At 54.5% G+C, this 56288-nt stretch carries 61 protein-coding genes and 3 tRNA genes (2 of these 64 running past the window's edge); 34 read left to right on the top strand and 30 right to left on the bottom strand.

The window, feature by feature from the left end:
* A protein-coding gene (gene hemA, locus TW80_RS03410) for a 5-aminolevulinate synthase (protein WP_045996983.1) crosses the window boundary here: on the bottom strand, positions 1–1016 show its 5' portion. It extends 208 nt beyond the left edge of the window; the window shows 1016 of its 1224 coding nt (coding positions 1–1016); it begins with the start codon at positions 1014–1016; the stop codon falls past the left edge of the window.
* 155 nt (positions 1017–1171) lie between these two features.
* Positions 1172–2563, bottom strand: coding sequence for a hypothetical protein (locus tag TW80_RS03405; RefSeq protein ID WP_045995930.1), 1392 nt, complete (start codon positions 2561–2563; stop codon positions 1172–1174).
* Between the two features lie 135 nt (positions 2564–2698).
* Here TW80_RS03405 and TW80_RS03400 point away from each other — a divergent pair, with 135 nt between their 5' ends.
* Positions 2699–4069: a M20/M25/M40 family metallo-hydrolase gene (locus TW80_RS03400; protein ID WP_045995929.1), complete on the top strand. Its 1371-nt coding sequence runs from the start codon at positions 2699–2701 to the stop codon at positions 4067–4069.
* A 408-nt stretch (positions 4070–4477) separates the two neighbouring features.
* Here TW80_RS03400 and TW80_RS03395 read toward each other — a convergent pair.
* From TW80_RS03395 to tgt, 7 genes are all read right to left on the bottom strand, one after another.
* Positions 4478–4554 (bottom strand) — tRNA-Asp (locus TW80_RS03395).
* A gap of 30 nt (positions 4555–4584) precedes the next feature.
* Positions 4585–4661 (bottom strand) — tRNA-Asp (locus tag TW80_RS03390).
* Positions 4662–4870: 209 nt separating this feature from the next.
* Positions 4871–4946 (bottom strand) — tRNA-Val (locus tag TW80_RS03385).
* A gap of 40 nt (positions 4947–4986) precedes the next feature.
* Entirely contained in the window at positions 4987–5547 is a 561-nt protein-coding gene (locus tag TW80_RS03380) for a histidine phosphatase family protein (protein WP_045995928.1), read from the bottom strand.
* A gap of 57 nt (positions 5548–5604) precedes the next feature.
* On the bottom strand, positions 5605–5883 hold the full coding sequence (locus tag TW80_RS03375) for an HU family DNA-binding protein (RefSeq protein ID WP_052700940.1): 279 nt from the start codon (positions 5881–5883) through the stop codon (positions 5605–5607).
* 113 nt (positions 5884–5996) lie between these two features.
* Positions 5997–8402 carry an endopeptidase La gene (lon, locus tag TW80_RS03370; protein ID WP_045995926.1) on the bottom strand — a complete coding sequence of 802 codons (2406 nt, stop codon included), beginning with the start codon at positions 8400–8402 and terminating at the stop codon, positions 5997–5999.
* A 314-nt stretch (positions 8403–8716) separates the two neighbouring features.
* Positions 8717–9847, bottom strand: a complete 1131-nt coding sequence (gene tgt, locus TW80_RS03365) for a tRNA guanosine(34) transglycosylase Tgt (protein ID WP_045995925.1) — start codon at positions 9845–9847, stop codon at positions 8717–8719.
* A 138-nt stretch (positions 9848–9985) separates the two neighbouring features.
* Between tgt and TW80_RS03360 the strand changes: the two genes are divergently transcribed.
* From TW80_RS03360 to TW80_RS03345, 4 genes are all read left to right on the top strand, one after another.
* Positions 9986–10348 carry an SUF system Fe-S cluster assembly protein gene (locus TW80_RS03360; RefSeq protein ID WP_045995924.1) on the top strand — a complete coding sequence of 121 codons (363 nt, stop codon included), beginning with the start codon at positions 9986–9988 and terminating at the stop codon, positions 10346–10348.
* A gap of 148 nt (positions 10349–10496) precedes the next feature.
* The gene (locus TW80_RS03355; RefSeq protein ID WP_052700876.1) at positions 10497–11138 is read left to right on the top strand and encodes a hypothetical protein; all 642 of its coding nucleotides are present in this window, start codon (positions 10497–10499) and stop codon (positions 11136–11138) included.
* Positions 11138–11890: a DUF3307 domain-containing protein gene (locus tag TW80_RS03350; protein ID WP_045995923.1), complete on the top strand. Its 753-nt coding sequence runs from the start codon at positions 11138–11140 to the stop codon at positions 11888–11890. Before TW80_RS03355 ends, TW80_RS03350 begins: the two co-directional genes overlap by 1 nt.
* Positions 11891–11913: 23 nt before the next feature.
* Positions 11914–12279, top strand: coding sequence for a HesB/IscA family protein (locus TW80_RS03345; RefSeq protein WP_045995922.1), 366 nt, complete (start codon positions 11914–11916; stop codon positions 12277–12279).
* Here the strand turns inward: TW80_RS03345 and TW80_RS03340 are convergent.
* Positions 12276–13193 carry an isopenicillin N synthase family dioxygenase gene (locus TW80_RS03340; RefSeq protein WP_204218465.1) on the bottom strand — a complete coding sequence of 306 codons (918 nt, stop codon included), beginning with the start codon at positions 13191–13193 and terminating at the stop codon, positions 12276–12278. The genes TW80_RS03345 and TW80_RS03340 overlap by 4 nt on opposite strands.
* Before the next feature lie 66 nt (positions 13194–13259).
* Between TW80_RS03340 and tpiA the strand changes: the two genes are divergently transcribed.
* Positions 13260–13991, top strand: a complete 732-nt coding sequence (gene tpiA, locus TW80_RS03335) for a triose-phosphate isomerase (protein ID WP_045995921.1) — start codon at positions 13260–13262, stop codon at positions 13989–13991.
* Between the two features lie 39 nt (positions 13992–14030).
* On the opposite strand, the gene TW80_RS03330 is transcribed toward tpiA, so the two are convergent.
* Positions 14031–14390 carry a VOC family protein gene (locus TW80_RS03330; protein ID WP_045996980.1) on the bottom strand — a complete coding sequence of 120 codons (360 nt, stop codon included), beginning with the start codon at positions 14388–14390 and terminating at the stop codon, positions 14031–14033.
* A 263-nt stretch (positions 14391–14653) separates the two neighbouring features.
* On the opposite strand from TW80_RS03330, the gene TW80_RS03325 reads away from it, so the two are divergent.
* The gene (locus tag TW80_RS03325) at positions 14654–15817 is read left to right on the top strand and encodes a cytochrome P450 (protein ID WP_045995920.1); all 1164 of its coding nucleotides are present in this window, start codon (positions 14654–14656) and stop codon (positions 15815–15817) included.
* A 69-nt stretch (positions 15818–15886) separates the two neighbouring features.
* Entirely contained in the window at positions 15887–16663 is a 777-nt protein-coding gene (locus TW80_RS03320; RefSeq protein WP_045995919.1) for a hypothetical protein, read from the top strand.
* 457 nt (positions 16664–17120) lie between these two features.
* Here the strand turns inward: TW80_RS03320 and TW80_RS03315 are convergent, their stop codons facing one another.
* Positions 17121–17582, bottom strand: coding sequence for an Lrp/AsnC family transcriptional regulator (locus TW80_RS03315; RefSeq protein ID WP_045995918.1), 462 nt, complete (start codon positions 17580–17582; stop codon positions 17121–17123).
* Between the two features lie 135 nt (positions 17583–17717).
* Between TW80_RS03315 and cysG the strand changes: the two genes are divergently transcribed.
* From cysG to TW80_RS03285, 6 genes are all read left to right on the top strand, one after another.
* Positions 17718–19109: a siroheme synthase CysG gene (gene cysG / locus TW80_RS03310; RefSeq protein WP_045995917.1), complete on the top strand. Its 1392-nt coding sequence runs from the start codon at positions 17718–17720 to the stop codon at positions 19107–19109.
* Entirely contained in the window at positions 19109–19420 is a 312-nt protein-coding gene (locus TW80_RS03305; protein ID WP_045995916.1) for a DUF2849 domain-containing protein, read from the top strand. The genes cysG and TW80_RS03305 overlap by 1 nt, the downstream gene beginning before the upstream one ends.
* A 62-nt stretch (positions 19421–19482) precedes the next feature.
* Positions 19483–21156: a nitrite/sulfite reductase gene (locus TW80_RS03300; protein ID WP_045995915.1), complete on the top strand. Its 1674-nt coding sequence runs from the start codon at positions 19483–19485 to the stop codon at positions 21154–21156.
* A complete protein-coding gene (locus TW80_RS03295) occupies positions 21146–21325 on the top strand; it encodes a hypothetical protein (protein ID WP_045995914.1) in 180 nt (59 codons plus the stop codon). Before TW80_RS03300 ends, TW80_RS03295 begins: the two co-directional genes overlap by 11 nt.
* On the top strand, positions 21322–21729 hold the full coding sequence (locus TW80_RS03290) for a DUF934 domain-containing protein (protein ID WP_045995913.1): 408 nt from the start codon (positions 21322–21324) through the stop codon (positions 21727–21729). The genes TW80_RS03295 and TW80_RS03290 overlap by 4 nt, the downstream gene beginning before the upstream one ends.
* 67 nt (positions 21730–21796) lie before the next feature.
* On the top strand, positions 21797–22645 hold the full coding sequence (locus TW80_RS03285) for a ferredoxin--NADP reductase (RefSeq protein WP_045995912.1): 849 nt from the start codon (positions 21797–21799) through the stop codon (positions 22643–22645).
* A 69-nt stretch (positions 22646–22714) separates the two neighbouring features.
* Here the strand turns inward: TW80_RS03285 and TW80_RS18260 are convergent, their stop codons facing one another.
* Positions 22715–23545 (bottom strand): hypothetical protein, encoded by an 831-nt coding sequence (locus TW80_RS18260; protein WP_045995911.1) that lies wholly within the window; start codon positions 23543–23545, stop codon positions 22715–22717.
* A gap of 182 nt (positions 23546–23727) precedes the next feature.
* Between TW80_RS18260 and infC the strand changes: the two genes are divergently transcribed.
* Complete coding sequence (infC, locus tag TW80_RS03275) at positions 23728–24282, top strand: translation initiation factor IF-3 (RefSeq protein ID WP_342585897.1); 555 nt, start codon at positions 23728–23730, stop codon at positions 24280–24282.
* Positions 24283–24338: 56 nt separating this feature from the next.
* Here the strand turns inward: infC and TW80_RS03270 are convergent, their stop codons facing one another.
* From TW80_RS03270 to TW80_RS03260, 3 genes are all read right to left on the bottom strand, one after another.
* Positions 24339–25124: an FAD binding domain-containing protein gene (locus TW80_RS03270; RefSeq protein ID WP_045995909.1), complete on the bottom strand. Its 786-nt coding sequence runs from the start codon at positions 25122–25124 to the stop codon at positions 24339–24341.
* Between the two features lie 8 nt (positions 25125–25132).
* Positions 25133–25618: a (2Fe-2S)-binding protein gene (locus TW80_RS03265; protein ID WP_045995908.1), complete on the bottom strand. Its 486-nt coding sequence runs from the start codon at positions 25616–25618 to the stop codon at positions 25133–25135.
* A 70-nt stretch (positions 25619–25688) separates the two neighbouring features.
* Complete coding sequence (locus TW80_RS03260) at positions 25689–26669, bottom strand: XdhC family protein (RefSeq protein ID WP_045995907.1); 981 nt, start codon at positions 26667–26669, stop codon at positions 25689–25691.
* A gap of 328 nt (positions 26670–26997) precedes the next feature.
* On the opposite strand from TW80_RS03260, the gene TW80_RS03255 reads away from it, so the two are divergent.
* Positions 26998–27927, top strand: coding sequence for a hypothetical protein (locus TW80_RS03255; RefSeq protein WP_045995906.1), 930 nt, complete (start codon positions 26998–27000; stop codon positions 27925–27927).
* Here TW80_RS03255 and TW80_RS03250 read toward each other — a convergent pair.
* Positions 27924–28145: a DUF1127 domain-containing protein gene (locus tag TW80_RS03250; protein ID WP_045995905.1), complete on the bottom strand. Its 222-nt coding sequence runs from the start codon at positions 28143–28145 to the stop codon at positions 27924–27926. The two genes, TW80_RS03255 and TW80_RS03250, sit on opposite strands and share 4 nt — an antisense overlap.
* A 104-nt stretch (positions 28146–28249) precedes the next feature.
* On the bottom strand, positions 28250–28534 hold the full coding sequence (locus TW80_RS03245) for a hypothetical protein (RefSeq protein WP_045995904.1): 285 nt from the start codon (positions 28532–28534) through the stop codon (positions 28250–28252).
* A gap of 116 nt (positions 28535–28650) precedes the next feature.
* On the opposite strand from TW80_RS03245, the gene pyrC reads away from it, so the two are divergent.
* The 14 genes from pyrC to TW80_RS03175 all read left to right on the top strand — a co-directional run bounded on the left by pyrC (position 28651) and on the right by TW80_RS03175 (position 41947).
* Entirely contained in the window at positions 28651–29703 is a 1053-nt protein-coding gene (gene pyrC / locus TW80_RS03240; RefSeq protein ID WP_045995903.1) for a dihydroorotase, read from the top strand.
* A 42-nt stretch (positions 29704–29745) separates the two neighbouring features.
* A complete protein-coding gene (locus TW80_RS03235; protein WP_045995902.1) occupies positions 29746–30414 on the top strand; it encodes an orotate phosphoribosyltransferase in 669 nt (222 codons plus the stop codon).
* 191 nt (positions 30415–30605) lie between these two features.
* Positions 30606–32093: a replicative DNA helicase gene (locus TW80_RS03230; protein WP_045995901.1), complete on the top strand. Its 1488-nt coding sequence runs from the start codon at positions 30606–30608 to the stop codon at positions 32091–32093.
* A gap of 128 nt (positions 32094–32221) precedes the next feature.
* Positions 32222–32752, top strand: coding sequence for a hypothetical protein (locus TW80_RS03225; protein ID WP_045995900.1), 531 nt, complete (start codon positions 32222–32224; stop codon positions 32750–32752).
* A gap of 135 nt (positions 32753–32887) precedes the next feature.
* A complete protein-coding gene (gene alr / locus TW80_RS03220; RefSeq protein WP_045995899.1) occupies positions 32888–33925 on the top strand; it encodes an alanine racemase in 1038 nt (345 codons plus the stop codon).
* Positions 33926–34366, top strand: a complete 441-nt coding sequence (locus TW80_RS03215; RefSeq protein WP_157033199.1) for a paraquat-inducible protein A — start codon at positions 33926–33928, stop codon at positions 34364–34366.
* A gap of 47 nt (positions 34367–34413) precedes the next feature.
* Positions 34414–35778 (top strand): DNA repair protein RadA, encoded by a 1365-nt coding sequence (gene radA, locus TW80_RS03210; RefSeq protein WP_045995898.1) that lies wholly within the window; start codon positions 34414–34416, stop codon positions 35776–35778.
* A 21-nt stretch (positions 35779–35799) separates the two neighbouring features.
* Complete coding sequence (locus TW80_RS03205) at positions 35800–36363, top strand: CvpA family protein (protein ID WP_045995897.1); 564 nt, start codon at positions 35800–35802, stop codon at positions 36361–36363.
* 194 nt (positions 36364–36557) lie between these two features.
* Positions 36558–38030: an amidophosphoribosyltransferase gene (gene purF, locus TW80_RS03200; protein WP_045995896.1), complete on the top strand. Its 1473-nt coding sequence runs from the start codon at positions 36558–36560 to the stop codon at positions 38028–38030.
* Between the two features lie 2 nt (positions 38031–38032).
* Entirely contained in the window at positions 38033–38437 is a 405-nt protein-coding gene (gene arsC, locus TW80_RS03195) for an arsenate reductase (glutaredoxin) (RefSeq protein ID WP_045995895.1), read from the top strand.
* Positions 38438–38496: 59 nt separating this feature from the next.
* Entirely contained in the window at positions 38497–39138 is a 642-nt protein-coding gene (locus TW80_RS03190; protein ID WP_045995894.1) for an SDR family NAD(P)-dependent oxidoreductase, read from the top strand.
* 122 nt (positions 39139–39260) lie between these two features.
* Positions 39261–40046, top strand: a complete 786-nt coding sequence (gene surE / locus TW80_RS03185; RefSeq protein WP_045995893.1) for a 5'/3'-nucleotidase SurE — start codon at positions 39261–39263, stop codon at positions 40044–40046.
* Positions 40043–40684, top strand: coding sequence for a protein-L-isoaspartate(D-aspartate) O-methyltransferase (locus tag TW80_RS03180; protein ID WP_204218464.1), 642 nt, complete (start codon positions 40043–40045; stop codon positions 40682–40684). The genes surE and TW80_RS03180 overlap by 4 nt, the downstream gene beginning before the upstream one ends.
* 63 nt (positions 40685–40747) lie before the next feature.
* Entirely contained in the window at positions 40748–41947 is a 1200-nt protein-coding gene (locus tag TW80_RS03175; RefSeq protein WP_045995892.1) for a M23 family metallopeptidase, read from the top strand.
* 38 nt (positions 41948–41985) lie between these two features.
* Here TW80_RS03175 and TW80_RS03170 read toward each other — a convergent pair whose 3' ends face one another.
* Genes TW80_RS03170 through TW80_RS03155 form a run of 4 tightly spaced genes read right to left on the bottom strand, consistent with a single transcriptional unit; the run spans position 41986 to position 44334 of the window.
* A complete protein-coding gene (locus TW80_RS03170; RefSeq protein WP_084625740.1) occupies positions 41986–42783 on the bottom strand; it encodes an ATP-binding protein in 798 nt (265 codons plus the stop codon).
* Between the two features lie 37 nt (positions 42784–42820).
* Entirely contained in the window at positions 42821–43690 is an 870-nt protein-coding gene (gene tatC / locus TW80_RS03165) for a twin-arginine translocase subunit TatC (protein ID WP_045995891.1), read from the bottom strand.
* Complete coding sequence (gene tatB / locus TW80_RS03160; protein ID WP_045995890.1) at positions 43687–44100, bottom strand: Sec-independent protein translocase protein TatB; 414 nt, start codon at positions 44098–44100, stop codon at positions 43687–43689. The genes tatC and tatB overlap by 4 nt, the downstream gene beginning before the upstream one ends.
* Before the next feature lie 21 nt (positions 44101–44121).
* On the bottom strand, positions 44122–44334 hold the full coding sequence (locus TW80_RS03155; protein WP_045996976.1) for a twin-arginine translocase TatA/TatE family subunit: 213 nt from the start codon (positions 44332–44334) through the stop codon (positions 44122–44124).
* A 203-nt stretch (positions 44335–44537) separates the two neighbouring features.
* Between TW80_RS03155 and TW80_RS03150 the strand changes: the two genes are divergently transcribed.
* On the top strand, positions 44538–45209 hold the full coding sequence (locus TW80_RS03150) for a helix-turn-helix transcriptional regulator (RefSeq protein ID WP_045995889.1): 672 nt from the start codon (positions 44538–44540) through the stop codon (positions 45207–45209).
* 54 nt (positions 45210–45263) lie between these two features.
* Positions 45264–46259: a hypothetical protein gene (locus tag TW80_RS03145; protein ID WP_045995888.1), complete on the top strand. Its 996-nt coding sequence runs from the start codon at positions 45264–45266 to the stop codon at positions 46257–46259.
* Between the two features lies 1 nt (position 46260).
* Here the strand turns inward: TW80_RS03145 and TW80_RS03140 are convergent, their stop codons facing one another.
* A complete protein-coding gene (locus TW80_RS03140; protein WP_045995887.1) occupies positions 46261–47079 on the bottom strand; it encodes a sulfite exporter TauE/SafE family protein in 819 nt (272 codons plus the stop codon).
* 10 nt (positions 47080–47089) lie between these two features.
* Complete coding sequence (gene dusA, locus TW80_RS03135) at positions 47090–48085, bottom strand: tRNA dihydrouridine(20/20a) synthase DusA (RefSeq protein WP_045995886.1); 996 nt, start codon at positions 48083–48085, stop codon at positions 47090–47092.
* A 193-nt stretch (positions 48086–48278) separates the two neighbouring features.
* On the opposite strand from dusA, the gene TW80_RS03130 reads away from it, so the two are divergent.
* A complete protein-coding gene (locus tag TW80_RS03130) occupies positions 48279–48518 on the top strand; it encodes a hypothetical protein (protein ID WP_045995885.1) in 240 nt (79 codons plus the stop codon).
* 62 nt (positions 48519–48580) lie between these two features.
* Here the strand turns inward: TW80_RS03130 and TW80_RS03125 are convergent, their stop codons facing one another.
* From TW80_RS03125 to xylB, 5 genes are all read right to left on the bottom strand, one after another.
* Positions 48581–49768 carry a glycerate kinase type-2 family protein gene (locus TW80_RS03125; RefSeq protein WP_045995884.1) on the bottom strand — a complete coding sequence of 396 codons (1188 nt, stop codon included), beginning with the start codon at positions 49766–49768 and terminating at the stop codon, positions 48581–48583.
* A complete protein-coding gene (locus TW80_RS03120) occupies positions 49761–50978 on the bottom strand; it encodes a hypothetical protein (RefSeq protein WP_045995883.1) in 1218 nt (405 codons plus the stop codon). The genes TW80_RS03125 and TW80_RS03120 overlap by 8 nt, the downstream gene beginning before the upstream one ends.
* Positions 50975–51928 (bottom strand): hypothetical protein, encoded by a 954-nt coding sequence (locus tag TW80_RS03115; protein WP_045995882.1) that lies wholly within the window; start codon positions 51926–51928, stop codon positions 50975–50977. The genes TW80_RS03120 and TW80_RS03115 overlap by 4 nt, the downstream gene beginning before the upstream one ends.
* A 77-nt stretch (positions 51929–52005) precedes the next feature.
* Positions 52006–53307: a xylose isomerase gene (gene xylA / locus TW80_RS03110; protein ID WP_045995881.1), complete on the bottom strand. Its 1302-nt coding sequence runs from the start codon at positions 53305–53307 to the stop codon at positions 52006–52008.
* Positions 53304–54743, bottom strand: coding sequence for a xylulokinase (gene xylB, locus TW80_RS03105; protein WP_045995880.1), 1440 nt, complete (start codon positions 54741–54743; stop codon positions 53304–53306). The genes xylA and xylB overlap by 4 nt, the downstream gene beginning before the upstream one ends.
* Positions 54744–54932: 189 nt before the next feature.
* Between xylB and TW80_RS03100 the strand changes: the two genes are divergently transcribed.
* Positions 54933–56189 carry an ROK family transcriptional regulator gene (locus tag TW80_RS03100; protein ID WP_045995879.1) on the top strand — a complete coding sequence of 419 codons (1257 nt, stop codon included), beginning with the start codon at positions 54933–54935 and terminating at the stop codon, positions 56187–56189.
* Here the strand turns inward: TW80_RS03100 and TW80_RS03095 are convergent.
* Positions 56186–56288: the final stretch of a cytochrome-c peroxidase gene (locus TW80_RS03095; protein ID WP_045995878.1), read on the bottom strand. It continues 1205 nt past the right edge of the window; the window shows 103 of its 1308 coding nt (coding positions 1206–1308); its start codon lies beyond the right edge, outside the window — the gene reads right to left on this strand; the stop codon is at positions 56186–56188. The genes TW80_RS03100 and TW80_RS03095 overlap by 4 nt on opposite strands.

Genomic DNA, 56288 nt, shown 5'->3' with positions numbered 1-56288 from the left:
ATCGGGTTGCCAACAATCAAGGGAACGATGTGCGTTCCGTGGTCGATGATAGGTAGCCCCATCCCCTTGAGGCGCAGCTTTAGAATTTTCGCCTGCGTTTGGTGCTGAAGCCGCAAAGTGTCGTCTGACTTCAGATGTGCAACGCTTGCCGCAGCACCAGCAGCGACCGCTGGCGGTAAGCTGGTCGTAAAGATGAAGCCCGGCGCGTAAGAGCGGATAGCGTCACACATTTTTGCGGATGCAGCGATATAACCGCCCATCACACCGTATGCTTTGGCCAATGTACCGTTGATGATGTCGATACGACCCATCAGGCCATCACGTGCAGCAACCCCTGCCCCACGAGGTCCGTACATGCCAACGGCGTGCACTTCGTCGATATAGGTCAGCGCGCCGAATTCGTCTGCGAGGTCGCAGATTTCCGCGATTGGGCCAAAATCGCCATCCATGGAATAGATGGATTCAAATGCAATCAGTTTCGGCGCGGCAGGATCGTCAGCGGCCAGCAATTCACGCAGGTGTTCGACATCGTTGTGGCGGAAAATGCGCTTTGCACCACCGTTGCGGCGCACGCCTTCGATCATAGAGGCATGATTCAACGCGTCAGAATAAATGATAAGACCGGGAAACAGCTTGGGCAGCGTGCTGAGCGTCGCGTCATTGGCGATATAAGCCGAAGTAAACAACAAGGCTGATTCTTTTTGGTGTAGATCGGCAAGCTCTGCTTCGAGCCGCTTATGATAAACGGTCGTACCAGAGATATTGCGCGTACCACCGGATCCAGCGCCCGTTGCATCCACCGCCTCGTGCATCGCGGCCAATACGACAGGATGCTGGCCCATACCCAGATAATCATTGCCACACCACACCGTTACAGGTGCTTCGGACCCGTCATCTTTGCGCCACGTGGCATGAGGAAACTGACCGCGCTTGCGCTCGATATCAATGAAGGTCCGATAGCGGCCTTCTTCGTGCAAACGGTCAATCGCAGCTTCCAACTGAGCGGTATAGTCCACTGATACTTCCTTCATCTTGCGCGTCAAAACAACGATCGCCTCATCGTTTTGAATCGTTCTAAGTGTCATATAGGGCCAAACCAGTCCAAGCAATACGCTACAAACTGTCGCCCCCTATAACCTTAGTGCCGGTCAAAGATACGCAAGACGTTGACCTAGATCAATGAATACGGAGATTTGATCGCAACGTCAGCTGGTGCCCATTCGTAAGCACGTTCAAAATAACGGTTAACCATCCACAAAAAGCGTCCGTGCCCGCCAGCTAGCATCAGGTCGTAATCACAACTGTCATAGGTGGGCATTTCTTTGTGTGTCTCCAACATGGACTGGGCCACACCTTGTTGCAAAAGTTGGCTTCGAACGGCGCGACGTTGGTCGTAAACCTGCACCGCGCGCAGCAGGCCTTCGCCGAGCTCAGACAGGTCGACCATCCTCAGCGCCGCAAAAAGCTCACTGCCAGTGTACGGCAAACCATTCTCATAGCTTTCCAAAAGACGACAGCCCGGCTCGCGCAGCATCCGCTCTGCAAAAGCGAGCCGTCCAGCCACAAGTTCTTCGTCGGGTGTCATATGGGCACCACAGCGGTCTTTGGCCTGGCAATGTCGCAATAGCGTTTCCCAAAAACTTTTGTCTGCTGGGCGCTTTGCGGCCCCCACAACCAGCGTCACCTCTTCGTCTGCAGGTGGTTCAGTACGCGCGGCTGGCACGACCAATTGTCTATCGATAGCCGAATAGGGATCCATAGCACTGGACTGATCATGTTGCTCGTTTGGTGCCGCCGGTTTAGCAAATGCACTGTGCGGCTGCTCAGGTGCCCAAGGGTAGGACGACTCCAAATATCTGTTCGCCGCATGAATGAACCGGCCCTGACCACCATGCACTTTGAGTGACGCATCCAATTGCGTATAGGTTGGCATATTCGGATGTGATGCGACCTGTTCGGCGGGCATACCGCTCGCCACGTAGTCTTGGCTCAACTGATAGCGCTGAAGGTGAATTGCTAAGGCCGCTTCGATACAGGAATTGAGCTCACTCAACCCTAACTTCTCCAACATTGACCGCAATTCGTGACTGCGAAAAGGTGCAATGCCATCAAAGCTGTCGAAATGCGCTAAACCCTTTGAACCAGCCACATCATATAGAAACCCCATCACCCCGACTGTTTCGCGTTCGTAATCATTCATCACCTCGCCAGTGCGCTTCTTTTCTTCGGCGAATGCACGCAGCGTTTCAAAATACCTGCCATCCATCGGGCGCGGGGCCAGCCTCAGCGGCAGAGGCGGCGGTACGAACCGATGCGGGTACAGATCGCCCGCAGCAATCGCTTGTGCGAACCTCTCAGGTTCACGCATCGGATCTATCGACGCATTCCTTTTCAAGCGGCGTCCACGGATACGATCTCCGATAACCATCAATATCTTAAATGGCACAGCAATAACGATTACCGCGCTGATCATAAACTGGGCGAAAGCCATCTTGCGCACGTCTCGACTGGTGTTTTCGAAATCAAAAGCGACGTCTATCAAATTCTGAAAATACTCAATCATGTCATCGGCCTATAAATAACCCTTGGCGCTAATTAATCCGCTCCGACATGGCCCAAGTCAAACAGTTATGCGTTTTGGATTGACGCCCGCGCCAATCGTGCCACCCTGTCCACATCCCAACATAGGACTCATCATATGACACTCGATCCCGTCCTCTCGCGTATTGACAGTGAACTGCACGCGGCAACAGAGCGGCTGCTTGAACTTTTGCGCATTCCATCCATTTCAACCGACCCTGCCTATAAGGGCGACTGCGACACTGCCGCCGACTGGCTTGTCGCTGATCTGCAAAGCATCGGGTTTGAGGCATCCAAACGCCCGACCCCAGGTCACCCGATGGTCGTTGCACATTACGATGGCGAGGGGCCGCATGTCCTTTTCTACGGGCACTACGACGTACAGCCAGTTGACCCGCTGGATCTCTGGGATCGCGACCCATTTGACCCGCAAATCGAGGACACCCCAAACGGCAAAGTAATCCGAGGGCGCGGTTCTTCGGACGACAAGGGGCAGTTGATGACATTCGTCGAGGCCTGCCGTGCCTGGAAGGCCGAACATGGCAAACTACCCTGCAAAATCACGCTCTTCTTTGAAGGCGAAGAAGAATCCGGGTCACCGTCGCTCACGCCCTTTATGCAAGAAAACGCAGAAGAGCTAACCGCCGACATTGCGCTAATCTGCGACACTGGCCTCTATGGCGACAGCACGCCCGCTATCATCACACAGCTACGCGGGCTACTTGGCGAAGAACTGACCATCACTGGCCCGAACAAGGACCTGCATTCGGGCATGTACGGCGGTATCGCAATGAACCCTGCCCGTGTGCTGGCCAAAATCATCGCAGCCCTACATGACGAAGATGGCCGGATCACGATCCCAGATTTCTACGACGGGGTCCCCGAGCTTTCGAACGAGCTCGCCGCGGCATGGGATGACCTGAAATTCGACGAAAAGAAATTCTTGGGCGAGGTCGGTCTGTCAGAACCCGCTGGCGAAAAAGGTCGCCGTCCGCTGGAAATGATCTGGTCCCGCCCCACCTGCGAGGTCAACGGCATTTGGTCCGGCTACACCGGCGATGGTTTCAAAACAGTCCTTCCTTCTGAAGCACATGCAAAAATCAGTTTTCGGTTGGTCGGCACGCAAGACCCGCTCAAAATTCGCGAGAATTTTCGGAAAATGGTCCAAGATATGCTGCCCGCCGATTGCAGCGTCACCTTTAGCGACCATGGGGCAAGTATGGCTGGGCAAATGACAACCACCCACCCCGCCTTTGATCAAGCCAAGAAAGCGCTCTCGGATGAGTGGCCAAATGCAGCCGCCTATGTCGGCTGTGGCGGCTCGATTCCGATTGCGGGGCATTTCAAGGAAATCTTGAATATGGACGCGATGCTTATTGGCTTTGGCAAGGATGACGATCAAATCCACAGCCCAAATGAAAAATACGATCTGTCCTCGTTCCATAAAGGGATCAGATCATGGGCACGGATATTGGACGCAATGACCTAACGGATAAAGGGCTGGCTAAAATGCCAGCCCTTTCTATTTGAGCGACAGATGACCCCGAGGTCATTAGAAACGCAAATTCTTTAACAGGTCGCACATCTACTTACTGATCGAGTTTAAATTCATAGCATGGTGTCACGTAAACTGCGCAACCGATGCACCCTCATGACGCCCTCGACCACAAATTTCAGGTTTCTAATTACCACTCCAAGGCAGCAACTTTCCGCCCCCATAGCTTTGCCATAAATGTCCGGATCAATAGTGGCCACTGCGATCATCAAGCGTGTCGCGAACCCAATACCGGCGAGACACTCTCCAAGCCGCTCGCGCAAGATGCGTAGGGTGGATCTTGATCCACCAACCGGACACAACAACTCTCAAGAGAATAGATAATCATCTGTAAAGATAAGATGGCGCGGTTGACGGGGCTCGAACCCGCGACCCCCGGCGTGACAGGCCGGTACTCTAACCAGCTGAGCTACAACCGCGCATCGTATTTCGTTCAAGACTGTAAGTAGTGGCGCGGTTGACGGGGCTCGAACCCGCGACCCCCGGCGTGACAGGCCGGTACTCTAACCAACTGAGCTACAACCGCGCATCTACTTTCCGGTCTGTGACCGAACGTGGGGTGCTTCTAAGTCTGCGCCAGCCTGCCGTCAAGCGCCCTAGTGACAAAAAATGACATCAAGTGAATGTTTTCCAAAACTCACTGATTTCGGCGATTGATCACGCTGAAAACTGAAAGAAACACGCCACCCAGATCGGAGGCATGTTGGCCAAATTTGTATCTACATATGGTGGTAATGGTGGGTGATGAGAGGCTCGAACTCCCGACATCTTCCGTGTAAAGGAAGCGCTCTACCAACTGAGCTAATCACCCGATGGGGCGTGATTTAGGCTATCCCGCGGCGGGGTGCAAGCTAAGAAATCAACTTTTGTGAACCATTTTTCAAATGATAGACGCAGCCCTGCCCGCCATGGATATCTGAACCTGCCAAACCTGTGGTTCCGACAACCAGTTCACGCAAAGTGCGCCCAGTGACACCATGTGTCACGACCACCGCTGGCCCCTTTAAATCATACAAAAAAGCGCGACAGCGTTCACGCACCGCTGCAATCCCCTCTCCGTTTGGGGCGATCTCGTACTGCGCCATATAGGGATCATCCGCTTCGGGCAGTGGTAAGGTATCTCGTAGTAATCCGGACCAATCACCGACACCAATTTCCCTCAGCCGGGGGTCTGTTTCGATATTTTGCGCGATTTGCGCCAAAGCGATTCCCGCTGTCTGCACCGCCCTGCCCTGAGGGCTACTCAAAAATGCGAATCCCTTGAGATCACAACCTGCGAGAATCTCACCTTGTCGGACGGCCTGCGCCTGCCCTAGTGGGGTCAGGGGAGAATTCAATTCGCCCTGCATCCGCCCCTCTTGATTCCAAAGGGTTTGGCCATGACGTAGGATATAAAGTTCGGGGAAATTCAATGTTCGACCTTCGGGGTTGGCCCTGTCACGCTATGCTGGATATTAGTTTGCGGTTTCTTACGATTCTGTGCGCTGCTTGGGGGTCCGAATCTTAGCAGTCATCACTTTACCGCCCTGCGTCAGATCCTTGGCTTTGACGATTCGCAGTTTTCCCAGAGGCGGGATGTTCAAATCTTCGCCGCGCTCCAAAGCTTCGCCAAGAACAGCGAGTGCTGCTTCGACGGCAGGCTTCACATCGCGTTTCTTGAGACCTGTTCGCGCGACTACCTCCTCAAACAAAGCGGGCTTTTTCAGCACGTTTTCAGGCGCTTCATTTTGATCTTCAGTCTCAGACATTGGCATTCCCTATCGTTCCAGCACTCATGATTCATATATTAATTCGTCGTTCATCCACGCGCACATAAAAAAGGCGCGCTGTAATAGCGCGCCTTTGATCTATTCGGATGGGCTTAGTGGGCTCTTGCCCCTGCTGCTTCTGCATTCGCCCGCAGCGCTGCCGCCGCGGCTTCTTCTGCCGCCTCGTCCCATTCGATGGCTTCAGGCTTGCTGACCAATGCGTGTTCCAGCACCTCGGAGACGTGTTTCACAGGGATAATCGTAAGCCCCTCTTTCACGTTGTCTGGAATTTCAGGCAAGTCCTTCGCGTTGTCCTGAGGAATCAAAACAGTTTTGATCCCACCACGCAGCGCAGCCAGTAGTTTTTCCTTGAGGCCACCGATTGGCATTGCGTTTCCGCGTAGTGATACCTCACCCGTCATGGCAACATCTTTGCGCACGGGGATTTTAGTCAGCACAGATACAATTGATGTCACCATGGCCAGACCTGCTGAAGGTCCGTCTTTGGGCGTGGCCCCGTCAGGGACGTGCACGTGAATGTCCAATGTATCGAACTGCGGAGGCTTGATACCGATCTCAGGCGCGATCGAACGTACGTAAGACGACGCAGCATCGATCGATTCCTTCATGACATCACCCAGCTTACCGGTCGTTTTCATACGCCCCTTACCCGGCAGACGCAGTGCTTCGATGTTTAGCAACTCACCACCAACGCTTGTCCATGCCAGCCCGGTCACGACACCAACCTGATCCTGCTCTTCGGCCAAGCCAAAGCGGTGTTTTTCAACGCCCAAGAATTCGTTCAGGTTTTCGGCTGTGACCTCGATCACTTTTGCCTCTTTCTTAACGATCTTGGTCACCGCTTTACGGGCAACCTTGGCCAGTTCTCGTTCAAGGTTCCGCACACCTGCTTCGCGGGTGTAGACGCGGACCATGGACAGCAGCGCATCATCAGAAACGCTGAACTCGGATGGCTTCAGGCCGTGGTTCTTCATGACCTTCGGCAACAAGTGCTGCTTTGAGATTTCGACCTTTTCATCCTCGGTGTAGCCCGACAGTGAAATGATCTCCATCCGGTCCAACAGTGGCCCAGGCATGTTATAGCTGTTCGCCGTTGTCAGGAACATCACGTTCGACAGGTCATATTCGACCTCGAGGTAGTGATCGACGAATGTGCCGTTCTGTTCCGGGTCCAAGACCTCAAGCATCGCCGACGCAGGGTCGCCACGGAAATCCTGCCCCATCTTGTCGATTTCATCGAGCAAGATCAGCGGGTTCGTGGTTTTCGCCTTTTTCAGCGCTTGAATGATCTTACCGGGCATAGACCCGATATAAGTCCGACGGTGACCGCGAATCTCAGATTCGTCGCGCACCCCACCAAGGCTGATGCGGATAAATTCACGACCCGTTGCTTTGGCCACAGATTTCCCAAGGCTGGTTTTACCAACACCCGGAGGGCCGACAAGGCACATGATCGGGCCTTTCAGCTTTTTAGAGCGCTGCTGCACCGCAAGATATTCCACGATCCGCTCTTTGACCTTTTCAAGACCAAAGTGATCCGAATCGAGAACCTTTTGCGCGTGTCCCAGATCTTTCTTGGTGCGTGACTTGGTGCCCCACGGCACGGCCAAAATCCAATCAAGATAGTTGCGCACAACGGTCGCTTCGGCAGACATAGGCGACATATTCTTGAGCTTTTTCAGCTCTGTATCGACCTTTTCTTTTGCCTCTTTCGACAGCTTGGTTTCAGCAATTTTGGCTTCAAGCTCGGCCACTTCGTTCTGGCCATCTTCACCATCGCCCAATTCCTTCTGAATGGCCTTCATTTGCTCATTCAGATAGTATTCGCGTTGGGTGCGCTCCATCTGGGATTTAACGCGTGTCTTGATCTTTTTCTCGACTTGCAGGACAGACATTTCGCCCTGCATCAGCCCGAAAACTTTCTCAAGCCGTTCGGTCACAGACAGGGTTTCTAGCAAACCCTGCTTTTGATCCACTTCGATCCCCAGATGTCCGGCAACGAGGTCGGCCAGTTTTGCAGGCTCAGTCGCCTCACCAACGGCGGCCATCGCTTCTTCGGGGATGTTTTTCTTGATCTTTGCGTAACGCTCAAACTCGGCGGCGACATTGCGGACAAGCGCCTCTTCCTCGGCGGCGTCGCCAGATGTTTCGTCGAGATACTCGGCTGACGCTTCGAAAAAGTCGATATTTTCGACAAATCCGGTAATGCGCACGCGGCTACGGCCTTCGACCAAAACCTTCACGGTACCGTCAGGCAGCTTGAGTAGCTGAAGCACATTTGCCAGAACGCCAGTCTTATAGATCCCATCTTGAGCTGGATCATCCTCGCCAGCGTCAATTTGGCTCGACAACAGAATCTGTTTATCGTCCTGCATCACCTCTTCGAGAGCGCGGACCGATTTTTCACGCCCAACGAACAAGGGCACGATCATATGTGGAAACACCACAATGTCGCGCAGCGGCAGAACGGGATAAGATGAACTCAACGGTTCTTGCATATTCTCTTCCTTTATTGGCAAGACACCCAGCCCCGATAACGGCAGCTTAAGGCATCTCCTCTTGCCTAGTGCATGTGGGGTTGATGGGGGCGCCTTTCAACCAAACACGTCGTGATTTCGCGCCGTAGACTGCCTGTGTCTGTCCCCAGCCGCAACCATACAAACGCAAAAATATTAAGACAGAGTCACGAATTCCTGACTTTGCACAACTATTTTTAGATTGCGGCCATTCTAATGGATGATCCTGCTATTCTTAAGGCGCGAATATGCCTGAAAAACGATCTCGCGGGTTTCTATGAAACGCGGCTGCCGTTTTACAATGGCTCTATATCCCCTTGCGCACGTACGGCCTGAAAATCAGCCTCCCACGCGTCAAACGTGTTGGCAGCAATCGCATCGCGCATACCCTGCATGATTTCTTGGAAATAGTGCAGATTGTGCCAAGTCAGCAGCATACCGCTAATCATTTCTTGGGCACGGAAGACATGGTGCAGATAGGCACGCGAATATTTGCTACATGCCGGGCAGGTGCAATTTTCATCCAATGGGCGCGGGTCATCTGCATGGCGCGCGTTCTTGATGTTTATCGTTCCGCGACGGGTAAAGACTTGCCCCGTGCGCCCTGAACGGCTGGGCAGGACGCAGTCCATCATGTCGATGCCGCGTTTGACCGCGCCAACGATATCGTCAGGCTTACCAACCCCCATCAAATAGCGAGGCTTATCGACGGGCAGCTGATCAGGTGCGAAATCCAACACACTAAACATGGCCTCTTGGCCTTCGCCCACGGCAAGCCCACCAACGGCGTAGCCGTCGAATTCAATATCACGGAGCGCTTGCGCTGATTCTGCGCGCAGATCTTCCTCAAGCCCGCCCTGCTGAATACCAAACAGCGCATGCCCCGGACGGTCGCCAAATGCGTCGCGCGACCGCTGCGCCCAGCGCATCGACAGGCGCATGCTTTCGGCGATACGGTCCCGATCCGCAGGCAAAGCAGGACATTCGTCAAAACACATCACAATGTCAGACCCCAGCAAACGCTGGATTTCCATCGAGCGCTCTGGCGTCAATTCGTGACGCGAGCCGTCAATGTGCGATTTAAAGGTCACGCCTTTTTCAGTCAGCTTACGTAACTCAGCCAAGGACATGACCTGAAAGCCGCCGCTATCCGTCAGAATCGGCTTATCCCAATTCATGAATTTGTGCAGGCCACCCAAACGATCAATGCGTTCGGCCGTTGGGCGCAACATCAGGTGATAGGTATTCCCCAGCAGAATATCGGCCCCAGTTGCCGCCACGCTTTCGGGCATCATCGCCTTGACGGTTGCAGCTGTGCCAACAGGCATGAACGCGGGCGTGCGAATATCGCCGCGCGGCGTCGAGATTACACCAGTGCGGGCTTTGCCGTCAGTGGCGCTCAATGTGAATGAAAAACGTTTTGTCATGCGCTCTCTTCTCTGATCCTGAAACAAATGCCAAGAGCAAGCGGTACGCAATCGCTGCGTCATGGTCCTGCGCTCTACCCTTTACGGCCCCGATCACGATCCTTATATGTTTCGTCAGGATTTTAGGGAACCAAAGTCATGACAGACACGAATGCACAGCTCGAAGGCACACCAATGATTGCGCCCTCGACAACAGATCATCCGCTTTTTGATCAAGTTGTCGAAGCCTGTCGTTCGGTCTATGACCCCGAAATTCCAGTGAATATCTATGATCTTGGACTGATCTACACGATTGATATCAAAGAAGATAACGCCGTAAATATCATCATGACCCTGACCGCTCCTGGCTGTCCCGTTGCCGGCGAAATGCCTGGCTGGGTTGCCGACGCGATTGAGCCGCTACCCGGCATTAAACAGGTTGATGTCGAGATGACGTTTGAACCCCAGTGGGGCATGGAGATGATGTCAGACGAAGCCCGCCTTGAGCTTGGGTTTATGTAGAGCGCCTCATTTGGTGACTTGCTGACGGGCGACCTTTTGGGTCGCCTTTTTTGTATCGGGGTTTTGACCAGCACCCTGAAAGAGCTGCGAAACCAAAAACGCAACCCTTTTAGATTGCGAAATTAAAAACGCACCCTATATTGGGTGCATGAGTAGCCATAACCACATAGAAATCGCGGTCCTCACTGGCGACATCGTGAGATCAACTGCGCTGGGCGAACTACGGCTCGAGGCGGCGCTCGTCGCGCTGGAAAACTGTGCGATCACGCAAGAACGCTGGACAGGCGCATCATTGCAGTTCACGCGACACCGCGGCGATGGCTGGCAAGTCGCATTGACGCAGCCACAATTCGCGCTCCGCTCTGCCCTTGCCTTTCGGGCAGCACTGCGCAGCAGCGACCCGGAATTCGACAGTTACATCGGGATCGGTCAGGGCCGCGCGCCCCAAACGCTGCCAACAGATTTAAATCGCGAAAGCAGCGAGGCATTTATCAAATCAGGGCACACGCTTGATACGATCAAAGCATCCACTGACAGCCAACGCATCGCACATGCAAGCCAATCTGCAATTGGGGCTGCGACAATCCTTGCCGATTATATCTCTCAAGGCTGGACGCAAGCGCAGGCAGCCGCCATACTCTATGCCATCACGTCGCTCGAAGATATTTCATACACTTACATTGCTAAACAGCTTGGCAAATCACGCCAAGCAGTCACAAAATCATTAGACGGCGCAGGGTTTCCTGCCATCCAAGCCGCGCTCACGACACTGGAAAGAGATTTCGCATAATGTTTGAGACCCTTGCCGCACTTTTCTTTGCGCATGTCCTTGCGGATTACGTTTTGCAGACCAGTAAAATGGTCGAGACGAAAGACAAATTCACGACAATGCTTTTGCACACGCTTGCGGTCTATTGGACAGCGGCAATCGCGCTGGGGTCGATTGACTGGCCGCTCTTGGTTTTGGCAGGGCTGCATCTGCTTATCGACATTGGAAAAACGCTTTGGATCACCAAGGGCAAGGGTGACGGAATCAAACCCTATCTGGTCGATCAAATGGCACATATTATGTCCCTCATTGCGCTATCTGCCATCTTTCCAACCCTATGGCACAACGGCCTATGGGCCGAAGGTGGGTTCATCAACGCAAGCACATGGGCCCCAAAACTGATGCTACTGTGCGCCGGGGCAATCTATGCGACCCGCGCGGGCGGCTTTGCTGTTGGCAAGCTGATGACACCCTTTGCAGAAGGCGCCCCCAAAGAAAGCTTACCCGCAGGCGGTATGATGATCGGTCTACTGGAACGCGGTCTTATCTATCTGATGTTTTTGGCCGGACAGCCCGCGGCAATCGGTTTCCTTATCGCGGCGAAATCTGTTCTACGCTTTGATGCAGCATCCAATAACGCAAAGGCAGAATATGTCATCATTGGCACACTGGCATCATTTAGCTGGGCCATCGCCATCGCGCTTTTTGTGCTGACTCTGAACAACGGGCTAAACGGCATCCCACTTCTTGAGATCATGCCACCAAAGGACTAAGTTACCTGCAAAGGAGAACACAGATGTTCGGTATTCCAGGTAAACAAGCGGTCACAATAACCCCTAAAGCTGCTGCAAAAATCGCAGCGCTGATGGAAAAGGATGGCCATGAGGGGCTGCGGATTGGCGTCAAGAAAGGCGGCTGCGCAGGCATGGAATACACAATGGACTATGTCACCGAAATTGACCCACTCGATGAAGTCGTGGAACTGGACGGCGCACGCGTCATGATCGCCCCGATGGCGCAAATGTTCCTCTTTGGCACCGAGATTGATTACGAAACCTCGCTGCTCGAATCCGGTTTCAAGTTCCGCAATCCAAATGTGGTTGATGCCTGCGGTTGCGGTGAATCCATCAAATTCGACGATTCCCTATCCGCCAAAGCCTAAGGCTTGTTCAGATGAACGTATGTCTCGGCGTAACGTTTGTCTAAATGCTCTTGTGCCTTAATCACCTGCCCCGATCCAATCGGGGCCACATTGGCATCATGATTAGGATTAAAGAAAAGCGGCACGGAAATCCGCGCATGATCAGGGCCGATAACGCGATGCGGCGTCGCCTTGATACGGCCATTGCTCCACATATCCAGCATCTCGCCAAAATTGATCACGAACTCTCCGGGTTGTGCAGAGACAGGTATCCAACCGCCACCGCGTTTACGCACTTCAAGCCCCGGCGATCCATCAGTGGCAAGCAATGTCAGACAGCCATAGTCCGTATGTGTCGCTATCCCAAAATCGTTCTCGCCAGCCCACTCCGGGCGTTGGGGATAGTAGTTGCCCCGCAATAGCGCCATCGGCCGATCAAAGAGCGGACGGAAGTAATCACCATCTTCACCGGTCGCCTCTGCAATCGCACAAAGCAGGTCCAGTGCGAATGTGGTCGCCTGCGCATAATAGGTGCGCAACATATCAGCGAACCCTAACGGTGCATCGGGCCATTGATTGGGCGCATAGCATGATAACTGGGTCAACGGATCATCCACAGGCAATTCCAGCCCACAATCAAACACCTGTTTGTAATCTGGGTTCGCATCGGGATCGACTTGTTCAGACCCCGGCGCACCCCATCCACGGTTGGACCCCGTTTGCGCCATATCAAATTGCGACTTCGCCGCGGCTGGCAATTCAAAGAACGCCTTATAGGCCGCTATAACATCCTGAACACGCTCTGCCGAAATCGGTGTATTGTGAACCGTCATAAAGCCGACACCGCCTGCAGCGACGCGTACCGCCTCAACCGAGGCAGGATCACCGGCCAGCAAAGCAGCAGCATCAATACGCGGAATAATCATATCTGACATGGGACCCCTTCCGATCTAAGCCCTTGCTTGATAGCAATAACCGAACGCAGACAAAAGGATGTGCTGATGCCGCGTAAACTTGCCGCTGGAAACTGGAAAATGAACGGGCTTCGTGCCAGCCTGAGCGAACTCGAAACATTGGCAGCGCGGCATTCAGACGCCAGCGTCGATATCCTGATTTGTCCGCCTGCTACATTGATTGGCGCGTGTCAGAACACCTTGTTCGATGTCGGCGGCCAAGACTGCCACACCGCCGAATCCGGTGCGCACACAGGTGACATCAGCGCGCAAATGCTAGCCGATGCAGGCGCGACCTATGTGATCACCGGGCATTCCGAACGGCGGGCCGATCACGGTGAAACAGATGAAATCGTCGCTGCTAAATCCGATGCAGCGTATAAAGCCGGCCTAATCGCAGTGATTTGCGTTGGCGAAACGCTGGACGAACGCGAAGCGGGCACAACGCTCGACATCATCGATGGACAACTGGCAGGATCGATTCCCGAAGGGGCGACAGCAGACAACACCGTCATCGCCTATGAACCCGTCTGGGCGATCGGTACGGGCAAAGTTCCCACCCTTGAACAAATCGCCGAAGTCCACGCGCACATCCGCGCTAAACTACAGGCAAGGTTCAGCGACGGCGCTGACATGCGTATCCTTTATGGCGGATCAGTCAAAGGCAGCAACGCCGCAGACATCTTTGGCGTTCCACACGTCGATGGTGCCCTGGTCGGCGGCGCAAGCCTCAAGGCTGACGACTTCAGCCCCATCATCAGCGCGCTTGAAGCAAGCTAACAACAAAAGTGGCTTGGCGCACCTTAGCCAAGCCACACCCTACGCGGGCTGCCACAGTTCGATTGGATTGCCCTCTGGATCATGAATGCGCGCAAATTTCCCGACGCCTTCCATGACCATCTTTTCTCCGACCGCAATGCCAGACGATTGCAACTCAGCGCATGCCGCATCCAAGTCTGCAACGCGGAAATTCAGCATAAACGCATGATCCTGCGGGAAATAATCTGTCTTTGCATCAAACGGGGCAAAGATCGTCACACCTTCATCAGTCTTCCACGGTTCCATCGCGGCATCTGATGGCGCAGGAGCGATCCCAAGATGTTCTTCATACCATTGCGCCAGCGCACTCGGGTCATTTGAGCGGAAAAATAGCCCGCCTATCCCCAGAACTTTCACCATTGGCGGCACCTCCAAAGTTTCTTCAAAATAGGAACAGATCATGTGCCTGAACCCAACAACGATAACCGTTTCATTCGCGCAACCAATTCAATAATCGTTGATTATCTCGGCGTATCAGACATGCGGACTCAATTTGTGGCGTTCGAATTCCCCCCCAGCACAGAGGCCAAAAAAGCAGCGATCACAAACAATCGAAGTCTCAAGAGATACTCCATCGCGGTCAACAGCTTGCATGGATCCGTGAGGCGGTTCAAACCAACACTATGCAACGTTTTTCTCAGTCGCCAACCGACCCCGCCTTTGTCCAAAATCCCTATCCATTTTATGACCGCGCACGTGCTGCGGGTGATTTCTTTTGGTGGGAAGACTACGACATGCCCTGCGCGGTATCTTACGCGGCGGTGCGTGACGTTCTGCGCAGCCGCAAAATGGGCCGCGAAAGCCCGCCCGAGCTCGCCCCTGACATCCCTGCCCGCCTCCAGCCGTTTTACGATATCGAAGCGCATTCCATGCTCGAACTCGAGGCGCCACGCCATACACGCCTCAGGTCACTGGTGCTACGTGCCTTTACCAGCCGGGCCATCGCAGCGTTGGATAGCGGCATTCATGAGCTATGCCATCAATTGATCGACAACTTTCCCTCGGAACCCTTTGATCTACTGACGTATTATGCACAGCCCGTGCCCGTAGTTGTCATCTCGCGCCTGCTTGGCGTACCCGAAGACCGCGCGGACGATTTGCTACGATGGTCCAATGCAATGGTTGCCATGTATCAGGCCGGCCGCACCCCACAGACCGAGGCCGCCGCCGTCCAAGCCAGCCTTGATTTCAGCGCCTTCATGCGCGGCTATATCGCCCAGCGTCGCAAGACTCCTGGCGACGATCTGATCTCAACCTTGATTGCAGCAGAAGAAGACGGTGAAAAACTCTCTGAAGAAGAGCTGATCACAACTTGTATCCTGCTTCTGAATGCGGGGCACGAGGCCACAGTCCATACGCTGGGAAATGGCGTAAAGACCCTGCTCGAACGGGACATACGCGAGGTATCCGAGACTTGCGTCGAGGAAATCATCCGTTTTGATCCGCCGCTGCACATGTTCACGCGATGGGTCTACGAAGACGTGACCATCGGCGAGCAATCCTTCAAACGCGGCGACCAAATCGCCTGCCTACTCGGCGCCGGAAACCGAGACCCTATCGCCTACGATGCCCCCAACACATTCGACCCCACACGCAAGGGCCCCCAAAACACCAGCTTCGGAGGCGGCATTCACTTTTGCGTCGGAGCACCACTGGCACGGCTCGAACTGAACATCGCACTCAAAGTGCTATTCGAACGCTGCCCGAGCCTACAACTCACCGAGGCACCGCAATACGGAGATGTATTTCACTTCCATGGGTTGGAGAAGTTGATGGTAAAGTCATAACACTGGATAACCTAGTAAGCTTTAGTAGTATTCCTAAGTTTGAAATTGGATTCATTGAGGTATCAATACGTGAACAACATTTTCAAAACGCTCTCGCTAGTGACGTTCATGCTCAGCGGACAGGCAATTTTGGCCACCCCCCTGTCCGACGCAAGATATATTGCGCAACGAGACTTAGATCACGCGGCGCTGAGTACGATGCAGCGCCTTCTTAAGGGACAGTTTGTAAACGTCTACTTAAGACCCTTCTCGGGACTTGGAATCGAGGTCATTGATGAAGACCGGTTCATTGACTTGATCCCTGACGAAGATGTTGCGCCGTTCCTTGATCACTATCTAGCGCAATCAGCTGAAAACTATCTTTCGATCTATACACCCGAACAGCTTGCGTCGATGGCAACACTTTTGCGTACAAACGATGATGCATCGATGGAAGAAATTTTATCCGAAGAATACCGAAGAGAACTAGAAATCGCAGTTGAAAAAGCCCGCACCACAGCACAGCCATCCGGCTCAGACGATCCACTAGTGTTGGGACTTGAAGAGATGATCGTGCAACTTGAGGCAATAAACGTCATGCTCGACGGCGATGGTGCCGAAGCAATTGCGCAGCATTTCACTGCATCCATCGCCCCACTGTTCATGCTCATGCGTTACAGTCGTGAGATATCTCAGCTTGAACGGGATTTCGACAATCCCGTCACCATCGCGGTTCTAAACGAGCATGGGATTCTAAGATTCGCAAACCCCGTGCAGCGGCAAACGTTACTCCGGCAACTTTCTGCATCAAAAGACACGGGAGGCATTCAGTTTATAACGCCTCCTCGGACGACGGAAACAGATTAAGCGGTTCGAGTGCTTCAGCATCGCTTTCTCTTAAATTGTGGGCGCCCGCGGTACTGTCGAATGTCAAACTTTATCAAATGGATGAAAACCAGATTTGAACTGTTATGGCCCCCGACGACTGCAAATTCCGCATATAGCTCGTTTACCCTATCCAACCTGACGCAAGGTTCAATTAACAACCGCGGTAAGTACGCGTACTTTTAGGCGGCGTTTACGGCATTTGCGTCGCCGTCTTGCCCACATTTTCAGGTGCTAACCCAACTTTTTAGTACAGCTAGGTATGCGCAGAATTAACCAAATTCATCGCTCCGACCACAGTCTTACTTAGCCGCCATTGTGCCTGGTTATTTGGTCCGCGTTAGAGTCACAGTCGGATGGCTCAGCCATCTAGGAGGTGCTGAAAGCCGCAGCTTCGTGAGCGACCACCGTTGATATAGCTTAAATGCTAGAAACGCACCTAAAGCGGCAGCGCTACGGTCGATTTGATCTCTTCCATCGACAGTAGCGCGGTGACGTTGTGCACCTTTACCTCTGAAATCAGCGCCTGATAGAATGTGTCGTAGGCGCGGGCGTTTTTCACACGTACCTTGAGGATGTAATCAATGTCCCCTGCTAGCCGGTGTGCCTCTTGCACTTCGGGGCGTGATTTCAGGGCTTTGAGGAATTTGGCCTGCCATGCTGCGTCATGTTCGGACGTCCGGATCAGTACGAAAAAACAGGCCTCAAACCCAAGTGCCTCTGCGTCCAGCAAAACGGTCTGTGGGCCAATAATGCCTGCCTCACGCATCTTGCGGATACGATTCCACACCGGGGTCTTAGAAGAGCCGACGTTCTTGGCAATTTCATCCAACGACTGCGCCGCGTCGGCCTGCAATGCTGCCAAAATTTTCCGGTCTGTCGCGTCAATCCGTACCGACATTCTCATTTCTCCGCATTCTTAGGACGCGTGGTCCTAAATCCCGGGCAACCAGAACATCTTTCCTTAACTGCCCCCTAGGGGAAGCAAATAGCAGAACGATATTCTATATTAAACCCAAGAAATCAGAGGTCCGCTATGCAGCACTTTCCAATTTTTCTTGCCGTTGCTGGTCAGTCCATCGTCCTTTCGGGCGGCGGCGATGCGGCTATGGCAAAGCTGCGCCTGCTGATGAAGACCGAAGCAAAGCTGACCGTATTTGCGGAACACGTCGCGCCAGAGATCACCGAATGGGCCATTCAGGGTAAACTGGATATCGTCTCGCGCCCGTTGCGCGATGGCGATGTAGCGGGTGCTGCTCTTTTTTATGCGGCGAATGAGGATGATGACGAAGATGCGCGTGTTGCGGCAATTGCCCGCGCAGAAGGCGCTTTAGTCAATATCGTCGACAACTTGCATGACAGCCAATTTATCACCCCTGCGATTGTTGACCGTGATCCCGTAACTGTAGCAATTGGCACCGAGGGCGCAGCGCCCGTTTTAGCACGCGCGATCAAGTCGGATTTAGAAGAACGCCTACCCCAATCTTTGGGAATGCTTGCACGGATCGGCAAAGGCTTTCGTCACGCGGTTGATGTATTGCCAATGGGGCGTAAACGCCGCACGTTTTGGTCTGACTTTTATTTTTCGGCGGGGCCACGTGCGCTCGAACGCGGCGGTGAGGATGCGGTCGTTCCAACATTGGAAACGCTGCTAGATCAGCAAATCATGTCACAGGATACGCAGGGCCATGTCGATTTGGTCGGTGCAGGTCCCGGCGACCCAGAGCTTTTGACGCTAAAGGCACGCAATGCGCTGCATCGCGCAGATGTCGTGATCCACGACCGTTTGGTTTCAGGCGAAATCCTAGAGCTCGCGCGTCGCGAAGCGATTATCATCGATGCTGGCAAGACGGGATTTGGCCCTGCCACTGCGCAAGAAGATATCAACGCGCTTTTGGTGCGCCACGCCCAAAAGGGGCATCACGTGGTGCGCCTAAAATCCGGCGATCCGACTGTATTTGGTCGCCTTGACGAAGAAATCGATGCCTTGATCGACGCCGACATCCAATATCGTGTCATTCCCGGCATTACCGCTGCCTCTGCGGCCGTTGCAAACATCGGGCAGAGCCTGACAAAACGGAACCGCAATTCGGCAGTGCGCTTGATCACGGGCCATGACACCAAAGGATTCGCCGACCACGATTGGAAGGTGCTCGCCGCCCCCGGAGAGGTTGCCGCGATCTACATGGGCAAAAAATCTGCTCGTTTTTTGCAAGGTCGGCTGCTAATGCACGGCGCAAACCCTGCTACACCGGTCACTATCATTGAAAACGTAAGCCGTGCCGACCAACGTATCATTGCGACCACATTGGTCGAATTGGAGCCAACCATGACCAAAGCCGATCTGGCAGGTCCTGTCATCACATTTTACGGCCTCGCCCCGCGCGACGCCGTTGCGCAATCGCTCACGCTCAAGGAGTTCGCATAATGCCTCGTGCTTTTACCCCCAAAGTTATCACCGCAAATGCTTTGCTTGAGGGTGATGCCGTCTGGTTTACAGCCGACGACACATGGAGCCCTAACATGGCCGATGCCGAATTGATCACCGATGAGGCACATGCCGATCTGCGCCTGCTTGAGGCACAGTCGCGTCAAAGCGAAATCGCAGGCGCCTACCTTGCCGACGCCAAAGCCGGACCAAACGGTCCAGAGCCAACCCATTTCCGTGAAGAGTTCCGCACGCGCGGTCCTTCGAATTATGCCCACGGCAAACAAGCAGACAACGCGTCTCGGACCTGATCCGCGACCTACCCTCAACCCACGACGTTACGGGCCGCCTGTAACGCGAAGGAAAAGACCAGATGTACGTATACAACGATTTTGACGAAGCATTTGTCCGCGAGCGTGTCGCACAGTTCCGCGGTCAAGTAGAGCGCCGTATCGACGGATCGCTAACCGAAGACGAGTTCAAGCCACTACGGTTGATGAACGGGCTGTATCTGCAGTTGCACGCCTACATGCTGCGCGTCGCGGTGCCTTATGGTACGCTGAACCCGTCGCAGATGCGCCAGCTGGCCTATATCGCTGATCGCTGGGACAAGGGCTATGGCCACTTTACCACGCGCCAAAACATCCAATACAACTGGCCGAAACTTGGCGATGTGCCTGACATTCTCGAGGCTTTGGCTGACGTTGGAATGCACGCGCTGCAAACTTCGGGAAACACGATCCGTAACGTGACGGCTGACCATTTCGCGGGCGCTTCTGCCGATGAAATCGAAGACCCACGTCCGGTTGCAGAATTGTTGCGCCAGTGGTCGACAGATCACCCAGAGTTCCAATTCCTGCCACGTAAGTTCAAGATCGCAGTCAGCGGTTCAGAGCATGATCGCGCCGTGACACGCGCCCACGACATTGGCGTCCGCATGGTGCGCAATGCCGATGGCGTCGCAGGCTACGAGATCATCGTTGGCGGTGGTTTGGGCCGGACACCAATGGTCGGCAAGGTCATCCGTGATTTCCTACCCAAAGAAGACCTGCTGCCGTATTGCGAGGCTATCGTCAGCGTTTATAACCTTCTGGGTCGCCGCGACAACAAATACAAAGCGCGGATCAAAATTACGGTCCACGAGAACGGCCTCGAGACAATGCAACAGCTTGTCGAAGAACGTTTTGAGGCGATCCGTCAGGGCTTTACCGGTTTTGATCAGGAACTGCTGACATCCATCGAAGCAGCATTCGCGCCGCCTGCCTATGTTGAAAAATCAGTTGATGCATATGAGGCCGCGCGCCTTGCCAATCCCGCATTCAAATCATGGTCTGACACAAACCTGTCGGCACATAAGGCGCCGGGTTATGCAATCGTATCCATCAGCGTCAAAAAACACGGTCAAACACCGGGTGATGCGACTTCGGATCAGATGCGAGCGATGGCGGATATCGCAGAACAATACGGCCACGGCGAATTGCGCATCAGTCACGAGCAAAACGTGATCTTGCCACATGTGCACAAGGCCGACCTGCCTGCTGTCTATGCAGCACTACGCGAGGCAGATTTGGCGACAGCCAACATCGGCTTGGTCAGTGACATCATCGCCTGCCCCGGTATGGATTACTGTGCCTTGGCAACAGCGCGTTCGATCCCAATCGCCCAAGAAATCGCGACCCGTTTCGAAGAGCTCAAGATCGAACATGAGATCGGCGAGCTTAAGATCAAAATCTCGGGCTGCATCAACGCATGTGGACACCACCACGTTGGGCATATCGGCATTCTGGGATTGGATCGCGCAGGCGTTGAAAACTACCAAATCACGCTTGGTGGTGACGGCACCGAAACGACAGCGATCGGCACCCGTGCTGGCCCCGGCTTTAGTGCTGACGATATCGTCCCTGCGATTGAGCGGCTCATCACTGGCTACATGAAGCTACGTGAAAACGAAGACGAGACATTCCTGCAAGCCTTCCGTCGGCTGGGGATGGAACCCTTTAAAGCAATCCTTTATCCCCCTGCCGAGGATAAAGCGAATGCAGCGTAAGACTGCCGGATTTGCAGGCCCCAACGCACGGCATGCAGATTCGACCCTTATCGCACCACAACCCAAAGCCGTCACAAACCGGCCGCTTTGGGCACATAAGATGAATGAAACAGTAAACGGCCCCTCTTTCGCTTGGGCGAAACAGGCACCCAAAGGAATTGCAACATGAGCGTCATCGTAACAGATAGCGGGTTTGGCACCGACGATTGGACCAATGGTTTTGTTGCCCGCGAAGACGCGCCAACCACTGGCGACTATTGCATTGATCTGCCGTCCGACACGGCACCAGAGACATTGGCGCAACTGACGAACGCCCCAATGATCCGTATCGACTTTCCCTCATTCGCAGATGGCCGTGGCTTTACGCTTGCGGCGATGCTGCGTCGTGCAGGCTTCAAAGGACGTCTGCGCGCAAAAGGCCACGTGATTGCCGACCAATACGCCATGGCGCGTCGGTCCGGTTTTGACGAGGTCGAAATCGACGAAACGCTAGCCGCCCGCCAGCCCGAAAACCAATGGCTCTTCCGTGCGAAATGGCAAAGCCACGACTACCAAGCACGGGTGCGCGGATAAGCCCCCTTCCCTGACCCAGATAAACGACTAGACCGGAGGGCGGCCAAACGGGCCGCCAATTCACATTATGACTGAGCAAACACCAGTGACTGACACACCTGCCAAAGCCGTACCTGTCTTGCCTGATGCGCAGACTGTTACCGAAGTTAAGCACTACACCGATAGCCTGTTCTCTTTCCGCGTCACGCGCCCTGCATCATTGCGGTTCCGTTCTGGCGAGTTCGTCATGATCGGCCTGATGGGCGACCCTGACCCCAAGACTGGCAAACAACGCCCCTTGCTGCGCGCATATTCCATCGCATCCCCGTCTTGGGACGAAGAGATGGAGTTCTATTCGATCAAAGTCCAAGACGGGCCGCTGACTTCAAAGCTTCAGCACGTAAAAGTGGGCGATCAGATCATCCTCCGCCCCAAGCCGGTTGGCACATTGGTCCACGACGCGCTTTTGCCCGGCAAACGCCTGTATTTCTTCTCGACCGGGACAGGTTTTGCACCTTTCGCCAGCTTGCTGCGTGAACCGCAAACCTACGAAGACTACGATGAGATCATCATCACCCATACCTGCCGTGAGGTCGCCGAACTGACCTATGGTCGTGATCTGATCGAAGGTCTGAAAACGGATGAGCTGCTCAACGAAGTGATCGGCGAAGGTTTCTGGAAGAAAATCAAATACTACCCAACAACCACTCGTGAAGAGAGCCCAAAAATGGGCCGCATCACGACGCTGATCGAAAACGGTGAACTGTTCAGCGATCTCGAGATTCCTGCAATTGATCCAGCAACAGATCGCGCGATGGTCTGTGGTTCGTTGGCTTTTAACCTCGACATCAAAGAACTGCTGGAAAAGGCTGGTCTCAAAGAGGGTGCGAACTCTGAACCAGGTGAATTCGTGATTGAAAAAGCCTTTGTCGGCTAAGTAAATCCACAGAATAAAAAAGGGCCGCGTCAGTGATGATGCGGCCCTTTTTGTTTTATGTATAGGGGCTTACATGCCCAGCATGCCTTTCAGCTGCTCCAATGCGGCTTCTAGCAGCTCTGGGTTATCTTTCGCTGCGTTCAGTGCTGAAGTGATTGTGGTCTTTTGCAGAACAGACAGATCAGAACCCTCGACAAGCTCCATCACTTTGTCTGAGTCAAAACCATCGGTGGTCAACAGCTCAGCAACGGCACCCATGGCGCTATCCGCAGCAGTGTCAGCTTCAGCAGCGGCTTCTTCTGCCACGGCGGCGGCTTCTTCAGCGACCTCTTCGGCAGCTTCGGTTGCTTCCTCTGCGACAGCAGCCGCTTCTTCTGCAACTTCAGCTTCTGCGGCTTCAGCAGCGGCGGCAGCCTCTGCTGCGGCTTCTTGCGCTGCCGCCTCAGCGGCTTGTGCTTCAGCTTCGGCAGCGGCGGCAATTGCGGCGGCTTCTTCTTCGGCAGCGGCCCGCGCGGCATCCAGTTCAGCGGCGGCAGCGGCTTCGGCCTCTGCTGCTGCAGCTTCAATCGCGGCTTGAGCTTCGGCTTCAGCGACGGCGGCTGCTTCTGCCTCAGCTTGTGCTGCAGCTTCTGCTTCTGCAGCAGCTTGGGCAGCGGCTTCTGCTTCGGCAGCGGCTTGGGCAGCGGCTTCTGCTTCGGCAGCGGCTTGTGCCTCGGCCTCTGCAGCGGCAGCTTCGGCTGCTGCTTGTGCTGCCGCAGCTTCTGCAGCGGCTTGTTCAGCAGCAGCAGTTGCACCAGTCAGAACGCCGACAGCTTCTGCTGGTCCACGGCCTTTGGCAGTATATTGATAACCAAAAAAACCAAGTACGGCGACAATAACCAAAATGGCAATTGCTCTCATTGTTTTATCCTTTCAGATCTTTTTGTCAGGCGCTTCGGCCCTCAATGCGGATATGTCAGAAGGCTGAAACAAGGTGAAGTAGAAAACACGGGGAAAATCTGACCCCTGAGCGCAGTTTTGCGGGTTGAAGAGACCCGCTTAGCAGTCTACTTTACAGACCACCTCAATGGAACAATTTAAGGATAAAGACCATAGGACGCAGACCCCACAACGCCCCACCGCAACGCGACACAGGGCCACGGATCAACGACCGAATTCGCGCAAGTGAAATCCGCCTCATCGGTGCGGAAGGTGAAAACGTAGGCGTTGTTTCGCCTCAGCGTGCATTGGCGATGGCAGACGAAGCTGGGCTGGACCTGGTTGAGATCTCTCCCAACGCGACGCCACCCGTTTGCAAGATCATGGACTATGGCAAGTTCAAATACGAGACTCAGAAAAAAGAAGCTGAGGCGCGTAAGAAACAAAAAACCATTGAAATCAAAGAAGTGAAGTTCCGTCCAAACACGGATAACCACGACTACGAAGTCAAAATGCGGAATGTTTTCAAATTCCTCGACAATGGCGACAAAGTTAAAATCACACTGCGTTTCCGTGGTCGTGAAATGGCGCACCAAGAGCTGGGCCGTCAATTGCTAGAGCGTGTTGCAGAAGACACCAAAGACGCTGGCAAAGTTGAGAACTTTCCAAAAATGGAAGGCCGCCAGATGGTCATGCTGATCGGTCCTCTGCCGAAATAAGATTGGCAGTTAGAATTCACTAAGCCCCGGTCATCGACCGGGGCTTTTTGTTTGGATTAGGTGATGTCGGCAACGGCGCGCTGAGTCATTACCTTGACCAAATGAGCCCGATAGGCCGCGGAACCGTGCACATCAGAGAGCATACCCTCTGCCGAGAGCGACAAGCCATCCAGCGAAGCAACCGAAAAATCGCCATTAAGCGCCTGCTCTGCTTCACCCCAACGAAAAACGCCTTCCTCGGATGCGCCAGTCACCGCCACGCGTACACCATCGGCGTATCGGGCGACAAATACCCCAACAAGAGCGAACCGTGACGCGGGCTGTGCAAATTTTTGATAGCTTGCCTGTAACGGCACCGAAAAGCGCAGTTCGGTGATTAGCTCCCCCTCTTCGAGGGCGGTTTCAAACATCCCTTGGAAATAGTTATCTGCATCAATCTCGCGCCGATCTGTCACGATTGTCGCCCCACAGGCCAGCGCAGCAGCCGGATAGCACGCAGATGGGTCGTTGTTGGCAAGGGATCCACCAATTGTGCCCCGGTTTCGTACCGCCGGATCACCAATTTGACCCGCAAGCGCAGCGAGCGCCGGGAAATTAGTCACACCAGTCGCAACTGACGCATGCGTGGTGCAGGCGCCAATCCGTACAGAATTGTCATCAATCGCAATCTGCTTGAGCTGTTCTATCCGGCTCAGACTGATCAGTTTGCCGGGCACAGCAAGCCGCGCCTTTAGCGTTGGGATCAGTGTCTGCCCACCAGCAAGCACCTGATTTTCGTCGTCCTTCAGTGCCTCTATCACCTGCTCCAAGCGCGTCGGCATCTCGATATCAAATGCGTACATAGTGACCTCTATTCCGCAGGTAGCGCCGACACATCTTGGCCAGATGCAGCCAATACCGCCTTGATAATGTTGTGATATCCTGTGCAACGACAGATATTGCCTTCGAGATATTCACGTATCTCGGTTTCGCTGGGGGTTGGATGTGCGGCAAGCAATGCCGTCGCTGACATCACCATTCCCGGCGTGCAAAAGCCACATTGCAGCCCGTGATAATCCTGAAACGCTTGCTGCACGGGGCTGAGTGTTCCGTCAGGTTCCGCGATCCCCTCGATCGAAGTCACTTCGGATCCATCGGCCTCTACGGCGAACATCGTGCAGGATTTCACGGCTTTGCCGTCAACATGCACCACACACGCACCGCATTGCGACGTATCGCAGCCGACGTGTGTTCCGGTTAGCTGAAGATCACTACGCAAGAAATCGACCAACAATCGATTGTCCGCAACCGTCTGCGATACTGGTCTTCCATTCACGATCATATTTATCGTTTTCATTGGCTCCCCCGAATTTGCCCAGACGCAAGCCAGAGTTAAACATGCACGGGATTGATTGAGAACAGAAATCTTAGCGAACGGCCCCCTTTCGAAGAACCTGCGTCACCTGCGCCAAAATGCTTAGCGCGATTTCTTGCGGTTGCCTGCCACCCAGATCAAGTCCGACGGGACCATGGATTCGCGCGATATTTTCTTTAGAATACCCTGCCTCTGTAAGGCGTTGCACCCGTCCTGCATGCGTACGCTTGGACCCTAGACAGCCGATATAGAACGCAGGGCTATCTAATGCAGCGGTGATCGCCGGATCATCAATTTTCGGATCGTGGGTCAAAGTCACAACTGCACAGCGCGTAGCTAATCGCAATTCCCGCAGTGCCTGATCCGGCCAATCAAGTGACAAGGGAATATCAGGAAACCGCTCTGCAGTGGCAAAGGCCGCACGCGGATCAATCACCGTCGGTGCAAATCCGCAGTGCTGTGCCATTGCGACAAGAGGTTGTGCGATATGAACAGCCCCGACAATGATCAACCGAACGGGCGGGTTGTGGATCGCAACAAAGGTGCGGCCGTCTTCCTCAAGTCCCGACTGATCTAATTGAAACCGCGCGGGATATGCATCAGCACCGACCAAATACGATCCGCCGTCTTGAATATCCGTCACATATCCAATTGGCCGCGCGTTATTAGCGGCTTCAACCCATTGCTCGAGCAAAGCTATGGGCAGAACCGTTTCCACTGGCTCGACAAGGATTTTGATCGTACCGCCGCAAGCCAACCCAACGGCAAAGGCATCCCCATCAGACACCCCATATTCGAGCAAACGCTGCGCGCCCTCTGCTATGGCTTCAATCGCCTCAATAATGACTGCTGCCTCGACGCATCCGCCAGACACTGACCCCTCGATCCTGCCGTCTTGATCAATCACGAGTTGACTACCCGGTCGACGCGGCGCTGATCCCCATGTCTCGACCACCGTGGCGATCGCAACTTGCCGACCCTGCCGATGCCAGGACAAGGCACATTCAACGAGATTTCGTATTTGCGCAGTCATCACTCACGCCTCCGATTTGATGCAGTCCGATAGACCCAAGGTCGGATTGTGACACATGATGATCCTGCAGCGAAAGAGTGATTCACCCAGCGCCAAACCGGAAGTAATAGCCAGACATTAACTATTTCCAAATCGTTAACGCGTTCGCACCACGTAACCAAAGACGTCATTTACGCCTGATTGGATCAAAACAAAATACAACCAGAGGGTAAAAATCCGAATTCCTTTGTAAATTACTAAGATAGATATGGATCACGCAGCATAGTTCTGCCTTATTACGCCCGTAAATTTAGACGAGTATGCCGGTTTACGGCGCAAAGGCGAACCAATGGTCGACAAACACCTGTCATTCGAGACCCACCTCTCGAAACTTTCAAAGAACGCGTGGCTGAGCGAAGTCGACGACATCTGTGACGACCACGGCTTTTTTGAACAATTGGGTAGTGATCATTTCGCCGGCTTCCTTGAGGCCGGAAACAACCTATTGGTGACCTTTGAGGATATCGAAAAAGTACAATCCCAAAACGCACGTTCAGAGCCGCGCGGTTTCACCTTTAGCCGCCACGAAGGGTGGTCTTATCTGGCGATCTTTTCATCCAGCGAGAGTTGGTTTCGCGACCCTGCCGTTTTCGATTTCTTTGATCGTTTGGTCGATGATGGATTTTTCGAAGACTTTGAAAAGATCGTTTTTTACGGAGCGCACGGTGGTGGTTACGCGGCAGCGGCGTTTTCCGTCGCAGCGCCGGGATCAACCGTTATTGCATTGCGCCCGCAAGCAACACTAGATGCCGCCACGACCAACTGGGACCCCCGCTATCGCAAATTCCGAAGTTTGGATTTTTCGGGGCGGTATGCATATGCGCCCGAGATGATCGAAGGTGCCGAACAAGTATTTATCGCATATGATTCAACAGATCATTTGGACGCGGCGCACGCGGCATTATTTCGACAGCCCCATGTCACGATGGTACGCTGTCCACTGATGGGAACCAATCTGGATCAAACCTTTGATCGGCTGGGCATTCTGAATATTGTGATCAAACTGGCAATGGATGGGTCGCTGAACCATGATAGGTTCCAGCAGCTTCTACGCTCGCGTCGTTACGACGACACCTATGCCATTGGATTGATTGAGCATCTTGTACGCTCAAATCACATGAGCCTTGCTCGCATTATCTGCGAATACAAGGCTCAGCGTAGTAAGAACCCGTTTTACAAAGCGGCCCTCAAGGACCTGAAACGGGCAGATCGAGATTAGATGCCGTAAACGTCGCGGAAAACGTGACGGACGATTTCGTTGCGCTTGATGCCTAGTTCGGCAAGCTGCGCGTCGCTCATGTCGTTCAAACGGCGAACTTCGTCGCTACGATCTTGTGCTTCGATAATGCGGCTGAATGCTGATGCAATCGTTGCCCCGATTTTGGACAGAATGCCGGGTTGGGGTTGTGCAGATACGGTATCAGTAAAAAAGGCCATCGTAAGCTCCTGTTAGGTGCGGTTCCTATGCCCCTAATATACGTCACTTATGTTGACCTAAAACTGCCAATGCTGCATTGCCGCATTGCACGTGCCGCATAGCACTATTCAGAGGCGTTTCGCTGATCGATCATTTTCTTGGCAACTTCGATGATACGGGTCGCAAAATACCCCAACGTCCCGCCAAGCACGATCCAAAACGCCGTGCCGCTATATAGGATCGCAGATGCAATCCCAGCCGCAAGCATCGCCACGATAAAGGCAACGAGCCGTTTTTCGTTATCTGCAATAGCAATGTGTTCACTGATTCCCTTGAAAAGCGGTGCGATCAGAGTCTCAATTTGGGGCGTCAAAAAACCGGCGACACCAGCGATGATAAAACCAAGCATGAAGCTCTCCATTTCTATCGAATTGTTAACAACTTATATCAGTGCGTCAGAAGCAAACTACAAGTGGTAACACAACAGCTATGGCCTTGGCTGGCGCAACGGTGTAACCCGGCAACATGCCTGACAAAGATCTTACCTCACTGACGATCCGCCGCCCTGATGACTGGCACCTGCACTTGCGTGACGGGAATATGCTGCGTGCGGTCCTACCCGAAACCGCCCGCCACTTTGGTCGTGCGATCATTATGCCAAACCTTGTGCCCCCTGTTGTGACGGCGGCACAGGCCTCTGCCTATCGCGACCGCATCCTTGCGGCCCTTCCCGCAGATATGACGTTTGAGCCGCTAATGACGCTGTATCTCACAGAGAGCACGGACCCCGCCGATGTGCGTACCGCCTATGAAAGCGGCATAGCGACGGCGGTAAAACTCTATCCTGCTGGGGCGACAACGAACTCTGCTTCAGGTGTACGTGACTTTGAAAAGGTGCGCCCTGTTCTCGATACAATGGCGGAAATCGGCATGCCGCTGTGTGTGCACGGCGAAGTCACTGACAGCAGCATCGATATTTTCGACCGTGAGGCCGTGTTTATCGACAAGGTGCTCAAGCCCCTGCGCAAGAAAGTCCCTGATCTAAAAGTTGTGATGGAACACGTCACCACCGAAGACGCCGTCGATTATGTGCGCGACAATCACAAGAACCTTGCCGCGACGATCACGACACACCACTTGATTATCAACCGCAATCATATCTTGGCTGGCGGGATCAAGCCTCACTACTACTGCCTGCCTGTCGCAAAGCGCGAGGCGCATCGTGTCGCACTGGTGCAGGCTGCCGTTTCGGGTGATCAGCGTTTCTTCTTGGGTACTGATAGCGCGCCGCATACCGACCCAAACAAGCTTCAACCTTGTGGGTGCGCAGGAATCTTTACCGCGCCGAATACGATGTCCTGCCTCGCCGAAGTGTTTGAAGCAGCAGGTCAACTGCGCAAGCTCGAAGCTTTTGCCTCGCTCAATGGTCCGCGCTTTTACGGGTTAGCGCCAAGCGACGAAACGATCACCCTGCGCAAAGGTGAGCCAGTGACCTACCCCACCCAAATTCCGACGGATGACGGCCCGGTCACCGTGTTTGATCCCGGATTTGACCTGCACTGGCATGTCGAAACGTAAACACCCGCCTCAGCCAAAAACAAAGACAAATAGGTGCTTGCCATGATCCCCACATCATTCCCCGCCAAAGAAGAAATCGCACGTCTGACCGCTGGTATGCTGATCGAAATCGGCGCGATCGACTTTAACGCCAAAGAACCGTTCACACATGCATCAGGCAAGCAGGCGCCGACCTATGTCGATTGCCGCAAGCTGATTTCGTTTCCACGTATTCGCGCGACCCTGATGGATTTCCTGTCCGTTACAATCATGCGCGAAGCTGGCTTTGAAGCATTTGACAACATCGCGGGCGGTGAAACTGCTGGCATTCCTTTTAGCGCCATGGTGGCAGAGCGCCTCGCCCTGCCGATGACATATGTCCGCAAAAAGCCCAAAGGATATGGCCGCAACGCCCGCATCGAAGGTGTCATGACCGAGGGCCAGCGCGTTTTGCTGGTCGAAGACTTGACCACTGATGGCGGATCAAAACTCTCCTTCGTGGATGCGATCCGCGACACAGGCGCGACCTGTAATGCCACGGCAGTTATCTTTTACTACGGTATTTTCGAAGGCGTTGAAAAAACGCTGGGCGATCATGGCGTTCAGTTGATCAGCCTGTGCACATGGTGGGATGTTTTGGCCGAAGCCAAAGCCCGCAACGCATTTGATGCCGAAACACTGGAAACGGTCGAGGCATATCTGCGCGATCCAGCCGGGTGGAAACCCGCCTAAGCTTATCCACAGGCTGTGCATAACTAATCGCATATTTTGTGTGCGCAGCCTGACCCGCTTCAAAATATTGAAGAACCCCCAGAACACTGCTACCGTTTGCGGAAGTTATCCGCATTGATCCACAGAATGGGCTCTGGCCAGCTTTGCGCGTGCCCTGTTAGAACCCAACGATGAATTGCTGAGAGTCGACAATGAACGAAATTACGACATTTAATGCGTCCGGAGTCGAAGAAACCGCGGCAAATCATATGCCCCACTCGATCGAGGCCGAGCAGCAGTTGCTGGGCGCGATCCTGACGAACAACGACATTTTTGATCGTATTGCTTCAGTCGTTGGGCCCAAGCATTTTTATGATCCCGTGCATGCACGTATCTTTGAAACGGCGGCCGCGCGTATCGCGAAAAACGCGCTTGCCAGCCCTGTAACGCTCAAGGCGTTTCTCGAAGATGATGAGGGCCTCAAAGAACTTGGCGGTCCGGCCTATCTTGCCCGTTTGGCGGGCGCTGCGATTTCAGCCTTTGCCGCACGCGACTATGCCCAAATGATCTATGATCTGGCAGTGCGCCGCGAATTGATCAAAGTCGGCCGCGATATTTCGGATAAAGCTGCCCGTGTTGAGGTCGATTCCGAACCAAAAGAGCAGATCGTCGAGGCCGAACAGGCGCTCTATACGCTTGCCGAACAGGGTACGTCTGAAAGCGGCTTCCAGTCTTTCTTGCGCGCGGTAACCGAGGCCGTAAACGTCGCCAACACCGCCTATCAACGCGAGGGCGGGCTTGCTGGCCTATCGACTGGCCTTGTTGATTTGGATGGCAAGCTCGGCGGGCTTCACAAATCTGACCTTCTTATTCTCGCGGGTCGTCCGTCGATGGGTAAGACATCGCTGGCCACCAACATTGCCTACAACGTTGCCAAAGCTTACCAGCGTGGCAAAATGCCTGATGGCTCCGAAGGGGCCGTTGACGGCGGCGTGGTCGGATTCTTTTCGCTTGAGATGAGCGCCGAACAACTTGCCGGTCGTATCCTCGCGGAGGCATCCGAGATTTCATCGCACAAAATTCGTCAAGGTGACATGACCGAAGGCGAGTTCCGGCGTTTCGTTGATGCTGCCAAAAGCCTCGAATCCTGTCCTCTCTTTATTGACGATACTGCGGCAATCCCGATTTCGCAGCTTGCCGCGCGGGCGCGACGGCTCAAACGGACACATGGCTTGGATCTGATCATCGTCGACTATTTGCAGCTGGTACGCGGGACATCCGAAAACCGGGTCCAAGAGATCGGTGAGATCTCCATGGGCCTAAAGGCCGTCGCAAAAGAACTAAACATCCCGGTCATCGCCTTGTCCCAGCTATCGCGTCAGGTGGAAAGCCGCGAAGATAAACGCCCGCAACTGTCCGACCTGCGGGAATCAGGCTCAATCGAGCAGGACGCCGACGTTGTTATGTTCGTTTACCGTGGCGAATATTACACCGAGCGTGAAAAGCCCGATGACGCCAATATGGAAGCCATCGCCGCTTGGCAGGAGAAAATGTCGAGCCTTCACGGTAAGGCAGAGGTCATTGTCGGCAAACAACGTCACGGTCCGATTGGAACGGTCGAACTGGCCTTTACCGCCGAGTTCACGCGTTTTGGCGACTTGGTCAAACCATGGCAAAGCAATGCAGCAGATGAATATTAATCTGCGCAGGGGGAATTCCTGACCTAAGGTCACCTTGCCTTTGCACCCCCTGTCTCGCTGAATAATCAAATGATTATTGATGCTGGCAGGGCCGTTCCCCTGCCACCGGGGCCAAAGGCAAAGATAAGATGGCAATTGAATTCACAAAATCCGCCAGACAAATCGCGTTCGAAAAGTCGCTGCTGTTAGTTGTTGCGATCATTGTCGGAGGATGCTTTGCCTATGTCCTCTTGAGCGGGATCACGGACGAAATCATCGTCAAGATCGCCTCAGCCGTCGCCCTTGTCGTTTCCATCTTTATGGCGATTGCAGTCATCCTCGAGGTGCGCGCTGTGGTGAATAGCGGCAAAGCATGGCGCGTTGTCATCACCGATGATCAGTTGTCATGGGAATCGCCCATTCCAGAGCAGATGAAGCCATTCCAAGTTGCGCTCGCTGATATTGACCGCACCTGTTTAAAAATCACCCGCTTTAGAAACAGTAAGCGTAATCCCAAAAAGGAATGGTCCATCATCCTGCGAAACCGCCATCACATTGCCATTGACGGTCAGATGTCCGGGATCAACCCCAACAAAGTTTTCGAAGCACTTGAAACCAAAGGGATCACCTTTGAGCAGGTGAGCGAACGCAAAGGCTCTGCCGTGAATATCAGCGGATAGCGCCCGCACCCACCCTCGGCAGAATATCGCCGAAGGCACCAACCATTGCATCAATATCACGGTTTCGATCCGGCGCGCACCTGCAACGCGCTTAAACCTCTTGCCGCAATGCCTGCCCCCTGCCAAAAGGTCGGTATGAGTACAGGACGCCTAACTATCGACTTAGACGCCGTCGTCGCCAACTGGCGCGCTTTGGACGGCATGACCAATTGTAAAACAGCTGCGGTTGTCAAAGCGGACGCTTACGGCGTCGGTGCCGAGAACGTATCCAAAGCGCTGTTCAAGGCAGGTGCGCGCAAATTCTTTGTCGCTGTCGCCGAAGAAGCCGTGATTCTGCGCGAAGCATTGGGGAACGGGCCGGAAATCTCTGTGTTTTCAGGGCACATGAACGGCGATACTGATCTTATTCGCGAACTCAATCTGACACCAATGCTCAACTCCGTTGAGCAAATGACCCGCCATTTTGAGACCCTGCCAGAGCATCCGTTTGGCATCCAGATTGACACGGGCATGAACCGTCTGGGCATGGAGCCACAGGAATGGGGCGCCGTCGCTGACCTTGTTTTGGCCCAAGGTCCGAAACTGGTGATGAGCCATCTATCCTGCGCGGACGAGCCGGATCACCCGATGAACCCGCACCAACTGAATGTATTCAAACAGCTGACCGACGGCATTAACGTGCCACGGTCTTTGGCGGCGACTGGGGGAATATTGCTGGGGCCAGAGTATCACTTTGACCTTACCCGCCCCGGTATTGGCCTATACGGCGGCTTGCCTTTTGAGCAGGCGACACCCGTAATCGAAATCGAATTGCCTGTGATCCAAATTCGCGACGTCGCCGAAGGCGAAGTTGTCGGCTATGGCAACAGCTGGCAGGCAGAACGCCCTTCACGGATCGCGACGGTGTCTGGTGGCTACGCCGACGGAATTTTCCGCGTTTTGTCTGACAAAGTCACCTTGTATCACGGTGATACGCCCTGCCCCTTGGTTGGACGGGTCTCTATGGACTTGCTGACAATTGACGTCACCGACCTGCCTGAGGATCCAGAGCGTTTGACGCTCATTGGGCCACAGCAGACGCTGGATAGCTTGGCCACTAAGGCCGGGACAATCGGCTATGAGGTGCTGACCCAACTTGGCGCCCGCTACAATCGCCGCACCTACGGTAAATAGATGCTGAATATACTCCGCATCGCGAATCTGAGCTTGCTCATCTTATTTCCGATTGCCTGGTTTGCTCCGTTGATGCGCGCGGGCTTGCTGCCTGTGTTTGGGCTTAGCGAGATCAGCGTCATCTCTGGTATGCAGTCCCTGTGGAAGAGTGACGTCGCACTCGCCCTGCTGGTGACGTTCTTTGCACTCTTCGCACCCTATTTGAAAACGATTGGCATCGCCTTGATCCATTTCAATTTGATGCGGCGCAAAGTCCTGCCAGTGTTGGCATGGCTGGGTAAACTGGCGATGGCAGATGTCTTTTTGATCGCGCTATATATCGTGCTGGCCAAAGGGGTGGGTATTGGCAAAGTTGAGACCGCTTGGGGCCTATATCTGTTTACGGCATGTATTCTCGCATCAATCGTGATTTCAACGCTGACTGCGAAACGTGATCACTAGACGCCATTTCACTTGCTCGTGGGCTTGCGCTGGTCCAAAAGGTGAACATGTCAAAAAATCTTAACTTCTCATGTTCGGAATGCGGTGCGTCCTTTAGCAAATGGTCTGGCCAGTGCGACGCCTGCCAGTCATGGAATACGATCACCGAAAACAAAGCCCTTTCAAGCGGCCCAAAGGGGAAATCGCTGGGCGCCATCCGTGGCAAAACGATCCCCCTGACTGATCTTGATACCCAAGAAAAAGAACCACCGCGCACCCAAGCCGGCGTGGGCGAGTTGGATCGCGTGCTAGGTGGTGGGTTGGTTAAGGCCTCTGCCCTGCTGGTTGGTGGCGACCCCGGCATCGGGAAATCGACACTGTTGTTGCAGGCCGCTGCACGCTTTGCCCGTAACGGGCTCAAGGTTGTTTATATTTCCGGCGAGGAATCGAATGCGCAGGTGCAAATGCGTGCGCGCAGGCTCGGCCTCGAGAAAAGCCCGGTTTTGCTCGCCTCGGAAACCAACCTGCGCGACATTTTGACGACGCTGGAAAACGAAAAACCTGATCTTGCGATCATCGATTCGATCCAAACGATGTGGGCGGACAATGTCGATAGTGCGCCCGGTTCGGTTTCGCAGGTGCGCTCATCTGCGCATGAACTAACGACATTTGCCAAACGCAACGGCATCGCGATGATCATGGTCGGCCATGTCACCAAAGAAGGCGCAATCGCGGGCCCGCGTGTGGTCGAACATATGGTCGATACAGTGCTCTATTTCGAAGGCGAGCGCGGCCATCAGTTCCGTATTCTGCGTGCAGTCAAAAACCGTTTTGGCCCCGCAGACGAAATCGGCGTTTTCGAAATGACCGGCAAAGGACTGGCTGAGGTCAAGAATCCCTCGGCCTTGTTTTTGTCCGAGCGCACCAACCCTGCCCCCGGCTCTGTGGTGTTTGGCGGCATCGAAGGGTCGCGCCCAATGCTCTGTGAGATCCAAGCACTTGTGGCACCTTCGCCACACAGCCAACCGCGCCGATCCGTGGTCGGATGGGACGGCGGACGCCTTGCAATGATCCTTGCCGTATTGGAATCACGCTGTGGCGTTCCGTTCACCGGATTGGACGTTTACCTCAATGTAGCAGGGGGTTTGCGCATTACAGAACCTGCCGCAGACCTCGCCGTTGCGGCGGCTTTGGTCTCGGCCCGAGAGGATGCCGCGCTTCCCGCTGAGGCCGTCATTTTCGGGGAAATCAGCCTATCGGGTGCATTGCGTCCTGTTGTCCAAACGGAAAATAGATTGAAAGAAGCCCAAAAACTTGGTTTTACAACGGCAATTATACCGCAACAGGCAAAACAGCCCGCGGTGGCCGGTTTGGGTCTGCGACATGCAACGGACCTCGCTGGATTTGTAGAAGAAGTATTTGGCGCCAGATAGCGCTGAGGCAGGAGACGGACTATGGAAGGCTTCACACTTGTCGACGCGGGGGTCGCGATCATCATCCTATTGTCGGGCGTGTTGGCGTATAGCCGCGGTCTGGTACGCGAAGCGATGGCGATCTTGGGCTGGGTCGGCGCAACAATCGTGGCATTCATCTTTGCTGACCAAGTAGAGCCACTGGTGCGGCAAATCCCGATCTTGGGCGATTTTATCGGCGATAGCTGTGAACTTGCGATCATCGCGGCATTTGCAGCCGTCTTTGCCGTGGCGCTTGTGATCGCGTCAATCTTTACCCCGCTGTTCTCGAGCGTCATCCAACGCTCTGCTCTTGGTGGCGTCGATCAGGGCTTGGGTTTCTTCTTTGGGGTGCTACGCGGCATCCTATTGGTGGCCGTCGCGTTCTTTGTTTACGACACCATCTTTGCCAGCCAAGAATTTGCAGCCATCGACGACAGTCGTTCTGCACAGGTCTTTGACCAGCTTACAGGCAAGATCGAAGAGCAAAACCCAGAGGAAGCCTTGGGTTGGATCAAAGAACAGTACCAACAACTTGTCGGATCGTGCAGCGCACCAGTCGAGTAACGCGAACGCCAGTAGAATTGATCAAAGCCACCGCTATTTGCGGTGGCTTTTTGTTTTGAAAGTGACGCAAAATTAGGAGCATGCTCACAAGCATGCCATTTTCACGCCACACAAGTATGATCGTTTCGTGACACCCCGCCCCTGAGCGACTAAGAGAGGGGCATCAAAACCAACTCGGATTCGGAGCCGCCCCCTTGTCCAGCCAAAATTCCCCGATCGACCCGTATGAAGAAGATAAACTGCGCGAAGAGTGTGGTGTATTCGGCGTGATCGGCGCGCCAGATGCTGCAAACTTTGTCGCCCTCGGCCTTCACGCCCTACAGCACCGTGGCCAAGAGGCAGGCGGTATCGTCACCCACGATCCTGAGACCGGCTTTAACCAAGCCCGCCGCATGGGCCTTGTGCGCGACAACTTCACCACCAATGAGATGATGGAAATGTTGCCCGGCACGATCGGTATCGGCCACGTTCGCTATTCGACAGCAGGCAGCAAAAGCCAGCACACCGCCATTCGCGATGTCCAGCCCTTCTTTGGTGAGTTTTCGATGGGCGGTGCCGCCGTTGCCCATAATGGCAACCTGACGAACGCCATCGCCCTGCGTCGTGACCTGATTGAACGTGGCGCGATTTTCCACAGTTCATCTGACAGCGAATGTATCATCCATCTGATGGCACGTTCGATGGGCCGCACAATTCCTGACCGCATGAAAGAAGCGCTCCGCCAAGTTGAGGGCGCTTTTTCTATTGTGGCAATGACACGCAGCAAACTGATCGGCGTGCGCGATCCCTTGGGCATTCGTCCTTTGGTGTTGGGCAAGGTTGGTGACGCACATGTGCTTTCGTCCGAAACATGTGCTCTTGATATCATTGGTGCCGAATTCATCCGTGAAATTGACCCCGGCGAGATGGTTGTCATCACAAGCAACGAAATCAAAAGCTACCGCCCCTTTGAGGACAAAAAACCGCGTCCATGTATCTTTGAATACGTGTACTTTAGCCGGCCTGATTCCGTCATCGCGGGCAAATCAGTGTACGAAGTCCGTCGTAACATCGGTAAAGAACTGGCACGTGAATCCGCTGTTGAGGCGGATATGGTCTGCCCAGTGCCAGATAGCGGCACACCTGCGGCCATCGGCTATAGCCAAGAAAGCGGCATCCCCTTTGAAATGGGGATCGTGCGCAACCAATATGTTGGCCGGACCTTTATCGAACCGACGGCGCAGATTCGGAACATGGGCGTTCGCCTGAAACTGAACGTGAACCGTGAATTGATGCGCGGCAAACGTGTGATCCTCGTTGATGACAGCGTTGTGCGGGGCACCACCAGCCGCAAGATCAAGGATATGGTCCTTGAGGCAGGCGCAGCAGAGGTACATTTCCGCGTTGCCAGCCCGCCAACCGTTTGGCCCGATTTCTACGGTGTCGATATGCCGAACCAAGAAGATCTGCTTGCTGCGCGCATGACCGAAGAAGAGATGTGCGAATACCTTGGTGTGGCCTCGTTGAAATTTGTCTCGATTGATGGCCTGTACCGCGCCGTTGGCGAACCCAACGGCCGCGATCCTAACAACCCTGCGTATCATGATGCGGTATTTACGGGTGACTATCCCGTTGCCCCGTCAGACATGATTGCCAAAGGGTTCAAACCCAAATTCGCGGCGGAATAACCGTGACAACCGTTATCCACCACAATCCGGCCTGCGGCACGTCACGCAATGTTTTGGCGGTAATTCGAGCGTCTGGGACGGAACCTGTCGTGATTGAATATCTGGACACAGGATGGACCAAACCACAGTTGCTGGCGCTTTTCGCGGCAGCAAACCTGACCCCCAAGACCGCGCTGCGCACCACAAAATCGCCGGCGCAAGAACTGGGATTGATGGAACCTGACGTCAGCGACGAAACCATCTTAGACGCCATGATTGAACACCCGGTGCTCGTGAACCGCCCCATTGTGTGTTCCCCCAAAGGTGTCGCATTGTGCCGTCCCTCTGAAACCGTGCTGCCGCTGTTGGAAACCCCTCTTACGGCACCCGTGTTCAAAGAAGACGGAACAGAAATCCTGCGCCCTTAGGCGTAAACGTCGCGTGAAACGGTCTTGACCTTGGGAAGCAATCACCGCAAACCCCGCCTATGACAAAAACAGCTCTTATCACCGGCGCATCTCGCGGCCTTGGCGCAGCTCTTGCAAAGGCGCTAGCGCCCACACATCACATCATTGCCGTAGGCAAAACTGTCGGTGCGCTCGAGGAACTTGATGACGCGATCCAAGCAGCTGGCGGGCAAGCCACGCTCGCCCCGATGGACATCACGGTTGATGAGGCCATGCAGCAACTATGCCGCAGTATCTTTGATCGGTGGGGTAAGCTGGATTTATGGGTCCACCCAGCTATTCACGCAGCGCCATTGGCACCGACAGGACATATCGCACCCAAAGACCTCTCTAAGTCTTATGCCGTCAATATTGAGGCAACATCGCGCTTGATCGCTTACGTCGGGCCGCTTCTGGGTGAGACTGGAAAAGCTGTATTTTTTGATGACGCGCGTGGCGGTGAGCGCTTCTTTGGCGCTTATGGTGCAACAAAATCAGCGCAAATCGCGCTTGCGCAAAGTTGGCAGGCGGAATCCAGCAAAACTGGCCCAAAGGTGCAGGTGCTGACCCCTGCCCCAATGCCGACCGCAACCCGCGCCCGGTTTTTCCCCGGCGAAAGCCGCGATGGATTGGCTGACCCAAATGCAGAAGCTGCGCGCTTGCTGCCTGAAATCTTGGGTTAAGTGCTTCTTTTCTGAGTCCTTTCCGCCACAGGGGCTAAATCGCCTCAAATCTATGCCCTGCATGTCTTGCCGCTCTGGGTTCGCTCGCCTAGGAACGTGATGAGCAGACCAGAGGCAAAATCATGCGCATTCTCATTACCAACGACGACGGAATTAACGCACCGGGGTTGAAGGTCCTGACCGCAATTGCCGAAAAACTGGCTGGAAAGAACGGCGAAGTCTGGACTGTCGCCCCCGCATTTGAGCAATCGGGCGTTGGCCACTGTATCAGCTACACACACCCGACCATGATCGCAGAGCTAGAGCCGCGCCGCTTTGCAGCAGAAGGTTCGCCTGCGGATTGCGTCATCGCGGGGCTTTACGAGGTTCTTAAGGATACGCCCCCAGATTTGGTATTGTCTGGTGTTAATCGCGGCAATAACGCTGCTGAAAACACATTGTATTCAGGCACCATTGGCGGCGCGATGGAGGCAGCCCTACAGGGCATTCCCGCGATCGCATTGTCGCAGTATTTTGGCCCGGGCAACGTTGATCTGGCCGACCCGTTTGACGCTGCTGCAACACATGGGGCGTCAGTGATCAAAACCTTGCTAGACCCAGATCTATGGGACAATGCAAACTATCGCTTGTTCTATAACGTCAACTTTCCACCCGTCGCTGCGCATGATGTCAAAGGGGTAAAGGCCGCAAATCAGGGGTTCCGTACCGACAGCCGCTTTACCGCAGAGGCGCAAACATCCCCGACGGGGCGCAAATTCTTGTGGGTACGCGGCGGTGCGCAACACACGCCCACAGCCCCCGGCACCGATGCAGCAGCCAATCTAGATGGCTATATTTCGGTCACGCCGATGCGCGCCGATTTGACGGACTACGACATGGTTGCCACGCTCGAGGATGTGTTCTTGTGACCTTTGACCCCGCGACAAAGATGCAATTTGTCTATGCACTGCGCAGCAAGGGCGTCACAGATGCCCGCGTGCTGACCGCGATGGAGCAAGTCGACCGCGCCGCCTACATCAAAGGAGTGTTTGCCGAACGCGCCTACGAAGATATGCCCTTGCCGATTGCTTGCGGGCAGACGATTAGTCAGCCCTCAGTCGTTGGGCTGATGACACAAGCGCTCAAGATCACGCCACGTGACAAGGTTCTCGAAATCGGGACTGGCTCTGGGTACCAGGCCGCAATCCTTTCTAAATTGGCACGGCGCGTCTATACCATCGACAGGTTCCGTAGCCTTGTGCAATCGGCGCGTGCAACATTTGAGGCGCAGGGGATCAGCAACATCACGACATTTACGGCAGATGGCAGTCATGGATTGATCGATCAGGCCCCCTTTGATCGCATTCTTCTGACCGCCGCCGCCGAAGATCCCCCCGGTCCGTTGCTCGCGCAATTGCGCGTTGGCGGGATTATGGTCCTACCCGTCGGACAATCCGATACAGTCCAAAGCTTGATCCGTGTTACGCGTCACGAGCATGGGTATGATTATGACGAATTACGCTCTGTCCGGTTTGTCCCCTTGCTTGAAGGGCTCGGACAAGAGTAAACATATAAGAAAATAAGGCACGACCTCAAGAATAAGGGGCGGCTTGGCATAAGGAGCGGTACGATGGCCAATATCAGGCAACGCACGTTAAAACGTATTTTATGGACAGGCGTCGCCTTGACGACACTCGTCGCCTGCGAAGATTTTGATCCCGATTTTCGGGATATCGGCAATGGATTTGATACCTCAAGTTCGGTGAGCAATTTGCCTAATCGCCCACGTCCGGATGATCGCGGCGTGATATCTTATCCGACTTATCAGGTGGTTGTTGCGCGCCAAGACGACACAATCCGCGGGATTGCCATTCGCCTTGGCCTCGATGCAAATGAACTGGCAGAATACAACGGTATCGAACCCGATGTGGCGCTGCGGCGCGATGAAATTGTCGCATTACCCGGACGCGTGGCAGAGCCTTCGGCCGCCACAGGTGCCACCCAGCCGTTTGATGTGACTGCTGTCGCGACAACAGCGCTGGACCGCGCCGAAGCAAATGGCGGCGCGGTGACAGCGACGCCGCTTGATCCTGCGCCGGCTGCAACACCTGCCCCTGCGGCGGCCACACCGACACAAGCTGAACCCGTTCGCCACCAAGTCGCGCGCGGCGAGACGGTTTATTCGATTTCACGCCTCTACAATGTTCCTGTGACGGCCATTGCAGAATGGAACGGGTTAGATAGTGCTTTTACCATCCGTCAGGGCCAATATCTGCTGATACCCCAAGCAGGCCAAAGCCGCCCCGCAAGCGCACCATCGACAAGCACCGCAGTCACAGCACCGGGCCAAGGGACAGCCACGCCTGTACCGCCAAGCGCGTCAACGCCTCTCCCCAGTGCAGCAGCTGCAACAGCAGCAGTAGCGGCACCCGCCGCGCCTGATTTAGGTGGTTCGGATAATACGCCAGAATCTGCGAGCAGCGCGCGCATGGTCCGTCCAGTCGAAGGTAATATCATTCGTGAATATGCCGCGGGCCGCAACGAAGGCATCGATATCGGCGCCCCCGCTGGCACCGCTGTCAAGGCCGCCGATGCAGGTAACGTGGCCGCAGTTACCGCTGATACCAGCGGCGGGTCAGTTGTCGTGATTAAGCACAGCGATGGGTTGCTCACACTTTACACCCACCTCGATAGCCTCACTATCGAAAAAGGAGACACTGTCAGCCGTGGCGAAACCATTGGTAAGGTACGGGCCGGTGATCCAAGCATGCTGCACTTTGAAGTACGCCGCGGCCTGCAAAGTGTCGATCCAGCGGGCTACCTGCCCTAGTGCGTGGAAAATTCCAGTAGGGTGGATTTAAATCCACCCTACGAAAGCTTTACCCCACGGCGACCAGCCAAATCCGTAAAATACTGCCATGCCACACGGCCAGATCTGCTTCCACGGGTTGCTTGCCATTCGATGGCTTCTGCACGCAGGGTCTCATCGTCGATAGACACCCCATAGCTGTCGCAATACCCACGGATCATGCGCAGGTATTCATCTTGATCACAAGGATGGAACCCAAGCCATAGTCCAAACCGATCAGACAAAGAGACTTTTTCCTCGACCGCCTCGGACGGGTTAATAGCCGATGAGCGTTCGTTCTCGATCATATCGCGGGGCATCAGGTGACGCCGGTTGGAAGTCGCGTAGAGCACGACATTCTCGGGGCGCCCCTCGATCCCGCCATCCAGAACGGCCTTCAGCGATTTATAGTGGGCATCGTCGTGGCCAAATGACAGATCGTCACAGAACATGATGAACCGCTCAGACGCGCCGCGTAACATGTTCAGGCAGCGTCCGATGCTTGGTAAATCTTCGCGCTGCACCTCGACGATCTTGAGATTTGGGTGCTCATCTTGCAGTGCGCCATGGACCGCCTTGACGAGACTGGATTTACCCATCCCACGCGCCCCCCAAAGCAGCGCATTGTTAGCAGGCATTCCAGCCGCGAACTGCGCGGTATTCGCCATCAATGTATCGCGTGACCGGTTCACCCCGACCAGCAATTCAACAGCGATACTGTTTACCTTTGGCACCGGAACCAAACGATCAGGGTCAGCGTGCCAGACAAAAGCAGAGGCTAATGAAAAGTCAGGCGCCGTTGCAGGTGGTGGGCGCATCCGCTCTAGCGCCTCTGCAATACGGCGCAACGATTTCTTAGTCACGGGTCTCATCCTCTTCGGTCGCGCCGTCACCGTGAATTTCATCGTCCCATAGCCCCTCTGCACGCAGCTTTGCTTCGCGTTTACGCTCAACACGCGCGACGAGCTGGATCGACACCTCGTACAGGCCGTAGACAACAACAAAGAGGATCACCTGACTGATCACATCTGGTGGTGTCGCCAGCGCAGCGACAATCAAGATACCGACAACCGCATACTTACGCGTTCCACGCAGACCACGGGCCGATACCAGCCCAGCCTTGCCCATCAGGGTCAGCAGAACAGGCAGCTGAAAGCACAGTCCGAAAGCCACGATGAATTTAATGGTCAGGTTCAAATAGGCCTTCGCCGAACCCTGAAACAAAATTCCTGCCGCTTGGGTGGCGCTATCCGTTCCAGCCTCAAGCGTACCGGGTTGTTGGAACCCCAAGAAGAACCCGAAAGCCAAAGGCGTAATCACATAGTAGGCAAACGCCGCGCCAAGAAAGAACATAAAGGGTGACGCAATAAGGAACGGCAGGAAAGCCCCCTTTTCGCTTTTGTAGAGACCGGGTGCCACAAAGCGCCACATCTGATAGCTGATCACAGGGAATGACAGGACAAGCCCCCCCAAGAGCGAGATCGAGATTGCGACAAAGAAGCCCTCTTCGAGGGCGATGAATTGCAAATCACAGGCCTGTCCGCGTGATGCCAGTGCATCACACAGCGGATAGGTCAGAAAGTTGAACACTGGCTCCCATATCGTAAAGCAAATCACCATCCCGATGATAAAGGCCACCAGCGAACGGATCAGTCGTTCACGCAGTTCGGTCAGATGCTCGATGAGCGGCGCGGCGCTATCTTCGATTTCGTCTGTCGCGCTCATGAATTTTCACCTTTGGCTTCTTTTGCTGCGGCAGCGGCCTCTTCGGCTTCGCGCGCTTGACGGTCAGTCGCGGCCTTTGCCATCGCTTCGCTCATTTTTTCTTTGGCGGCCTGGCGTTCTGGCGACAAAGTTGATTTTTCAGGCGCTTGCGTCATTCCTGTCGCTTCTTTGATCTTATCAACGCCGAATTTCTGCGGGTTTGCCGCAGCACGCACAGTTTTGGAAATCTCGTTCACGCCAGCGTCGTCTGCGGCGGCCTCCATCGCGCGGGAAAACTCGCGTGCCATGCCGCGTGCTTTACCAGTGAATTGCCCCAAAGTGCGGAACATTCCCGGCAAATCCTTTGGCCCGATAACAATCAGGGCCACGATGCCGACAAGCACCATTTCGCTCCAGCCTAAGCCAAACATGAACGATTATCCTTTTGCTGATTAGGCTTTGTCTTTTTCTTCAGCAGGCGTCACATCGCGTGCGTTTTCGATGCTGTCTTCGATTTCTTGCTTGCCATCGTCAACACCCTTTTTAAAGGCGGTGATGCCCTTGCCGACTTCGCCCATAAGGCTCGAAATTTTGCCGCGACCAAACAGGACAAGAACGACAACTGCGATCAGTAGAAGGCCTGGCAGGCCGATGTTGTTAAGCATGGTTTTCTCCTCTGTCGGGCGCATGACCCGCATTCAAATTCTATCTGTCAATAAATACGCCCGGCCCAAGAGCAAGGGAAGCGCGAAAACCACGATTTTGTGCCCTGAACGACCCTTTTTTCGTTGGTCCTGAACAGCTTCGTGACAAAAACTTGTCAGTTGCCAGAAAATTGTCAAAACTATCCCGAATCGAAAGGAATTCCATGCGGCGCGCAGACAGATTGATGCAATTGGTACAGTTGCTACGGGACGGGAACCTGCACAAAGCCGGGGATCTCGCGCAGGCGGTTGGCGTCTCGATGCGGACGATCTACCGCGACATGGAAACGCTCGCTGCATCCGGGGTGCCGATCACGGGGGAACGCGGCATTGGTTATCGTGTGACAGCCGCCATCACCCTACCCCCGCTGAACCTGACAATGACAGAGGTCGAAGCATTGCATCTGGGCCTGAGCGCAGTTGGCCATAGCGACGACCCCGAATTATCTGCTGCAGCACGCGCGTTGTCCGCCAAACTCGACGCTGTCATGCCAGAGGACCGCAGCCGCGCGCCTGCCAGCTATGGCTTTGCGGTCTACCCCTTTGCAGATGCGTCACGCGGTTTCCAGTATTTACCCGCGATCCGCCAAGCCATTCGCACCCGTCAAAAGCTCGCTGTGGCGATAAATGACGTCGAAACTACCGTTCGCCCGCTACAGCTAGACTACTGGGGTCGGCTGTGGACCTGTGTTGTCTGGTGCGAAATGCAAAAGGACTTCAAAGAGATACGTGTCGATCAAATCAACAACATCCGCATTCTGCCGAGCCTGTTTGTTGACGAGAATGGGAAATCTTTAGCCGATTTCAACATACGTCGCGTAAAGGCTGGCGGTTGATCAACTTATTCGACAGTGTAGAAGATATTTTCGACCTACGCATCTGGCGGACGCATGAACGCAAAAAACTTAATTATTCACATCGGCCACCGCAACGCCGATGCCTCACTATTGCAAAATACGTTATTTGCGTCGCAATCCATCCTTGAACAACAGCGCATCTATTTTCCGGCTTTTGCCAGCAAGAATGAAGCGGGCTATGCGCTTGGGAGTTGCTATGAAGCCCCCGATGAGCCGAGCCATTGGGACCTGATCAAAGAAGACATTGCAAAGCGTCGATTTGAGAATGTCATCGTTAGCAACCCATCCTTTTTGCGCGATCTTACAGTACAATCCGCGCAGCGCTTTGAGGCCCAAACCAATAATATCGCTGACCAAAAGACAGTGGTCGCCTATTTGCGCCCACCAGGGGCCCATTTTCTTTCGCTCATCCAGCAACGACTGAGACAAGCCAAAGAGCTCGCTCCACCGTCACGCACCCGCGTCAAAGAACGCATTCAACCGCTTTCGCAAGTATGGAGCGGCAAGATTTCTCTGCGGGTCTTTGATGAACAAAACCTGAGCCATGGCAACATCGTTGATGATTTCTTTTTGCGCGAGGTTCCCCAAGCACGCACATCACAGCTCTCGCGGACGAACCCTTTGGCCAAACCGCCCCTATCAACCGAGGCGATGGCGCTTTTGATTGACCGCATGCATGGGCGCTTGGACGAACGGCTTGATCCTGCGTCACTGGTCAAACAGATCATACGGCTGGACGCGATGCTGCCTGATCCCACGCAGCCAACATTGCATGCATCGGTCTTGCAAACGCTCAATAACTGGGCTGCGCCGGATCTGGCATGGCTTCGCGAAAAACAGGGGATCAAATTCCAAGAAGTCAAATACCGACAAATTGATGCGGATGATGTCGATATGGGGCTGATCCACTTTATCGACATGGCGCAGATCGCCCCTGTGAATGCTGATCGCAAACACGCGCTCTATAAACGTGCACGCAGGCTAGCACGCCTGCCGCGTCGTGTGCAGGATTGGATCGCAGCGCGGTAGATTACCAACCCACCGCCTTGCGGATCATGTTCAAGGCAACGAGGATCAAAAAGATACCAAAGATCCGCTTCAGCGGTTTTGGATCTAATTTATGCGCCAGTGCTGCGCCCCACGGCGCTGTGATCAGTGTCATCGCGATAATCACGAAAAACGCGGCAAAGTTCACCGCACCCACAGTAAATGGTGGCGCGACATCCATTTCAACGAACAATAGCCCAGCAACCGAAGGCACCGCGATCAGCACACCAAACCCGGCCGCAGTTGCAACAGCACGATGGATCGGCACGTTAAACAAGGTCATCGTCGGCACGCCAAACGAGCCACCGCCAATCCCCATGAGAACCGACAAAAAACCTAATACAGGCGAAAGTACCGCGCGCTTAACACCTGATGGCATCGCGTCCCCCAAACGCCAATGGCTTTGTCCAAAGCTCATGTAGAGACCTACGATAATCGCCAGAATGCCAAAGATGCTTTGCAATGCCGCAGAGCGCAGTGATGAGACAACCAAGACACCGACAATCGCACCGCAGGCGATCCCAATCGCCCATGCCTTGAGGATGGGCCATTCAACCGCGCCTTTGCGGTTATGTGACATAACTGACCGCACCGATGTTACAATGATAGTTGCCAGTGACGTCCCCAGACAAAGCTGCATCAGTTGCGCGCTCTCATATCCTAATGCGCTGAAGACATAGTAAAACGCAGGGACAAGGATGATCCCGCCGCCCACGCCAAGTAATCCGGCCAACACACCCGCAAAAGCACCAATGACCAAAAGCAAAGCGCCCATGGTCAACAACAAGCTCATATCGTCCATAATTCGTCCCTTAGGCGGCAAGCCGCGTCACATATTCAAGTGCATCAAGCACCACCTGCGGCCCTGCCCCGTCTTTATGCGCGTTTTCAGACAGATGCCTGCGCCAACCACGTGCGCCGGGACGACCTTGGAACATCCCTAGCATATGCCGGGTCACCTGACCAAGCCGCCCACCCTGCGCAATATGATTTTCGATATAGGGCAACATCAGCTCCACGACATCTTCGGCGGTGCGCCCGGCGGGCTGGCCAAAAATGCGTTCATCCGCGTCCAACAAAATTTCGCTGGGGGTATGATAGGCAGCCCGCCCGATCATCACGCCGTCTAATCCATTGTCGAGCAGCGCAATCGCCTCGTCCAAACTGTTCACACCGCCGTTGATTGACAAATTCAACCCCGGGAACAGACCGTTCATCTCGAGGACCAGATCATAATCCAACGGGGGAATGTCACGGTTTTCTTTGGGGCTTAGCCCTTGGAGCCAAGCTTTGCGCGCATGAATGATAAAGTGATCAATACCGACGGCAGAGACCCGTGCCAAAAAGTCAGGCAAAATCTCATGCGGGTCTTGGTCATCCACACCAATCCGGCATTTTACGGTGACAGGAACAGGTACCGCCTGTTTCATCGCTGCGACACATTGCGCAACCAGTGGCGCATTCTCCATCAAGATCGCCCCAAAGCTGCCTGACTGCACGCGATCTGACGGGCAACCACAATTGAGGTTGATTTCGTCATACCCGTAATCAACGGCAATGCGCGCCGCCTCGGCTAGCTGTACCGGATCAGACCCGCCAAGCTGCAACGCGACAGGATGCTCTGTCGGATCAAACCCCAGCAGACGATCACGATCACCATGGATCACCGCAGGCGCCGTTACCATTTCCGTATACAAAAGCGCATGCCGCGACATCAGCCGATGGAAATATCGACAATGCCGATCAGTCCAGTCCATCATCGGCGCGACGGACAGGCGCCCTGCGTGGCGGACTTGTGCTGCTGTCATAGGTTCCGGAGTTCTCAACTTTGATCCTAACTGGTCATATGGTCTCGGCCAAATAGCACTTTCTTCAGGCAAAATACCAGTGCAGGCACTGATTGGGCCCAAGCAAACCTGTACTTTCGTCAAGTTGACCCAACGCGTCTTTGCCCTTAAGTAAGGCTGTGTAGTCGTTTAACAAGTTAAAAGGTAATCAACCATGAACTTCGCAAAACCACTTTGCGTGCTTGCTGCATTTGCGTTTCCAACATTTTCTTCAGCGGGCGAAATTGCTCTGACATTTGAATCTCACGGCGTGACCATCAGCGGTGAATTCGCCGGTTTCCAAGACGATGCCTACATCCTGATCACAACCGCCGGGCCGCTGCATGTGCCTGCGAACCTTGCGACCTGCGAAGGCGAAGATTGCCTTGTTCAGTTCACAGCGAATAACGAATAATCAGACCGTATCACGATCCGAAGCCCGCTTGCATCGCAGGCGGGTTTTGTTTTTTCCGCACCTTATGCAGGACGGATCATGACGCCGAGATCCGCGACATTCGTCCCGGTCGGCCCAGTCATCAAGAGCGCATTTGCCTGCTCTAACGCGGCGTAGCTATCGTTATTATTCAGCAGCTCTTGCACCCCTGAAATCTGTATGAGCGTATCTTGATCCACGATGCCGCCCGCCGCGTTGGTTGGCCCATCGCGACCGTCACTGCCGCCCTGAAGGCACAAGTAGTCGCGCCAACCGCGCTGCTTCGCTTCCAGCGCAATCCGCAGAACCAATTCTTGATTGCGCCCCCCTTGCCCGGATCCGCGTAAAACGACAGTTGTCTCGCCACCCCATACGGTAATTCCGGGACCCGCGTGATCGCAAATATAACGCGCGGCGTCCGCAACGTCGCCTTCAACAGGTTGGGACAACACCCGCGCGTTGCCCGCCTTATACGCCATCGCGGCAACGCTTTGTGCATTTGATCCAACCAACACATTGGTCGCCCGAGGCAAATCACCTGTTGGCGCCTTACTTTGCAGGTAAAATTGGACTGCGGCTGGTGTTTTGTCCCAAATATCGGCCCGTTTGAGAATTTCAATGGCCTCTTGCGGTGTCCCAATTGGGCCCACAGTCGGCCCGCTCGCAATCGCAGCAAGATCATCCCCAATCACGTCAGATAGGATGAGCGCGGTCACCTTGTTCGGAGCAGCGTGGCGCAAGAACCCACCACCTTTCAATTCTGACAGTTGCTGACGGACGAGGTTCATCGCCCCAATGTCTAACCCGGCACCTAACAAGAGCGCGTTAACCGCAGCTTTGTCTGCCAGGGTCATGGACCCGGCTGGCGCGGGCAACAGGGCAGAACCACCACCTGAAATAAGCGCCAAGACCGGGCCATCGGCCGTATTCAACGCACGCATGACAGCGCGGGCAGCCTCTGCCCCGTTCTCATCCGGTACGGGGTGGCCAGCCGCGAATATCTGGGCGCCATTTAGCATTTGCGCGTTCTCATAATTCGTCACGACGATGCAGGGCACCCCCGGAAACGCGGTAAGAGCGGCTTTGGCCATCAGGCGCGCCGCCTTGCCAACAGCGATGATTTGCGCGGGTGGCGTCACACCGTCTAAGGATGCGTTCACCGCATCGAACGGATCGGCAGCCTTTACCCCAGCCATAAAGATATCAATCGCACGCTGACGCATATCACCCATTCAACTCTTCCTTTTCTTCACGTCGTACGGCCATAAGGGCTGCCATGCGCTGAACGACCTGCAGTTCATATTCCGCCATCGGCGAAATGCTGAGCGATGGCATCGACAAAGCAATCAGCATGAGCGGGCGGCGCGCAACCATAATCACATGTGTGGCACTATAAGCCTCGAACAGATGCGCGATATGATCATCAGCGAGGCCACCCAATTTCGGCGGATCGGCGCGCCGCAAAACAGGTGCTTCGTCAAAAATCTTGCCTAGCACGTCTTCTTGCAAGGCGGCGACACTGGGGCGGCTAATCAATGCGGCACCTTCGACCAATGGATGCCCCCTTAGATCGCGGAGGAACAAGATCGGGTCATCCGTTTTTGATTCAGCAAGGTATTTCAGCAACCCCAGACTTTGTTCTTCGGTGCGCAGCGCACGCGCATCATTAAGGACCGCGACCAAAAACAATGCAGTCATGACAGTTGCTGTCGATAACAACAGCCCATTCCAATCGAGCGCAGCAATCGTGCCAACCAGCAACCCGACGAGCAGCCCTGCAGCGACCATCACGACAAAGTTCATCAGAACGACGCGGTGCCCGATCTGTGCACGCCCAACCCCAATCGCCAGCCAGCACATGACCAGCACGCCCAGCGCTGAAAACTGAATAGGCAAACCTAAACGCGCCATCAAGAAATCAGCCACGGCGAGCGGGATAAAGAAGAACAAAGAAGCGCCGATGCGGACCACAGTGCTATTCTCGCGCGCAGAGAGAGATCCGCGATCCCGCCAAAGGATCATCCACCCTGCCATAAAGAATCCGGTTAACTGAAAGACCATCAGCCCCATGAGCCGCAGGGGGTCAATATGGGACCAATACCAAAGCGCTGACACAGCAAAGAAGATCGTGCCATATCCAACAATCTTTTTCGCAAATGGTGGAGCATGACGGCGCAGCAATCCCTCGGTGAGGATGAGCGCGGCCATTGGAATAAACGCAGCGCCCATCAGCACAAGTACCCGAAACATTTGCCAACCGGTCAGCGCAACCAGCACACGCCCGATAAACAACAGCATCGTGATGCGCACACAAAACAACAGGCGGCGATTAATCGGGTCACGTCGATCACGACGTAATAGCACCCTTTGAAGCGTAAGAAGCCCCAACAGCGCAGCAAGCGACATGCAAAGCTGCGTAATCTCGGCTGCTAGACCTGTCACTTTGCGACCTCGTCATAGGGGCGCAGCGTTTCCCAGTGTTGACGGCTATCAGACCAATGTAGCGCTGGCAAAATCACCCGTCGCAAGGCCACAATCCCGCCGGTCAATAGCAGCCCAATGATTGCAGACTTTGGAACCTCGCGCCGCAAATACCCCCGCATCGCGGCGATATCCATTTTACCGAGCTGGATTACGTCGTCGCCACGATCATAATCAAGTTCCGATGCGCAAAACGCGTTGTAACGCTCTTCGCGGTGCTTTGGTGCCTCATCCCATGTCTTTTTCAGATCGTCAGAACCGCCAGTGTAAGCGTTTGTGATGACAAAGCGATCTTCGTCAAACTCGGCCTCTGCCCCAACGCCAAAAACACTACGGTGACCAGCCATGATCTGCCGGGCGAGCAACAAATGGTTCAGTGTCCTTCGGCCACCATCTGGGCGCGGCCAGACCTCGGAAAACATCTGCGATACCATACCGACAACTGCAGGAACTTGGGTCACATTCGATATCCAAACAGGACGAAACTGACGCCGAAACAAGATCAAAAAACATGTGAGACCATAGAGCACCCAAGACATATTCTTGGATCGCTCATCGGGATCGACCATCACCAAGCCGAGGTGCAGCACTTCGATCGGGTGCGGGCGGGTATCCAGCCGCATGATTGCCAGCGCGTTAAAGGCAATTGGTGTTCCGTCCGCACGAAAGATCAGCGTAATGATCACGTCTTTCATGGCCGATGCTTTGCCAGAGAAAACACCATAGTGCAGCGACCCTTCATCAAGGGTACGCGCAGCAATCGTCCTGAGATGATCGGAAAGATCTGCGAGCTGTGCATCCTGCATCCACAGGCCCGGCCGCTCAATGATGCGCACGCGCAAATCCGCACCCGACCGCAAATTCAAGTCCAGATACTTATGCCCCAAGGATTTAAGTAAGGTGCTGATCACAAAAGAAACCCGTTGCTATTCAGCACAGGTTAGGCAGCCTGCCCCAAAGGGGCAAGCACCAGATTTCCACACCTACTTTAGAGGTATCGGTTGACCAAGTTTTCGAGACGCTCCTGACGCCCCGAACGCGGCGCAGGATTGATGTCATCCGCGGCGACACGGGCGGTAATTGCATCAAGATCGCTTTTCAGCATCGCTTGGGCCGCATCACTATCCCATCCGGCGTAGCGTGCGTTACGAGCTTCTTCTAACTTACCATCCTCTAGCATTGCAGCAGCGGCCTTTAGCCCCGCAGCACATGCGTCCATGCCACCAACATGCCCCAAGATCAGATCCTCAGGATCAAGCGACTGACGGCGCAGCTTGGCATCAAAGTTGGTGCCGCCTGTGGTGAAACCGCCTGCGCGCAGAACCTCGTAATAGGCCAAGGTCATCTCTGGAACATTGTTTGGGAATTGATCTGTATCCCAACCGGATTGGTAATCATTCCGGTTCATATCAATCGACCCAAAGATGCCCAATTCACGGGCCAACGCCAGTTCATGTTCAAACGTGTGCCCCGCCAGAATTGCATGGCCCTGTTCGATATTTACCTTCACTTCGTTCTCGAGACCAAAATCCTTAAGGAAACCATAGACCGTAGCCACATCGTAATCATACTGATGTTTGGTTGGCTCTTGTGGTTTTGGCTCGATCAGAATGGTCCCTTTGAACCCGGTCTTGTGCTTGTAATCGACGACCATTTCCAACATGCGTCCCGCCTGCTGGCGCTCCCGTCCCATGTCGGTGTTCAACAATGTTTCGTAACCTTCGCGGCCACCCCACAGAACGTAGTTTTCGCCACCTAGTTTGATCGTCGCATCCATACAGGTTTTGATTGTCGCCGCCGAAAAGGCAAAAACATCTGGGTCAGGATTTGTCGCGGCACCCGCCATAAAGCGGCGATGCGAGAACAGATTAGCCGTGCCCCACAACAGTTTTACGCCAGATGCATCCATCTTTTCAGCAAAGTAATCAACGATTTCCTCGAGGTTCTTTGTGTTCTCAGCAAAGCTGTTTCCTTCGGGGCGAACATCTGCGTCGTGGAAGCAGAAATAAGGAACACCGAGAATTTGGAACATCTCAAACGCAACGTCTGCCTTTAGCTTCGCGGCGGCCATCGTGTCGCTAAGCCATGGGCGTTCAAAGGTCTGCCCACCAAAAGGATCGCCACCGGGCCATGCAAAAGAATGCCAATAGGCTGCAGCAAAGCGCAGATGATCCTTCATCGGTTTGCCCATGACGATTTCGTCGGGGTCATAATGCCTAAAGGCAAATTCATTGTCTGTTTGCGGGCCTTCGAATTTGATGGTCGGTATGTCTTTGAAGAAATCGGTCATGACAGTCCTTTCAATGCATCATAGCTGGCACGGTAACGCGCGTGTGCTTCGGTAAAGCTGCTGGTCAAGCTGTGAACGGGTTCAATTGTGCGGGCAATTTCTGGGGTCGTGGCAACATCGACACCTGCGCCAGTCGCCGCCATCAGGCCAAGCCGGGCAGCACCAAAGGCACCACCAAAATCGCCAGCAACAGGGAGTTCAACTGGGATGCCAAGGCTGGTCGCAATCGCTTGCACCCAATAGTCAGATTTAGAACCGCCACCCACCGCAATTAAGCGGTTGATCTGCGTCCCGGTCGACGTCAGCGCATCGTAGTTGTCGCGCAACGCAAAGGTCACCCCTTCGAGCACTGCGCGCGTCATCGCCGCCTGATCGGTCGCGTGGTCCAAATGTAAGAACGCCCCACGAATTTTCGCGTCGTTATGCGGGGTCCGCTCTCCGCCCAAATACGGTAGGAACAATGTCCGCTCCGGCGCGCGTAAATTGCCCAGCGCGCTGGTCAGGGATGCTGCCGGTTGCCCCACGGATTTTGAATACCAATTGAGCGCATCAGCCGCAGCGAGGATGACACCCATCTGGTGCCAAGTATCAGGCAAAGCATGACAAAACGTGTGTACTGCGGTTGCGGCATCGGGCTGATAGGCGTCAGACGCCGCAAACAGCACGCCCGATGTACCGAGTGATACAAAGGCGTCCCCTGCCTTTACCACGCCAACGCCAACCGCGCTTGCCGCGTTGTCGCCACCGCCCCCGGCAACGACCACATTCGTAGACAGCCCCCAGCGCGACGCCAGTTCTGCCCGCAACGTGCCGGAAACTTCGGAGCCTTCGACAAGGCGTGGCATATGTTCACGTGAAAGCCCCGTTGCAGCCAGCAGCTCATCAGACCAATCACGCTTTGCGACATCCAACCAACTGGTGCCCGCCGCATCAGACATTTCCGCAACGGCCTCGCCGGTAAGCCACAGGCGCAGATAGTCCTTTGGAAGAAGGACCTTTTTGACCTTGGCAAAGACTTCGGGTTCATTACGAGCGACCCAAAGTAACTTTGGCGCAGTAAAGCCCGGAAATACGATGTTACCTGTCAGTTCACGAAACTGCGGATTGGCATCCAACTCGGCCGCCTCGACGGCTGACCGCGTGTCGTTCCACAAAATACAGGGGCGTAGAATTTCATCCGCTGCGTCCAGCAATGTCGCACCATGCATTTGCCCGGACAAACCGATCCCGCGCACTGCATCGAGCGACATTTGGTTTTTCAACGCGGTCATTGCAGCATCAGCAGCATCCAGCCATGTCGCAGGGGCCTGCTCAGACCAGCCGGGTTCTGGGCGTACTGCCTCAAGCGGGGCTGTCGCCTCGGCCAAGATCTTTTGCGTATCGTCAATTAACACCGCCTTGAGACCCGAAGTCCCAAGATCCAACCCGATATACATGCGGCACACCCCCTCGCTCAGTTATTGCACGCATGTTGTGAAGCGCGTCACATACGATGTCAAATTAAATTCACTAGTCGAAATAAAAATAGCATATTTTCGTATTATTTCTTGAAATGAGGCCCTATAACGGCAGGAACTGCCAGTATCGCGATGGCAATCTTACATATATAATTCAGGTATCGAAATATGTTGACCCCAAGCACAGACGACGATTCCCAGCCTCGGCCGGGTTGTGGGCCACTGCTGCCAACCGGATCAGCAAACGCCAAACCGATGCGGCAACAGATATTTGAACACGTGCGCGCGGCCGGTCGCGCGACCCGCACAGAAACAACCCGTATGCTGGGGATCAGCGCAGGTTCAGCCACTGCGTTGACGGCAGACCTGATCCAAGCAGGTCTCTTGCGTGAAGTGGAAACGATCCCACGCGAGGCGGGCCGCGGTCGCCCCGCCGTCGCTCTCGAGGTGGTCGCTGACACATATTTTGTGATCGGGATAAAGCTTTCCGAAGAAATGCATTCAGCAGTGCTTACCGATTTTGCAGGCAATACGCTGGGCACAGCAACGCTAAGCACCCCACCGCACCCAAAGTCTCTGGATGAAATTCTCAGCGAGGTCGGCACGCTTATCGAAATGGTGCTGAATATCGCCAAGAAATCGCAAACAGATATCGCTGCCGTGGGGATCGGCATGTCCGGCATCGTGGACCATCAGTCCGGCACCGTGCCTTGGTCACCACTCCTCGCTCTGCGCGATAGCGATTTTGCAGCACATTTCGAAGAGCGCTTTGGGCTTCGCCTCTACCTCGACAATGACGCGAATATGCTGACGTTGGCCGAACTCTGGTTTGGGGCCGGGCGTGCCAAGTCTGACTTTGCCGTTGTCACGATTGAACATGGTGTCGGGATGGGGCTGGTGATCGACAACAGGCTCTATCGTGGTGCGCGCGGTATGGGGCTTGAACTTGGGCATACCAAGGTCCAGCTTGATGGCGCCCTTTGTCGATGCGGACAGCGCGGTTGCCTTGAGGCCTATCTTGCTGATTACGCCCTTGCCCGAGAAGCAGCGACCGCCCTGCACCACCCACCCAGCGAAAGGCTCAGCCCGAAGGCGCTGCTTGATGCGCTTTTTGCACAGGCCAAATCCGGCAATGAATCCGCGCAAACGATTTTTCGACGTGCCGGGCGATATCTGTCTGTCGGGTTGGCAAATGTTGTGCAGCTCTTTGATCCGGCCCTTATCATTATTTCAGGTGAGCGGATGCAGTATGACTATCTATACGCAGAAGAAGTCATCTCTGAAATGCATCGGCTGACGTTGAATAATGGGCGTTCTGCGTGCGGTGTGGAAACCCATGCCTGGGGTGATCTTATCTGGGCGCGGGGCGCAACGGCGCTGGCCCTATCCGCACTCACCGATCAAGTCATCACAGAAATATCCTAATCCAGCCGCGGCACGGCAAGCCCACTAGGCACCGCATCCGGCACACCCAAGCGCCCCACCCTTGCGACAGGATCGGTCAAACTGTCCAAGAAGGCCAAT

Source organism: Loktanella sp. S4079 (assembly GCF_000967725.1).
Classification (GTDB): Bacteria; Pseudomonadota; Alphaproteobacteria; order Rhodobacterales; family Rhodobacteraceae; genus Yoonia.
Note: the sequence above shows the minus strand (reverse complement) of the source record. Positions and strands in the feature narration are given on the sequence as shown.

What these genes read in the sequence shown, in the direction of transcription:
- tatC (WP_045995891.1), bottom strand. Translation starts at nt 43,690, where the DNA reads ATGAGCGCGACAGACGAAATCGAAGATAGCGCCGCGCCGCTCATCGAG.
- TW80_RS03325 (WP_045995920.1), top strand. Translation starts at nt 14,654, where the DNA reads ATGCAACGTTTTTCTCAGTCGCCAACCGACCCCGCCTTTGTCCAAAAT.
- TW80_RS03350 (WP_045995923.1), top strand. Translation starts at nt 11,138, where the DNA reads ATGTTTGAGACCCTTGCCGCACTTTTCTTTGCGCATGTCCTTGCGGAT.
- TW80_RS03260 (WP_045995907.1), bottom strand. Translation starts at nt 26,669, where the DNA reads ATGACTGCGCAAATACGAAATCTCGTTGAATGTGCCTTGTCCTGGCAT.
- TW80_RS03145 (WP_045995888.1), top strand. Translation starts at nt 45,264, where the DNA reads ATGAACGCAAAAAACTTAATTATTCACATCGGCCACCGCAACGCCGAT.
- TW80_RS03235 (WP_045995902.1), top strand. Translation starts at nt 29,746, where the DNA reads ATGATCCCCACATCATTCCCCGCCAAAGAAGAAATCGCACGTCTGACC.
- TW80_RS03330 (WP_045996980.1), bottom strand. Translation starts at nt 14,390, where the DNA reads ATGGTGAAAGTTCTGGGGATAGGCGGGCTATTTTTCCGCTCAAATGAC.
- TW80_RS03265 (WP_045995908.1), bottom strand. Translation starts at nt 25,618, where the DNA reads ATGAAAACGATAAATATGATCGTGAATGGAAGACCAGTATCGCAGACG.
- tpiA (WP_045995921.1), top strand. Translation starts at nt 13,260, where the DNA reads ATGCCGCGTAAACTTGCCGCTGGAAACTGGAAAATGAACGGGCTTCGT.
- TW80_RS03305 (WP_045995916.1), top strand. Translation starts at nt 19,109, where the DNA reads ATGCCTCGTGCTTTTACCCCCAAAGTTATCACCGCAAATGCTTTGCTT.
- TW80_RS03245 (WP_045995904.1), bottom strand. Translation starts at nt 28,534, where the DNA reads ATGCTTGGTTTTATCATCGCTGGTGTCGCCGGTTTTTTGACGCCCCAA.
- TW80_RS03400 (WP_045995929.1), top strand. Translation starts at nt 2,699, where the DNA reads ATGACACTCGATCCCGTCCTCTCGCGTATTGACAGTGAACTGCACGCG.
- TW80_RS03150 (WP_045995889.1), top strand. Translation starts at nt 44,538, where the DNA reads ATGCGGCGCGCAGACAGATTGATGCAATTGGTACAGTTGCTACGGGAC.
- TW80_RS03290 (WP_045995913.1), top strand. Translation starts at nt 21,322, where the DNA reads ATGAGCGTCATCGTAACAGATAGCGGGTTTGGCACCGACGATTGGACC.
- TW80_RS03295 (WP_045995914.1), top strand. Translation starts at nt 21,146, where the DNA reads ATGCAGCGTAAGACTGCCGGATTTGCAGGCCCCAACGCACGGCATGCA.
- radA (WP_045995898.1), top strand. Translation starts at nt 34,414, where the DNA reads ATGTCAAAAAATCTTAACTTCTCATGTTCGGAATGCGGTGCGTCCTTT.
- cysG (WP_045995917.1), top strand. Translation starts at nt 17,718, where the DNA reads ATGCAGCACTTTCCAATTTTTCTTGCCGTTGCTGGTCAGTCCATCGTC.
- dusA (WP_045995886.1), bottom strand. Translation starts at nt 48,085, where the DNA reads ATGACAGCAGCACAAGTCCGCCACGCAGGGCGCCTGTCCGTCGCGCCG.
- TW80_RS03175 (WP_045995892.1), top strand. Translation starts at nt 40,748, where the DNA reads ATGGCCAATATCAGGCAACGCACGTTAAAACGTATTTTATGGACAGGC.
- TW80_RS03375 (WP_052700940.1), bottom strand. Translation starts at nt 5,883, where the DNA reads ATGTCTGAGACTGAAGATCAAAATGAAGCGCCTGAAAACGTGCTGAAA.
- TW80_RS03250 (WP_045995905.1), bottom strand. Translation starts at nt 28,145, where the DNA reads ATGGCCTTTTTTACTGATACCGTATCTGCACAACCCCAACCCGGCATT.
- TW80_RS03205 (WP_045995897.1), top strand. Translation starts at nt 35,800, where the DNA reads ATGGAAGGCTTCACACTTGTCGACGCGGGGGTCGCGATCATCATCCTA.
- TW80_RS03230 (WP_045995901.1), top strand. Translation starts at nt 30,606, where the DNA reads ATGAACGAAATTACGACATTTAATGCGTCCGGAGTCGAAGAAACCGCG.
- TW80_RS18260 (WP_045995911.1), bottom strand. Translation starts at nt 23,545, where the DNA reads ATGAGAGCAATTGCCATTTTGGTTATTGTCGCCGTACTTGGTTTTTTT.
- xylB (WP_045995880.1), bottom strand. Translation starts at nt 54,743, where the DNA reads ATGTATATCGGGTTGGATCTTGGGACTTCGGGTCTCAAGGCGGTGTTA.
- TW80_RS03130 (WP_045995885.1), top strand. Translation starts at nt 48,279, where the DNA reads ATGAACTTCGCAAAACCACTTTGCGTGCTTGCTGCATTTGCGTTTCCA.
- TW80_RS03355 (WP_052700876.1), top strand. Translation starts at nt 10,497, where the DNA reads ATGAGTAGCCATAACCACATAGAAATCGCGGTCCTCACTGGCGACATC.
- surE (WP_045995893.1), top strand. Translation starts at nt 39,261, where the DNA reads ATGCGCATTCTCATTACCAACGACGACGGAATTAACGCACCGGGGTTG.
- TW80_RS03405 (WP_045995930.1), bottom strand. Translation starts at nt 2,563, where the DNA reads ATGATTGAGTATTTTCAGAATTTGATAGACGTCGCTTTTGATTTCGAA.
- pyrC (WP_045995903.1), top strand. Translation starts at nt 28,651, where the DNA reads ATGCCTGACAAAGATCTTACCTCACTGACGATCCGCCGCCCTGATGAC.
- TW80_RS03155 (WP_045996976.1), bottom strand. Translation starts at nt 44,334, where the DNA reads ATGCTTAACAACATCGGCCTGCCAGGCCTTCTACTGATCGCAGTTGTC.
- alr (WP_045995899.1), top strand. Translation starts at nt 32,888, where the DNA reads ATGAGTACAGGACGCCTAACTATCGACTTAGACGCCGTCGTCGCCAAC.
- TW80_RS03285 (WP_045995912.1), top strand. Translation starts at nt 21,797, where the DNA reads ATGACTGAGCAAACACCAGTGACTGACACACCTGCCAAAGCCGTACCT.
- TW80_RS03315 (WP_045995918.1), bottom strand. Translation starts at nt 17,582, where the DNA reads ATGTCGGTACGGATTGACGCGACAGACCGGAAAATTTTGGCAGCATTG.
- TW80_RS03140 (WP_045995887.1), bottom strand. Translation starts at nt 47,079, where the DNA reads ATGGACGATATGAGCTTGTTGTTGACCATGGGCGCTTTGCTTTTGGTC.
- lon (WP_045995926.1), bottom strand. Translation starts at nt 8,402, where the DNA reads ATGCAAGAACCGTTGAGTTCATCTTATCCCGTTCTGCCGCTGCGCGAC.
- TW80_RS03215 (WP_157033199.1), top strand. Translation starts at nt 33,926, where the DNA reads ATGCTGAATATACTCCGCATCGCGAATCTGAGCTTGCTCATCTTATTT.
- TW80_RS03100 (WP_045995879.1), top strand. Translation starts at nt 54,933, where the DNA reads ATGTTGACCCCAAGCACAGACGACGATTCCCAGCCTCGGCCGGGTTGT.
- xylA (WP_045995881.1), bottom strand. Translation starts at nt 53,307, where the DNA reads ATGACCGATTTCTTCAAAGACATACCGACCATCAAATTCGAAGGCCCG.
- TW80_RS03225 (WP_045995900.1), top strand. Translation starts at nt 32,222, where the DNA reads ATGGCAATTGAATTCACAAAATCCGCCAGACAAATCGCGTTCGAAAAG.
- TW80_RS03255 (WP_045995906.1), top strand. Translation starts at nt 26,998, where the DNA reads ATGGTCGACAAACACCTGTCATTCGAGACCCACCTCTCGAAACTTTCA.
- TW80_RS03170 (WP_084625740.1), bottom strand. Translation starts at nt 42,783, where the DNA reads ATGCGCCCACCACCTGCAACGGCGCCTGACTTTTCATTAGCCTCTGCT.
- TW80_RS03190 (WP_045995894.1), top strand. Translation starts at nt 38,497, where the DNA reads ATGACAAAAACAGCTCTTATCACCGGCGCATCTCGCGGCCTTGGCGCA.
- TW80_RS03360 (WP_045995924.1), top strand. Translation starts at nt 9,986, where the DNA reads ATGACAGACACGAATGCACAGCTCGAAGGCACACCAATGATTGCGCCC.
- TW80_RS03300 (WP_045995915.1), top strand. Translation starts at nt 19,483, where the DNA reads ATGTACGTATACAACGATTTTGACGAAGCATTTGTCCGCGAGCGTGTC.
- TW80_RS03340 (WP_204218465.1), bottom strand. Translation starts at nt 13,193, where the DNA reads ATGTCAGATATGATTATTCCGCGTATTGATGCTGCTGCTTTGCTGGCC.
- tatB (WP_045995890.1), bottom strand. Translation starts at nt 44,100, where the DNA reads ATGTTTGGCTTAGGCTGGAGCGAAATGGTGCTTGTCGGCATCGTGGCC.
- tgt (WP_045995925.1), bottom strand. Translation starts at nt 9,847, where the DNA reads ATGACAAAACGTTTTTCATTCACATTGAGCGCCACTGACGGCAAAGCC.
- TW80_RS03270 (WP_045995909.1), bottom strand. Translation starts at nt 25,124, where the DNA reads ATGTACGCATTTGATATCGAGATGCCGACGCGCTTGGAGCAGGTGATA.
- TW80_RS03345 (WP_045995922.1), top strand. Translation starts at nt 11,914, where the DNA reads ATGTTCGGTATTCCAGGTAAACAAGCGGTCACAATAACCCCTAAAGCT.
- TW80_RS03125 (WP_045995884.1), bottom strand. Translation starts at nt 49,768, where the DNA reads ATGGGTGATATGCGTCAGCGTGCGATTGATATCTTTATGGCTGGGGTA.